Source organism: Rothia endophytica, from assembly GCF_039543885.1.
Classification (GTDB): domain Bacteria; phylum Actinomycetota; class Actinomycetes; order Actinomycetales; family Micrococcaceae; genus Rothia; species Rothia endophytica.
Genome location: NZ_BAABKP010000001.1, coordinates 1,409,228 through 1,461,627 on the forward strand (window position 1 = coordinate 1,409,228; position 52,400 = coordinate 1,461,627).

The following is a 52,400-nucleotide window of genomic DNA, read 5'->3' on the forward strand; positions in this document are numbered from 1 at the left end:
GGATACGTTCGCGGGTAACCCCGTAAACTTTTCCGATTTCGTCCAGGGTTTTGGGCTGGCCATCGGTCATACCGAAGCGCATGGCTACTACGCCTGCCTCTCGTTCTGAGAGGGTGTCAAGGACGCTGTGTAGCTGTTCCTGGAGCAGGGTGAAGGAGACTGCGTCGGCGGGAACCACTGCCTCGGAGTCTTCGATGAGGTCACCGAATTCTGAGTCACCGTCTTCGCCCAGGGGGGTGTGCAGTGAGATGGGTTCACGGCCGTATTTCTGTACCTCGATGACCTTTTCGGGGGTCATATCGAGTTCTTTAGCGAGCTCTTCGGGGGTGGGTTCACGGCCTAGGTCCTGCAGCATCTGGCGCTGCACGCGGGCGAGCTTGTTGATGACTTCAACCATGTGCACGGGGATGCGGATGGTACGAGCCTGGTCTGCCATGGCGCGGGTGATAGCCTGGCGGATCCACCAGGTGGCGTAGGTTGAGAATTTGAAGCCCTTGGAGTAATCGAACTTCTCTACCGCACGGATTAGACCTAGGTTACCTTCCTGGATGAGGTCCAGGAAGAGCATACCGCGGCCGGTGTAGCGCTTAGCCAGTGAAACGACCAGGCGAAGGTTGGCTTCGAGCAGGTGGTTCTTGGCGCGGCGTCCGTCATGAATGACCCAGCGGAGCTCTTTTTTGAGTTCGGGGCTCATATCGGGGTTGTCTTTGAGCTTGTGCTCGGCGTAGAGACCAGCTTCGATGCGCATGGCCAAGTCGACTTCCTGCTCTGCGTTTAGCAGGGCCACCTTGCCGATTTGCTTGAGGTAGTCTTTGACCGGGTCTGCAGTGGCACCGGGGGTGACGACGCGGACGGCGGGGGCGTCATCTTCGTCGTTGGTAGTCAGAACGAAGCCGGAGCCTTTAGCCGCTACGGCTTCTGCTTCTTTCTTTTCTTCCTTGGTGACGGACTCTGCTTCATCGCCGTCTTCCTCGTCAACTTCTTCATCGTCAAGTTCGAGGTCTTCGGACTCAAGATCTAGGTCTTCTGTTTCAATTTCGTCACCGTCTTTAGCTTTGCGTCCCTTTTTGGGTGCTACTTTTTGAACGGTGGTTTTTTTGGGCGCAGCAGCGGGTGTCTCGTCCTCGTCTGCTTCTAGGGCGTCAGCTACCTCATCCGCCTTTTTGGCTTTGGCACGGGTGGAGGTTTTTACGGCAGTTGTTTTGGCTGCAGCGGTATCGCTGGTTGCTTTCTTGCGTGCGGCTGGTGACACAGAAAACCTTTCTGATTAGCTGACCGTGTGCGATGGTGCGCGGTGTTCGCGGTCAAAACACCTAAGACCCTGTCAAGTCTGCGTTCATTGAAAATCGCTGTTTGAATCAGGGTTTCTATGTGGGATAACACCTGGTTGCATAACATTATTCCCTGGGAAGGGTGCAGATTTCACGCAGTACTGTGAGCGGGGTCAGTAGTCAAGTATGACATGTTTTTCGGTCTTTACCTACTTTGCACAATCTCAGGTTGACCGTTCTTCATCACGTTAGATATTGGGTTGTGGCCTAGCAGATAACCAGGCGGGTAAAACTCCGGCATCGAGGACTCGATGTAAGACGGTGGGCTCATTGCCGTGGTGAACTGGCTCCACCGCCCTCAGCAGGTAGTCTGCGAGAGTGGACTTACCCTGCAACCAGTGAGCCCAGGCCTGAGCTAGTTTGAGCAGGCTTTCAGGTTTATGATGGGCAGCTTCTTCAAGAATCGTGGCAATAGCGCACAGTGCAGCTAGTCTGTCCCAGTTGGGGCTTTGAGTGTCGTGCCCGCAGAGCTTTGATGCCATGGACGCGATTGCTGCGCCGTCAGCAGGTCCCTTAGTTTCAACCGGGTTCAGAAGGCTTTTCCGGTCAAGGCCGTATCTATTGAGGCTGCTTTTCTGAGGTAGCACCGGTGTGGTCTGGCTCTTATCTAGACCTACCGTGGCAGTTTCTTCTAGGCGGCAACTAATATTTTCAAGGGCAGCTAGCGCCTCTTGCAACCCGGTGCAAGCGAGGTAGATGACCAGTTGCACGGTAGCGGTGCTGTTGAGAGAAGCAATCAGATAAGCGCCAACATCTTGGTTGAGCACGGTACGAATGAGGTCAGCTGGTGCTGGGCTCACCACGTCACGGTGAGGTGGTCTTGCTAAATCCTTAGGACTATCAACCCCTAAAGAGCGGTACCCCAGCACTACCTCAACACCACGTTGCAAGGCAGCGTCCCACATCATAAGTTCAGCCCGTATTTGATGGTACTCACCCACATCACTTTCAGCCTTTTGGGTGAGATATCCCAGCGCAGCAAACTCAGTGTGGGCAAGCCAGCTATCGCGCCGGACGACGTCCGCTGTTTCCATGGGATCCCAGAGATATTTTTCGAGGAACTCCTCATGGCTTCTAGCCACATCAGAGCCCTGTTCGAACATCTCGCGGTATATAGGGCTATCCACCACGCTAGCGGTTGGGGTAGCGGGCAATAGGGTGAGCTCCGGCGGGTGAAGTGCCCAGAGGAATCTGTGTCCTACTGCTATCACGTCTATCAGGTCTATGGAATGGTTAACCAGACAGCGGTGAAGGGATGGAATAAGGGCTTGCACCTGATCAATAAAGTTATTGTCTGAGCACTCTGCATAGTCCAGAGAATATGGCGCCGCTAACTCCCTTTCCTTATCCATTTCATCTGCGGTACTCCCGAAGAAAACTGCGAAGAGACGATTGTTGGGGTCTGCGTTCGTGGCAGACTGGGGTAGCTGGGAGAGGAAGAAGTCAAAATATTCCCCGTAGTCATCTCCCCCTGCAACGGGTAAATCTATACGGAGTAAAGGCCCTACCCCCGGTGAGCCCACGGTCAGTAAAACCAGGGAATTTCGCGGCCAGAACCCCAGGGTGTGCACACACACCGCCACCACGTCGGCTTCTTGCCGCACGGGCGTATTGATCTTCGATGGGCAATCACCGGTGACTGCCAACAAACCGGTCGGATAAAAAGATGCAAAAGGGTATCGGCTATTCATGCACCTAGCCTGCCCGGCCAGGATAGCCTGCTTCAATGCCAGGAAGCGCTGTGGATAAACTCGTCTAGAAAACTACCGAAAAATCAGCTGTACCTGGTTCTCAATGAGCCTCAGACAGTGGGATAGCGACAGAAAATGACGCTTAGCTACCTAGCCCTGCACACCCCTAGTTCACGGTTTGAACCCAGACTAGTTCACTGGGGTAGGTAGGGGTAGCTAGGGCACTAGTCCTGATCCCCGTCGTTAATTTGAGCCAGATAGGCCTCAATTTCAGCCCCGATTTCATCACGTGAAGGCACCACACCAGCAGCCCGTTGAGACAGAGGAATACCAACGTAGCCGTCATCACCAGCGTTGGCATCGTAGGAGGCTTCAAGACGAGAAATCATCATCTGGATTTCAGGATTAGCGTTAGCCTGCTCATTGATTTGGAGCTGAACATTCTCTGACATTTCCCTCAAACGGTCAGAAGGTAAGCTCAGCTTCGCAGCCATTGACAAGTGTTCCATGGCGACCAGCGCTGTCTGAGGTAACTCTGACTCAGAAAGGTATTGCGGAACGTTCACCGCAAACCCTGCGGTACCGATCCCAGCTTCATCCAGAGCAATTTCAAGCAGACTACTCACTGACCCTTGAACGATTGCTTCCGGCTTCCACGCAGAAATACCTCGCGTGAGATCTTTACGGGAACCGTGGGCTGTCACGGGCAAGGGGCGGGTATGGGGAACCGGCATAGGGAACCCCGAAATCAAGAGCACCACAGAGGTATCAAGGCGTTGCGCCAATTCGACGACCGAAGCGGTAAAACGCTGCCAGAGCAAATCAGGTTCAGCGCCCGCAAGTAGTAAGAAAGGCTTACCCAGGCGGTCCTCTACGGCATACAGTTTTAGTTCTGGCAATACAGGGTCTGTGTAGTGGTCACGTTTGAAGGTCACTCTGGGCCTGCGCGCGCGGTAATCGTGCAACCGGTCAGCATCAAATTCAACCAAAGGGATGTTGTTAAGCTCGTGCAAAAGCACCTCGCCCAAGTGCCCGGCCGTTCCACCGGCGTCCTGAGGGTGAGAAAGCGCGATGACCAGAGGCAGGCCCTGCAATCTTTGGTTCTCGAAGATACCCGAGTGAGCAATATACAGTTGCTCCGAGTTATCCCTATTCATCATTGCAAGCCCCTTTCTACCGTAGCTCATTCATCTCATAATCCTTGATGTGAGTAACCATAGTACTCCAGCAACCTCGAACATCGAATGGCTGTAACGGTTCCAACACCGATTACCCTCTTTTCATTCCAAGCCCTGATCTGTGTGAGGTTTCGCTGTGCGGTGATTTCCACCGTCAGCACGGTGCTTAGTACACATTTATTCAAAACCCACCTACTCTTGAGTAGTGAATTACAGGGGGCCGCCTCATCCATGAGCGACCTCAGCCCTCACCTCGCGGGTGCATCTCTCACCCCCAACGCTTTGCAAGGAGCACGTATATGAGCGAATCTCACGACCTTTCCTTCTCAGTTTCAGCTGCTGAACTTGAGCACCTGGACGCCGGAGTCTTGGTCCTCGGTGTCCATTCAACCGATGAAGGCCCCGCCCTGGCGCACAACCCCCTGGAGACTGAAACAGCTGAGGGTCTCGAAGCTATCCTGGAGGATTTAGGGGTTACCGGTGCTGCTGACGAGCTCACCCGACTACCCGGAATCGATGGAGCCGGTGCAGATATCATCGCCCTCATTGGGCTGGGCAAGCAGACTGAGGACGCTACGGCCCACCTCAATAATCTGCGATACTCCGCTGGATCAGCCATCCGCCAGTTGGCCGGTGTAGAGAGCGTTGCGATAGCGCTGGGCACCAATAACATTGAAGAAGTGGCCGCCCTTGCCGAGGGTGCAGCTTTTGGGGCTTTCAGTGACAAGCAACTTCGCGCTAAAACCGCTGATAGCGTCAAGGCCCCGGTTTCGGACGTCACCATTATTACCGAGATTTCCGCAACTGATGCTGAGCCGGTACTCACCCGCGCCTTGATCATCGGCGAGGCAGTAGACCACACCCGACGCCTGGTCAATACCCCTCCTTCCCACCTCTACCCCGAAACTTTCGCTGCAGAGGCAGTTGAGCGCGTAGCCAGCCTTGAGAACGTCGAAGCCCGAGTGTGGGACTTTGACCAGCTTCTTGATGAAGGCTTTGGCGGCATTGTTGGAGTGGGCAAGGGTTCAGCTCGCAAGCCCCGTTTTGTGGAGGTTAAGTACGCTCCGGCCGGCGCTATGAAGACGGTTGCTATTGTCGGCAAGGGCATTACCTTTGATACCGGCGGAATTTCGCTGAAGCCCGGAAACGCCATGGGAACCATGAAATCAGATATGGCCGGTGCCGCCACCGTACTAAATGTCGTAGCCGCAGCCGCTGAACTAGAGATTCCCGTAGCTGTTACCGGCTACCTCTGCTTGGCTGAAAACATGCCCTCAAGCACCGCAACCAAGCCCGAGGACGTCCTCACCATGCGCGGGGGGCGCACCGTTGAAGTCATGAATACAGACGCCGAAGGTCGGCTTGTCATGGCTGACGGTCTTGCCTACGCCTCAGAAGCAGAACCCCATGTCATCCTGGATATCGCCACGCTAACCGGTGCCCAGCTCATTGCGCTCGGTGTTCGTACCGCAGCGGTCATGGGTGATAAAGAAATCCGTGAAAAGGTCGCAGAGATTTCACAAGAAACTGGCGAACCCTACTGGCCTATGCCCATGCCCGAGCACCTGCGCTCTTCTCTTAAGTCCCCTGTTGCTGACCTGCAAAATATTGGCTCCCGCTATGGCGGCATGCTGGTGGCAGGGCTCTTCCTTGAAGAATTTGTGGGAGAAAAAGACGGGGCGAAAATCCCCTGGGCCCACCTTGACTTCGCCGGCCCCTCCTTCAATGAGGAGGCCGCCTACGGTTACACCCCCAAGGAAGGCACCGGCCACTCGGTAGCAACCCTGCTCAAGTTCATTGAGACTTACGCCTAAGATCTAGCTCGCTAGAGATTGAGTACGCCCCGCACCACTCTGGAGTGGTGCGGGGTGTAACTTTTTTCACCACAAACCGTGGTGTTTGCCATAGAAAACATCGCAGATAGGGCCAAAAAGAACCAAAGACCGCCGTGTAGGTGCTGACCAACAGAACCGCATCCACCCTACAAACCGCCCTAAAGCCCCGCTACCAGCGCTAACACTTACTTCCGCACTTAAAGTAGGGGCAAGAAGGCTACTGCTAAGGGCTGAGTAACAAAACGCTCCTGAATAGTGGAGGTGTGCCCCTGCAAGCGATAAGCTTAGGAGGACAGTACATAAGGGGGCTTATACCCCGCAACCCATGCAAGGGAGCGTCAACGTGGCCGATTCGGCAACAACAGAATTCGATATCCTCATCCTCGGTGGTGGCAGCGCTGGTTACTCAGCCGCTCTACGAGCAGTGCAGCTTGGCTTCACCGTTGGTCTCGTCGAAAAGAGCAACCTTGGTGGCACTTGCCTGCACACCGGTTGTATTCCTACCAAGGCTTACCTGCACGCAGCAGAACTCGCTTCTGAAGCACGCGAAGCTTCGAAGTACGGCGTGAACACCACCCTCGATTCCATCGACATGGCTAAGGTTCGTAGCTACAAGGACGGCATCGTTGCCGGCAAGTTCAAGGGCCTAACCGGTCTTCTCAAAATGAAGAAGGTTACCATCATTGAGGGTGAGGGCAAGCTCACCGGCACCGACACCATCACCGTAGACGGCACCGCCTACAAGGGTAAGCACATCATCCTTGCATCGGGTTCAGTCTCCAAGACCTTTGGCATCGAAATCGGCGGCAAGGTTCTCACCTCAACCGAAGCCCTGCAGATGGACTACCTCCCCAAGAGCGCTATTGTGCTCGGCGGCGGCGTCATCGGCTCAGAGTTCGCTTCCATGTGGAACTCCATGGGCGTAGACGTCACCATCATCGAGGGCCTACCCCACCTGGTACCCAACGAAGACCCCGCCATCATCAAGGTGCTCGAACGCGAATTCAAGAAGCGCGGCATCAAGTCCTCACTAGGCAAGTTCTTCAAGACCGTTGAGCAGGACGCCAATGGCGCCAAGGTCACCCTTGAAGACGGCACCGCTTTCGAAGCTGAGATTGTTCTGGTAGCAGTGGGCCGTGGCCCCAACACCGAAGGTTTTGGCTACGACGAGCAGGGTCTGACTATGGACCGCGGCTTCGTGATCACCAACGAGCGCCTGCACACCGGCGTAGCTAACATCTACGCTATCGGCGACATCGTCCCCGGCGTGCAGCTCGCTCACCGCAGCTACCAGCAGGGCCGCTTCGTCATCGAAGACATCGCAGGTCTGAACCCCCAGGTCGTTGAAGATATCAACATCCCCAAGGTCACCTACTCCGAACCTGAAATCGCTTCCATCGGTTACTCCCAGCCCAAGGCCGAAGAGAAGTTCGGTAAGGAAAATATTCAGGTTGCTGAATACAACCTGGCAGGCAACGGTAAGTCCTCCATCCTGGGCACCGGCGGTCTGGTCAAGGTTATCCGCGAGAAGGATGGCCCCATCATCGGTGTTCACGCCGTTGGCAAGCGTATGGGCGAGCAGATTGGCGAGGCTCAGATGTGGGTTGTCTGGGAAGCTTTCCCCGAGGACGTTGCACAGTTCATCCACGCTCACCCCACTCAGAACGAGGCACTGGGTGAAGCAGCTATGGCACTAGCCGGCGCTCCGCTGCACGGCTAATCATCAGCTTTCGGTAGGTGGCGGGTCTCAACCCGCCACCTACCCTCATAAATTTTCATCACTCACAAGGAGATACGAAGGACTATGTCCACTACCGTAGAACTGCCCGCACTGGGCGAATCCGTCACCGAAGGTACCATCACCCGCTGGCTCGTAGAGGTTGGCGAAACCGTTTCGGTTGATCAGCCTATCGTTGAAGTTTCCACCGATAAGGTTGATACTGAGGTCCCCTCCCCCGTCGCCGGCGTTATCGAAGAAATCCTCGTTGAAGAAGACGAGGACATCGAGGTTGGTGCTCCTCTCGTTGTTATTGGCGACGGTTCAGGTTCAGCATCAAAGGAAGAAGCTGATCAAGCTCCTGCTAAAGAAGCTCCTGCTGCTGAAGAGGCACCCGCCGAAGAAGCACCCGCTGAAGAGAAGAAAGAAGAAGCTCCTGCTGCTTCAGCCGGTTCTTCTGAGGGCACCGAGGTTACCCTGCCTGCACTCGGCGAATCCGTCACCGAAGGTACCATCACCCGCTGGCTCAAAGAGATTGGCGAAGAAGTCGCTGTCGACGAGCCCCTGGTTGAGGTTTCAACCGACAAGGTCGACACTGAGGTTCCCTCACCCGTCGCCGGTACTTTGCTTGAAATCCGTATCCAGGAAGATGAGGACGCCGAGGTAGGCCAGGTTCTGGCTGTTATCGGTTCAGCCTCAGCTGCTTCTGCTCCCGCTGAAAAGGCTCCCGAGGCTCCCGCGGCTGAGGAGAAGAAGGAAGAGGCACCTACCGCTCCCGCTAAAGAAGAGAAGAAGGAAGAAGCTCCTGCGGCTGACTCCGCACCCGCTTCTGAGAACAGCGGTGAGGCATACGTAACTCCCCTGGTTCGCAAGCTGGCAAAGCAGGAAGGCGTTGACCTCTCCACCGTCAAGGGCACCGGTGTTGGTGGTCGCATCCGCAAGCAGGACGTCCAGGCAGCCGCTGACGCCAAGAAGTCAGCTACTCCCGCAGTAGAGGCAAAACCTGCTGCTGAAGCTCCCGCGACCAATGCTGCTCCTGCTCAGAAGGCTGCGGCTCCTGCTGTTGAAAAGTCTTCTAAGCGAGGCACCACCGAGAAGGCTCCCCGTATTCGCCAGGTTGTTGCTAAGCGTATGGTTGAGTCACTGGCTATCTCAGCACAGTTGACCACCGTTCAGGAAATTGACCTGACCCGTCTGATGGCTCTGCGTAACAAGGCTAAGGATGGCTTCGCAGCTCGCGAGGGCGCTAAGCTAACCGTTCTGCCCTTCTTCGTCAAGGCAGTGACCGAAGCTCTGCAGCAGTTCCCCCAGTTCAACTCATCCATGAGCGAAGACTTCAAGGAAATCACCTACCACGGTTCCGAAAACATCGGTCTCGCAGTTGATACTCCTCGCGGTCTGATGGTTCCCGTCATCAAGGATGCCGGTGACCTGAACATCTCAGGTATTGCTAAGAAGATTAGTGACGTTGCAGGTCGTGCCCGCGACGGTCAGGTCAGCCCCGAGGAACTCTCAGGTTCGACTTTCACCATCTCTTCAACCGGCCAGACCGGCGGTGTATTCTTCACACCGATCATTAACCAGCCCAACGTTGCTATCCTGGGTATCGGCTCAACCAACAAGCGTCCCGCTATTGTTCAGGACGCTGAGGGTAACGATGTCATTGCTGTGCGTAGCCTGGCTTACTTCTCACTGACCTACGATCACCGCGTAGTAGATGGTGCGGATGCCGGTCGCTTCCTCAACTTCCTCAAGACCCGTCTTGAACAAGCAGCTTTCGACGCTGAGCTCGGTCTCTAAGGCTCAGAGCCTTTCAAGAAGGTAGGGGCGTTACTCGGGTTTTCCGGGTAACGCCCCTTTTTTCTACGGACCACGTGCCTAGTTCCACACCTGTTTTAGTGTCATAGTGTCGATATAAAAAGGTGTCTTCAGTAGACTGGTACTTATGTCTATCGCGTTTTCAGTTCTCCTTGCTCTTCACCTTATCGGTGCTTCCCTTGTCTTCGGTATCTGGGTAGCCAATCTTAAGAAGGGCATTGTTGTGCCCGGCCAGTTCCATGCGGCCCTACTGCAGCTCATCACCGGCTTTGCTATGTATTTCTGGCAGATGAGCCAGGGCATGGTGCTCAACCACATGATGATCGGCATCAAGATGCTTCTTGCTTTGATTATCGCAATCGCTGCTTTCATGGGTCAGAAGAAATACAAGGCAGCCCTGGCAGTAGGCCGACCTGAAGACGCCAAGAACATCGCGCTTGCTCATACCGTTGGTGGTCTGGCACTGGTGAATATTCTGATTGCAGTTTTCATGAACACTCACATCTAAAAATTTTTGTTAGGACGGCGCCGGTAAGTTACCGGCGCCGTTTTCGTTTACTCTTCAAGAGTTTGGGGTGCTGCGGATACCAGCAATAGGTGGCCGTCTTGCACACGGGCACTCACATTCACCTGCTGAAAGACCCTACCCCCTGCGGTATAGATTCCTGCTGTTTCCAGCTCTTCCTTGCTCCCCTCAGGCTCATAACCTTGAGCTTCAATGATTGTTAGGGCCGTGATGTCATCGCCCTGAACCTCAAGATTATTGATTTCTACTAGCCGAGTTGTCATCGAGGCTAACTGACGATCGCTATCAGCTGCTATAAGTGCTGTATCAGCCCGGTGCAACTCTGACTCTGCCAGTGCGTAACGGGTAATCTCGCCGGTCTTGCCCGAGGCTAGCACCTGGCTGCGTGTATCGATGAGAGTTGATAGGTTCTCGGCATAGTCTAAAGATGTCTCGCCACCATCAGTAGAGGGCTCTGAGGCGGCTTCTGGAGGCTGTGCCGGTAGGCTTTGCTGCACTAGAGCGCTGGATGGCTCTGTTATGGCGCTCTCTGGTGAGCTGTAAGGAGACTCTTGAGAGGTGAGCAGAATTCCGGCGCCCACGAGCATAGCCAACACGGTGAGGGTGCCAAGAATGAGCGGTAACCGTCTATCCCCTTTTTTACCAGTAAATATTTTCTTTGGGGTAGCCTGAGACGCGCTGAGATCCTGAACCTCGCCCAGCAGCGGCGGTTTACGCCTAAATCGCTCTTTAGGCACAGAATCAAAGCGGGTTGGTCTAATAGCTGGCAGTCGAGAAACCACGCTTTCATGAGCGCTCAAATGTAGCTCTAGAGGCTCAGGGTCCTTCGAAAGCTCGAAGAGGGCAGCTATTTGCTGAAGCCCCGGCTGGTGTGAGCGGCGATCAATGGCGTCCTCTAGGGTGCGCGCAAGAGTCTCCCCAGCTTCTGGGACGCTGAGCGATAGCGGCTTACGAAAACGCTGAGCTGCAGCCTTTTCGCCGGTGAGACAGAGCCATAACAAAGCTGCGAGAGCAGAAATATCTTCTGCCCGGTGTTTTTTGAGCACCTCAGCTGGAGCATCCCTCACATCAAGAGGGGGAACTAGAAGCTTAAGTTCCCCAGCAACGGTAAACACGACCTGCTGACCGGTGAGCTGACTGAAGGAGAGATGGTTTTCGTGCAGATAGGTCATCGCCGCACACAGATCGTGCGCTAGACGGCTGACCTGTTCGAGGGGTAACCGGCCTTTAGCCGCACAGTAATCAGCTAGTGTGCCAGCTTCAGCGGCCTGACACCAAACCTGATCGTTTTCCCCGCTGCTCGTCACCGCCACCACCGTGAGCACATGGGGGTGAGAGACCAGTGCGCAGAGACGTTCGGCTGCTTTCACATACTGATGTTGACCAGCATTAAGCTGTATCAGTGTGTAGGTTCCTGCTGGCATTTCAAGATTGTTAGCGGTGTGCTCCCCGCACTCCACAATCCAGGTACTGTGCCTGTAACCGTTTTCCAGCGGGTAGCGAACCATCACATCGTTAGGAGCCCTCAGGGTGGGTTGCTGGCCTAGGGTTTCTGCAGTGCTCATAGAAACAGTGATACACCTATCGAACAATCTCCGCTGATGCTCTCCACAGAGAGCAGAAATGCACTGGTCAACGCGGTGAAGACCGGCTGTGGATAGAAAGATACACAGAGTCATCAAGAACCGGTGAGCATCCTAACCTTCCACACCACAGCTGAAAGCAACTGTTGGCAAAAACATAGTCAACCACACAGGGGCACCGTCCTCTCGGTTTTCTCACTGCAGGGCAAAAACGATAGTCTAGAAGCTATGGCTCTAAAGTTTGAACGGGTAGGTTTAGCCCCCGATTACGTGGACTACTCATCGGCGCTTGAACTGCAGCAGGCGACCCACCAAAAAGTAGCTGCCAAGCAGCAGCAAAATACCGTGCTCATCCTTGAGCACCAAGCAGTTATCACCGCCGGCAAACGCACCGAAAGCCACGAATACCCTTCTGACCAGAGCACCCCCGTCATCAAAATTGACCGCGGCGGCAAACTTACCTGGCACGGCCCGGGTCAGCTGGTGGGCTACCCCATCGTCCGCCTCCCCGAACCCATTGATGTAGTGAAGTTTGTGCGTGACCTCGAAGAAATCCTCATCAACCTCCTGACTGAAATGGGAATCACCTGCCAACGCATCGAAGGGCGCTCAGGTGTATGGGTGCCCGGTGATGGCGCTCTGTTGCAAGACAAGAAAATTGCAGCTATTGGTCTGCGCGTCTCAAAAAACACCACCATGCACGGCTTCTCCATCAACTGCAATAACCCCGTGGATGTTTTTGAGCCCTTTATTCCCTGCGGGATCACCGACGCTGGCGTGACTACCATCAGCGAACAGCTGGGGCGGAATGTAAACCCGGCAGATATTGTTGATGCACTAGAAGCACATATGCTGCGGTACGCAGATACTCTGGCTGAAAATTTTACGCCCGAGCCCTAAACTCTACGGGCGCGGCCTCCGCTACCGCAGCCTGCACTCAAGATTTAAATAACCAATGGTAATGACACCAAAGGAGCACCGTTAATGAGCACCACCTCAGAAGGCCGCAAGCTACTGCGCGTTGAAGCACGCAACGCCGAAGTACCCATCGAGAAAAAACCCTCCTGGATCAAAACCACCGCCAAAGTTGGCCCCGAGTACAAGGAAATGATTGACCTTGCCCGCGGCTCAGGCCTGCACACCGTCTGCGAAGAAGCAGGCTGCCCCAATATCTTCGAATGCTGGGAAGACCGCGAAGCAACCTACCTCATCGGCGGTTCAGAATGCACTCGCCGCTGCGACTTCTGCATGATTGATACCGGCAAGCCCGTTGCCATCGACCGCACCGAACCCATCAAGGTAGCCCTTAATGTCAAGAAAATGGGCTTGCGTTACGCCACCGTTACCGGCGTCGCCCGAGATGACCTAGAGGACGGCGGCGCCTGGCTCTACGCCGAAACCATCCGCCAAATTCACCGTGTCTCTCCCAACACCGGTGTCGAAATTCTTATCCCCGACTTCAAGGGCAAAGAAGAAGACGTACAGCAGGTCATCGATGCCAAGCCCGAAGTCTTTGCCCACAACCTCGAAACTGTGCCCCGTATCTTCAAGCAGATCCGCCCCGCCTTCCGTTACGAACGTTCACTAGACGTCATCACCCAGGGTAAAGAGGCCGGCATGATCACCAAATCCAACCTCATCCTGGGCATGGGTGAAACCAACGAAGAAGTCTACGAAGCACTCTGCGATCTACACGATGCCGGCACCGACCTCATCACCCTCACCCAGTACCTGCGCCCCGGCCCCCTCTTCCACCCCATCGAACGCTGGGTCAAACCCCAAGAATTCGTAGAACTCTCAGCTATGGCAGAAGAAATCGGTTTCGCCGGCGTCATGGCCGGCCCCATGGTTCGTTCCTCCTACCGCGCCGGACGCCTCTGGGCACGTGCCATGAAAAAGAACGGCCGTGAAATCCCCGAGCACCTAGCGCATATCTCTGATGAAGGGTTCGCTGCGCAGGAAGCAAGCTCACTGGTAGCAGCCGGCCGCTAAGCTGAGAGGGTCAGCTGCTCTCAGCAGGTCCGCCGATATCCTAGCTGGATGACGGCACCTGCAGATACCCTCCTACTCTCTGCCAGCTAGTTAGTTTGTGGGCGAGAGCGGTCACTCCTCAGCCCCTGAAGTTCCATAATCATCCCAATCTTAGGTATAAGTGCCCGCCGGTTTTCCCGGTGGGCACTGCCCGTATAGAATAGGAAAGTTACGGCGTTGCCCCTCATCTAGCGGAGCGCCCAAAATCGACACACGAAGGATTACCCAGTGGCTGAATCTCGTGGTAGCACCCGCGCACAGACTCGTGAAGAAAAGAAGCAGGCTCGCGCCGAGCGCCGCGCTAAGCGTGGCCCCGGCATGTTCGCTCAGATGAAGCAGGTCTATAAAATGACCCGCGAGCAGGACCCCAACATCCCCTGGACCCTCGCTCTCATCTTCTTCGGAACGGTACTGGTCTTCCTCCTCATCGGTCTGCTCCTCAACAACTGGATTACCTTCCTGCTCATCGGTATCCCTTTGGGCATCCTCTTTGCAGTGATGGTACTTTCACGCCGCGCAGAAAAAGCAGCGTTCGCCCAGCTTGATGGCCAGCCTGGCCGTTCCGGCGCCGCTCTCTCTACCCTGCGTCGCGGCTGGATCTTTGAGCAGCAGCCCGTTGCCGCCAACAAGTCCCAGGATGTTATCTTCCGCGCCATCGGTCGCCCCGGCATCGTCCTTGTTACCGAAGGCCCCACCAGCCGTGTTAACCCCCTGGTTCAGAAGGAAAAGCTGAAGTACAAGAAGATTGTGCCCACCGTTCCCATTCACGTGGTTAACTCAGGTAACGATGAGGGCCAGGTTGAGCTCAAGAAGCTAACTAAGACCCTCAACAAGCTCCCCAAGCAGCTCACTCAGCAGGAAATGCACCAGGTAGCTAACCGCATCGATTCTTTGGGTAAGCACAACAACATCATGAGCGCACTACCCAAGGGCATTGACCCCATGCGTATGCGCCCAGACCGCAAGGGCATGCGCTAAACAGTTTGAAATAAAGCCCCCTCCTGCTAGAGATTGTCTGACAGTCAAGAAGCAAGAGGGGGCTTTTTGCATATTGCTCTTACCCTAAGATTTTTTGCGGTTCTTATACCAAACCACGATGAACATGTAGGCCATCAGGGCCAGAGTTGCTTGCATCATGTAGCGGTCAATCGTCATCAGCACCGGCTTAATCTCTTCACCGAAAGTAACTCCCAGGTAAAGATAGAAGCACTTGAGTAAAAGCGCCAATAGAAAAACGTAGCCTGCAATAGCCCAGCCCTTGAACCTGCGGATCCCTGCTATGGCCACCAGAATGGTAGCAGGTATCGGCGAAAAGGGCAGAAAGGCGAGGAAGAGGCAGAAATAGATGTGTCTCTGCACGAAACCTTCAAGTTTGCGATACCAGAGCGGTGTGTGGCTAGCGAAGATCCAGTCGAGGAAAGCCTGCCCCCAGTGTTTCCCCATGAAGAAGTAAACCACCAGGAATTTCACTGCACTGAGAGCAGCAACGGTTACGAGCCCGGCCCAGAGCAGGGGCTGACTGGGGGTGCGGGCTGCAAGGCTGAGGACCGAAAGACTAGATCCGGTCAATAGCGTGTAGAGAAAGGTGTAGTTAATCAGCAGATAGGCTCGAAGTGGGATCAGCGCCAACGAATAGACCGTGATCAGGCCCAGCGCTGTCAGTAGCCAGCGGTCTACCGTTCTCGGGTGAGTGAGAAAGCTGGGTAGGGCTGGATTACTGGTAGCCGGGCCGATTGGTGCTGAGGGCGAGCGGGTCTGGGCGGTGCCTGAGTAATCATCGGGCTCGGAGGTCTTCTCTGGTGTCATGTCAGCTCCCTTAGCGAATCATGGTGAGCACGGTATGACGTGCGCGGTCGTGCAGGCCTCGATGGTCAGCGTCCATAATCACCACGGGAAGGATCAGCATTACCATGCTTTGTCGGATCAAGGCAGTAAGCCAACCAGCGGGTTGCCCGTCCAGCCGCTGAACCTGCATTCCCAAGGCAAAGTGCCCCACTGTGTGCCCCATAAAGCCAACAGCAGATACAAGATAGAGCCAAAAAATAACTAGCTGAGCGCTATCAACCAGGGCCGTATCGACGCCCGAAAGGGGGCCTTGGGAAAGGGCCAAAAAAACACCTTCTATTAGGAACCAATCAAGGCAGAAGGCAATAAGACGGCGCATGGGGCGGGCGAGGGCACCGGGACCCCGCTGTGGGCGCCCCATATCCTGGCCCGGGTACAGCTGTTCAGTCGGCGCTCCATCAATCCAGGAGCCCATATATTTTCTACTAACCACTGTTCCAGAATACCTTTCGCACCTGCCTACCTTCGAATAGGCGACCCAGTATGTGGTTTGTATCCCACGCTAACCCGAGATTTTATCTAAAATAGAAGAGTTAGCGCTCACCGGCCTATGTTTACCTCACGCTCACACAGGGTTCATCCTGTTACATGAGTGAAACAAAGCCGATACTCGCGGGCAAAAGAGCCAGCCTAGGCTGGTACCAATATAGGGCGCTGCACCAGCGCACCATTTAGCGGTCGACACACGTCAAGGAGAACAACCGACTATGTTCACTACTGCTCAGGAAGTCTTAGACTTCATCAAAAATGAAGAAATCCGTTTCGTGGATATCCGTTTCTGCGATATGCCCGGCGTTCAGCAGCACTTCAACCTGCCTGCTAAGGCGATAGATGAGGACTTCTTCATTACCGGTCAGATGTTTGACGGCTCATCAATCCGCGGCTTCCAGGGCATTGCTGAATCGGACATGCAGTTGATCCCTGATCCTAAGAGTGCTTATGTTGACCCCTACCGCCTTGAAAAGACCCTGATTATTACCGGTTCAATTGTGAACCCCCGTACCGGTGAGTCATACCACCGCGACCCCCGCGGCGTCGCTGAGCGCGCTGAAGAATACCTGAAGTCAACCGGTATCGCTGACACCGCTTTCTTCGCCTCAGAAGCTGAATTCTTTGTCTTTGAGGACGTCCGCTACGAGGTCACTCCTCAGTCCACCTTCTTCAAGATTGACTCTGATGAAGCTCCGTGGAACTCAGGCCGCAAGGAAGAGGGCGGCAACTTGGGCAACAAGACCCTCACTAAGGGGGGCTACTTCCCCGTTTCCCCCGTGGACAAGCAGGCTGACCTGCGCGATGCTATGTGCGTTGGTCTGGATGAGGTAGGTCTCGAAGTCGAGCGTTCCCACCACGAGGTAGGTGCTGCTGGTCAGGCTGAGATCAACTACAAGTTCTCAACCCTTACCCAGGCAGCCGATGACCTGCTCAAATTCAAGTACGTCGTCAAAAACACCGCTGACCAGTGGGGCAAGTCTGTCACCTTCATGCCTAAGCCTGTCTTCGGTGATAACGGTTCCGGCATGCACTGCCATCAGTCCCTGTGGCAGGACGGCGAGCCCCTCTTCTACGATGAGCGCGGCTATGCAGGTCTGTCAGATATCGCCCGCTGGTACATTGGCGGCCTGATTGAGCACTCCTCATCGGTTCTAGCTTTCACTAACCCCACCGTGAACTCCTACAAGCGTCTGGTTCCCGGTTACGAAGCACCCATCAACATGGTCTACTCGCAGGGTAACCGCTCCGCTGGTATCCGCATCCCCATTACCGGTACCAACCCCAAGGCTAAGCGTCTTGAATTCCGTGCGCCGGACCCCTCATCCAACCCCTACCTGGCCTTTGCTGCTCAGCTGATGGCAGGCTTGGACGGTATCCGTAACCGCATTGAACCCCCCGCACCCATCGACAAGGACCTCTACGAGCTGCCTGCTGAAGAAGCAGCAGACATCAAGAAGGCACCGGCCAACCTTGAAGAAGCTCTCGTAGCCCTGGAAGCCGACCACGACTTCCTGCTGGCCGGCGACGTCTTCACCCAGGATCTCATCCAGGCTTGGATTGACTACAAGCGCACCAATGAGCTTGCTCCCCTGCTGCTGGTCCCCCACCCCCTGGAATACAAGATGTACTACGGCGTCTAAAACCGCCTAGTTTCCTCTTGAATGACCACGCCCCGCACCGCTAATGAATACGGTGCGGGGCGTGTTTTCAACCCTCTCAGGCGGGGTAGACGGTACCGTAGAAAACGTAGTTACCACTCCCACCGAAAGAAGAGAATACCGTGGCTTACTCCCCCACCCAGCTCAACGGCGAAACCGTTTACCGCAATGAGGTCTTCCAGACCGGGCTGATGTCCCAGCTGCTTGACGGGATCTACGATGGCGAAATGACCATCGGTGAACTCCTGGGCCACGGTAACTTTGGTGTGGGCACCTTCAACGGGCTGGACGGCGAGATGGTGGTGCTAGACGGTAACTGCTACCAGATGCGCCACGACGGTAGCGTAGAACCAGCTAGTCTGGATCAGAAGACACCCTTTGCCGTAGTGATGAATTTTGTACCCACCATCCGCAGAGGCTTGCCTAACAACATCATTCGTACATCGGCTTCTCAGGTTCTTGACGACTTCACGGTCTCAAAGAATTACATGTACGCCATTAAAATTGTGGGCGACTTCGAATGGGTCCGCACACGCACCGTGCAGAAGCAGGAAAAGCCCTACCCCAAGATGGTAGACGCCACCGAGAATGATGACATCGTGCAATTTGACCGGGTACGAGGAACCATTGTTGGCTTCCGTACGCCCATCTATGAGCAAGGAATCGGGGTGCCCGGCTGCCACGCCCATTTTATTGATGACGACCATGAGCGCGGCGGGCACGTCATCGACTTCAAACTGGATAACGCCTACGTTGAAATCTGTATCGGCACCGATCTAAGCCTGCACCTGCCACTGACTGCAGAGTTCTCAGCAGCTGATCTTTCACCCGAAGACCTTGCCGAGCAGATCTCTAAGGCTGAAAAACACGCATAGCAAAGAATGCCCCGCACAAAAACCACGTCAGCGAAAGCTTGTTACAAAGGAAGCACTGATGACCGCAGAGATTAAAGCCCTATCACCATCACACCGCTAAGGCGTGGCGGGATAAAACAGCCTCTCGTAAACCGCCCGAGCCTGGCGGGTGGTCCGTAGATAATCTTCCTCTAAATCACGGGCACTATGCGGCGGGTAGCCGCACCAGCGGGCAATCGCTTCAAGGTCTGAACGCACCGTGGTGAGGGTGTCCGTTGCTCGGCCGGTGCGCAACACATTGAGACCGCGAATCTTGGTCGCCAGCTCCCAGGCAGTGCGCAACACCTCAGCGTCTTCAGCCGACACCAAACCAGCCTCCACCATCGCCATCAAAGCAGTGATAGTGCCGGTGGTTTGCAGTTCGGGGTGGCAGTGAGCGTGCTGAAGTTGCAAAAGCTGCACCAGCCACTCAACGTCCGTCAGACCACCGCGGCCCAGCTTAAGGTGGCGGTTCTTATCAGCCCCACGCGGCATACGCTCGGTTTCAACGCGGGCTTTCATGCGGCGAATCTCCGTTACTTTGGCTGCATCAAAGGACGCAGGGTAGCGGTAGGGCGCGATGAGCTGGACGAAGGCCTGCCCCACGCGCTCGCTGCCGGCGATAGGCCGTGCCCGCAAGAGTGCCTGGAACTCCCAGGTATCAGCCCAACGCTCGTAGTATTCGCGGTAGGACTCCAGCGAGCGCGCCATGGCTCCCTGTTTGCCCTCGGGGCGGAGGTCAGCATCAATTTCCAGGACCTTCTCAGCACGTATCGCTGGGGTGCAGGGTTGTTTGAGAAGGGCCACCATTCGGGTCACCAGTTCAACTGCCTGGGTTTGTGCCTTCCTCTCGTCAATGCCCTGCCGGGGCTGGTGCACATACATCAGGTCAGCATCTGAACCGTAGCCGATTTCGGCGCCACCCTGCCGACCCATCGCGATGACAGCCACATCGGTCAGCTGTTCGGTTCCTGCGTTGACCAGTTCCCGCTCTGCCAGGGTCAGGGCTGCTTGAATAGCGGCACGGTCAATGTCGGCTAGCCCACGGGCCACCTGATGAATATCGTTGAGCCCCAGCGCTTCACCCATAGCTATGCGCAGTATTTCGCGGCGGCGCGCCATACGAACCGCACGAATGGCTTCGCTGACCTGGGTGTGGCGAGTGAGCTGTGAGGTCATTTCACCGCTGATGGCCTCTGCTGATCTGGGCTTGAGGTCATCCTTTTTGTCCAACCAGGCGATGGGCTCTGGAGTGTCTTCTAGCAGGTCGGTAATGAACCGGGAGCTGGACAGCAGGGCGCAGAGCCGTTCAGCTGCGGCCGGTGAGTCACGGAGCATACGCAGGTACCAGGGGGTGCCGCCCAGAGATTCGCTGACTCGACGGAACCCCAAAAGCCCGGCGTCCGGGTCTACCCCAGCAGCAAACCAGCCCAGCAACACCGGCATGAGGGTGCGCTGAATTTCGGCTGAACGACGTAGTCCCTTGGTCAGTGCCTCAATATGGGTCATAGCCCGCTTGGGGTCCTTGTAGCCCAGTGCGGCCAGGCGGTCGGCAGCTGCCTGGGGGCTGAGGGCGACCTCGTCCGTCGACAGGTTGGCAACGGCTGCCAACAGGGGACGGAAGAAGAGACGTTCGTGCAGACCCTTGACGGTGCGCTTGATGCTCTGCCAGTTTTTGAGCATCTTCTCTTCAGTCAGGTTGCCCACGGCTACCGGTGAGCTGAGGCTACGCGCCAGCACTCGCCGGTCGCTCTCCTTAGCGGGCATGAGGTGGGTGCGTCGCATGTAAAGCAACTGGATGCGATGCTCCATAACGCGCAGGGCGGCGTAGGTTTCTGCGAAGTCGTGGCCGTCTGTGCGGCTGATGTAGCTGGCACGTGCCAGTGCCGCGATGGAGTCTGTGGTGGTTTGGGTGCGAACGGTTTCATCGGTCCGCCCGTGCACCAGTTGCAGCAACTGCACGGTGAATTCGACGTCACGTAATCCACCGGGTCCTAGTTTGATTTGCCGGTCAACTTCAGCTGCGGGAATGTTATCGGTGACTCTCCCGCGCATGCTCTGCACCGATTGCACAAAGGATTCTCTTCCGGCAGATTCCCAGACAAAAGGGCGCATCGCGCGAGCCCAACGAACGCCTAGCTCGGGGGTGCCAGCGATGGGACGGGCCTTGAGCAGCGCCTGGAACTCCCAGTTTTCTGCCCATCTCTTGTAGTAGCTCACGTACGACTCCACGGTGCGTACCAGCGCGCCGTCCTTACCTTCAGGGCGTAAGTTGGCGTCTACCTCCCAAAGCGCGGGTTCTGGGGCCGGTGCCATAATGGCTTTGGTCAGCGCCTGGACCAGTTCCGAGCCGATGGTGGTCATCTCATTTTCGGTCAGGGGCTTGAAATTCTCTGGCAGGTCGCTCAGCGGCGCATGAGCCACGGTGTAGACCACATCAACATCTGAAATGTAGTTGAGTTCCCTAGCCCCGCATTTACCCATACCAATAATTGCTAGCTCAACGGCGGCAACGGTTTGGGGCCCGCGACTTTCAGCAACTTCAGCTCGAGCAATCGCCAGTGCTGCTTCGAGGGCAGCTGCGGCCAAATCTGCCAGGTTTCTGCCCACGGTGGGCATGAGCTGTTCTGGTGCGTAGGCGGTCAGGTCAGCAATGGCGAGGGCGGTCAGATGGCGTCTATAAGCGGACCTGAGGGCGATGTAGGCGTCCTTGCCGGTTAGCTGGGCGACCGGGGTTGCTGCCTCGGGGTCAGCGCCAACAGCCTGTAACAGGCGATTTCTATGAACCGTATTCAGGGGTGCGATGGGGGTCAGGAACTCACCGTCAGTTTCAGGTAGCAGGGATGGCGGCACTTCAGCCGCTTCAAAGCCTACAGTCTCAAGAATCTCGGATGATGACAGCAGGAGGTCTGTGTGCTCTGGGCGGCGGACCAGAAATTCACCCAGTGCCTCTGATCCTCCCAGTAACCGGTACAGCGGAGCGGCCTCAGCTCCCTGATTAGCCAGAGAAACTACCTCTGGGGCGCGCTCGATGAGTCGTACCAAGGCGGGGAGAGCGATATCGGGTGAGGGAGAAAGGCGCAGCCCCTCAAAGAGTTTTTGTTGGTTCACTGTTTCTAGTTCCCGGCACCTGAGCCAGCGTTCACTCTTCCCAGCATCGTAGAAACCTACTGAGGTCATTTCACGCAAGAGGCGTAGGTGCGCCTTGCGTTCTTGGTCAGCCCGGCGGGCTGCTTCTTCAGGTGTTTCTGCTGCTTCTGGCATCTTCGGGGTGGTCACCGGTACTGGACTCCTTGGGGCCGGGCTGCTGAGGTTAAAGGGGAGGTGCAGCCCGGGCAGGGCTGCGCCGGGCGGGGTTAGAGAATCCCCAGGTTGTTTTTGAGTTCGTAGGGGGTGACTTCAGCGCGGAAGGCGTTCCAGTCCTGTCGTTTGTTGCGCAAGAACTGTTCGAAGACCCGCTCACCGAGGGTTTCGGCCATGAACTCAGATTCTTCGGTGTGCAGGATGGCATCGTGTAGGGAGGTGGGTAAGGCGTGGTAGCCCATGGCACGGCGCTCAGCGCTTGTCATTGCGGCGATGTCCTCGGTCACTGCACCGCCTAGCTCGTATTCGTTCTCGATACCCCTCAAACCTGCGGAAAGAATGACGGCGTAGGCGAGGTAGGGGTTAGCGGCAGAATCGATACCGCGGTACTCCATACGCGCTGACTGCATCTTGTTGGGCTTGTAGAGGGGCACACGCACCAGGGCCGAGCGGTTATTGTGACCCCAGGAGACGTAGGAAGGAGCTTCGCCGCCACCCCAGAGACGCTTGTAGGAGTTCACAAACTGGTTGGTGACCGAGGTGAACTCAGGGGCGTGCTTGAGGACGCCGGCGATGAAGTGCTTGGCGGTGCGGGAGAGCTGGAATTCGGCCCCTGCCTCAAAGAAAGCGTTGGTGTCGCCCTCAAAGAGGGAGAAGTGGGTGTGCATACCCGAGCCTGCGTGTTCGGTGAAGGGCTTGGGCATGAAAGTGGCGTAAATTCTCTGGGACAGCGCTACTTCTTTGATGACGGTGCGGAAGCTCATGATGTTATCGGCGGTTTGCAAAGCATCGGCATGGCGCAGGTCAATTTCGTTTTGCCCAGGCCCGGTTTCGTGGTGGGAGAACTCCACCGAGATACCGATTTCTTCTAGGGTGGTTACTGCCTTACGGCGAAAGTCCTGCACCACACCGCCCGGGGTGTGGTCGAAGTAGCTTTCGGAGTCAACGGGTTCCGGGAAACCACTGGCACCCAGGTCCTTAGATTTGAGCAGGTAGAACTCAATTTCAGGGGAGGTGTAGCAAGTGAAGCCCATGCCAGCAGCTTTAGACAGCACATTCTTCAGCACACCGCGAGTATCTGAAGCGCTAGGTTCGCCATCCGGTGTGAGAATGTCGCAGAACATGCGGCTGGTGGGCTCATGATCGCCGCGCCAGGGCAAGACCTGGAAGGTAGAGGGGTCAGGTTGCAGAAGCATGTCGGACTCGTAGATACGGGACAGGCCCTCAATAGAAGAACCATCAAAGCCAATGCCCTCATCAAAGGCACTCTCGACCTCAGCAGGGGCGATAGCAACCGATTTGAGCTGCCCCACGACATCCGTAAACCACAGCCGAACGAACCTAACGTTGCGTTCTTCAATGGTGCGCAAAACAAACTCTTGCTGACGATCCATACACTGTCCTTTTTCTCGCGGACGGCAGCACCTAGCCACCGTGATACGGAAGATACATCCTGCCCTTAACTGTACGCCAGGGCATAGGCAACAGCGGCAAGGACCAGGGTGCCGTAACCTGCTTTAAACAAAACTTTCACCGTTCGAGATAATGCCCGAGGGTTAGGCTTGCACCCGGCGCAGGGGTCGATACAGTAGAGAGTATGTCTAACGAAGAAACCGCCCCTTACAGCGCCGGGGCTCCGGTAGCTGCCGCCACTACAGCAACCGAAGAGAGCAGCGTGCTAGCCGTTAAAAAAGTGCGCACTGTGCACCTGCAACAGGCCAAGGACGTCGGCGAAAAGTTTGCTATGCTCACCAGCTATGATGCTCTAACCGCCACTATTTTTGACGGGGCTGGCATCGATATTCTGCTGATCGGTGACTCAGCGGGCAATAACGTGCTGGGGCATGAATCGACCCTCACCATCACCGTTGATGAAATGATTCCGCTGGTCAAGGCGGTCTCCACCGCCGCTCAGCGCGCTATGGTGGTAGCGGATCTTCCCTTTGGCTCCTACGAGCAAAGCCCGGCTCAGGCGGTCGCCACCGCGGTTCGCTTTATGAAAGAGGGTGGGGCGCACGCCATCAAGATGGAAGCGACCGCCCACCACGTGGATCATGTGCGAACCCTAGTAGCCGCCGGCGTCCCCGTGATGGCTCATATTGGTTTCACCCCCCAGTCTGAACATGCCCTGGGCGGCTTCCGCGTGCAGGGGCGCACCGGTGGGGATATCCTGCAGGAAACCGCGCTGGCTCTCGAAGAAGCGGGCGCTTTTTGTCTGCTGATGGAAATGACTCGCAGCGATGTTACAGCCTCCATCAACCGGGCGGTTCGCGTCCCCATCATCGGCATCGGCGCCGGTGCGGAGACATCCGGGCAGGTACTGGTCTGGCAGGACGCCTTCGGTCTGCGGGACGGCAAAATGGCACGCTTCGTCAAACAGTACGCCAATCTCTTTGAAACCCTCACCGACGGGGCTAAAGCTTACCGAACGGACGTGCGCTCAGGGGCCTACCCCGCCCCAGAACATCGCTTCGACAGCTAAATAGCAGGGCACGTCCAGCAGCGTCAAAGCGCCGCGTGACCCCAGGTTAGAACCAGCCATCCTTTTCGGCATCCAGTTCTTCGTTGCGCTTACGAGCGGACTCCATAGCGTTAGCAGCTTCTTCGCGAGTGTTGAAAGGGCCCCATAGATCTTTAACCGGGGATTGCTGGCCTTCTTCTACCTGCCCAGTTTTGAGGTTGTAGTAGAACTCTGTGGCGTGGGGACCGGGGGTGAGACCGTCGAGCGGCATTGCTCCTCCTAAAAGTAATCGGTGCTTGCGTGAGCGAGCTTACCCTAGCAGTCTACTCCCCCGGTAAGTCAACCAGCCAGGGGCGAACCACTGTCCAGACCGGTATCGCTGGGTCAAGATGGCAAAAAATACAGTTTCTGCACACGCGTCGGGCGGACGCTGATGGGCAGGTGGTGCGGCTGGCGACTACCATAGAAACCATGTCGACTATCACTTCCTCCCACAATCTACCTGCTGAGCCCGGTAAAGCTCCGGTCGGCGCACTCACCCCAGGTGTTGTTGCCCCCCAGCGCCCGGTGCCAGCACATATCATCCGCCCCGAATACGTGGGTAAGGCTGAAGCCAACGAGGGTCAAGGCTCTAACTTCTACACCCCCGAAGAGGTTGAGCTGGTACGTGCAGCTGGCAAAATTGCTGCCGGTGCTATCGTGGAGGCTAAAAAAATTGCCGTCCCCGGCACCACCACCAACGAGATTGACGTACTGGTGCACGAATACATCTGCGATCACGGCGCCTACCCCTCTACTGTGGATTACCGCGGTTTCACCAAAAGCGTCTGCACCTCTCTCAATGAGGTCATCTGCCACGGTATTCCTGACTCCACCGTGCTAGAGGACGGGGATATCCTCAACCTGGACGTCACCGCCTACCTGAACGATATGCACGGCGACACCAACCGCACCCTGTTGGTGGGCACCGTTGACGAGGAATCCCGCCTACTGGTGGAACGCACCGAAGAGGCTTTGAACCGCGCTATGAAGGCGGTTAAGCCTGGCCGCGAAATCAACATTATTGGCCGCGTCATTGAGAAGTACGCCGCCCGTTTCGGTTACGGTGTAGTGCGAGACTTCACCGGCCACGGGGTGGGCCGCGAGTTCCATTCCGGGCTCATCATCCCCCACTACGACGCCGCCCCCGCCTACAACACCGTCATTGAAGAGGGTATGATCTTCACCATCGAACCCATGCTTACCCTCGGCACCATCGAATGGGACATGTGGGAGGACGACTGGACCGTGGTGACCCGTGACCGTAAGCGTTCAGCTCAGTTCGAGCACACCATGGTCGTCACCTCAGATGGCGTAGACATCCTCACCCTCCCCTAATAGCTAGACCTTTATCAAAAAACCCGCCCCAAGGAGCGCTCATGAGCGAGACAATCACCGCTGAAATCCCTGCACCAAAACCCAACGACCTGGCCATCGGCATCGATATTGGTGGCACCGGCATGAAGGGCGGTGTGGTAGACACCCGTACCGGCAACCTGGTGGGCGAACGCTTCCGCATTCCCACCCCGCAACCCGCCACCCCTGAGGCTTGTGCGACTGTGGTACGCGAAATCGTGGACGAGTTGCAGGGCAGGGAGCTAGCTCCTGCACCCGATTCAGCAATCGGCATTGATTTCCCAGCCGTGGTGAAGAACGGCGTAACCCTCTCAGCGGCCAACGTTGATGAGACCTGGATCGGTGCTGACCTTGAGGGCATTATGAGCGCCGCGCTGGATGGGCGTAAGGTGTACGCCCTCAATGATGCGGACGCCGCTGGTCTGGCTGAGGCTATCTACGGCCAGGGCCGAGACAAGCCCGGGCTGATTGCTGTTATCACGCTGGGCACCGGGATTGGCTCAGCGCTCATTATCAATGGCCAGCTGGTGCCCAACACCGAGCTGGGTCACCTGGAAATCGATGGGCATGACGCTGAAACCCAGGCGTCCGCCCGCGCTCGTGAAACTCACGAACTGTCGTGGATGAAGTACGGCAAGCGTCTGCGCCGCTACTTCACCCACGTAGAAATGCTCTTCACCCCCGACCTCTTCATCATCGGTGGCGGTATCTCGAAGAATCCCGAGAAGTTTCTGCCCTATTTCGAAGAAGATGTTCGCACGCCTATCGTCATGGCCGAGTTGCGTAACAACGCTGGAATCGTCGGTGCTGCGGTGTGGGCAGCGGGCATGCCGTCCGAGCAAGAACGCCGCGCAGCCTAGAGCACACCCTACCGGTTCCGCCTTAATTCCACCCCCGCCGTTCACCCGTTAATGGCGGGGGTGATTTATACCACATATGTTGCCATAAAAGTAACTCGGGTCACAAGAACGACACATGAATGGCATAAACCAACAATTTTCACCTTCAATCACAGTAAAAAAAGCAACAATGGCGCGTCTCGGTGAAATGCCTTGTGAATATGAAATTCGTAGAAATAGAATAAATGTATGACAGAACACACAAGCCCAGAAACATCAGTAGCTAGTTTCCGCTCATCACTCTTAAAGCACCTCCAGTTCACTGCAGGTAAAGACCCCAAGCATTCGACTGTTTTCGACTGGAGAATTGCTCTTTCGCACACTCTGCGAGATCATGCGGTAGACCCCTGGTTTGCATCAACTCGACGCACCTGGGACGAAGACCGCAAGCGCGTCTACTACCTCTCCATGGAATTCCTCATCGGTCGCCTCACCGAAGACCTTGCCATTAACCTGGGTCTGCGCGATATTGCCGCTGAGGCCCTCGAGAGTTTGGGGGTCGACTTCGAGACCGTTGCCAGCGAAGAGCCGGATGCCGCTCTGGGTAATGGTGGTCTGGGCCGCTTGGCAGCCTGTTACCTTGAGTCCATGGCAACCGTGGGCTGTCCCGCCTACGGCTATGGTCTGCGCTACGAACACGGTCTATTTGAGCAGAGCTTCAAGGACGGTCGCCAGCAGGAAAACCCCGAAAACTGGCTTGCCCACGGCAACCCCTGGGACTATGCTCGCCCCGAAACGGTCTACGGTGTTGGCTTCGGCGGTGATGTCTACGAAGAAAATGGTGTTCTGCGCTGGCAGCCCGGCACCCACGTCCAGGCTCAGGCTTTTGACAGCCCCGTGGTGGGCTACGGCGGCAAGTGGGCTAACACTCTCCGCCTCTGGGCAGCTACCCCTAATGCTGACCTCTTTGACCTGGGCAGGTTCAACTCCGGTGACTTCGCAGCAGCCGCAGAACCTGAAGCTCTGGCTCGTAGTCTCAGCCGAGTGCTCTACCCCAATGACACCACCGATGGCGGTAAGCAGCTTCGCCTCTCCCAGGAATACTTCCTTACCTCAGCATCCGTGCAGGACATCGTGCGCCGCCACCTGGTGAACCACGACTCGCTGGAAAACTTGGATGCCCACGTCGCTATTCAGATGAACGATACTCACCCCGCTATTGCCGGGCCGGAGCTTATTCGTATTCTGGTTGATGAACACGGCTTTGACTTCGACCGGGCAACCGACCTGTCCACCCTCGTGCTGGGCTACACCAACCACACCCTGCTGCCTGAGGCGCTAGAACGCTGGACGGTGGGCCTCATGCGCAATGTGCTCCCGCGCCACCTTCAGATCATCGAGCGTCTGGACCAAAAATTTGTTGAGCTGCAGGCAGGTTCACACCACCCAGCACGCCTGATTTCAGGCGACCAAGTGAATATGGGCGATCTTGCCTTCACCACCAGCCACCGTGTCAATGGTGTCTCAGCGCTACACACTGAACTGGTGAGGACCGAGCTCTTCCCGGCTCACGATGCCCTCCACCCCGATCGCATCGTCAACATCACCAACGGCATCACTCCCCGCCGCTGGCTCAAACTGGCTAACCCCGCACTTGCTGACCTCATCACCAAGACCATCGGTGAAGGCTGGGAAACCGACCTTGATCGTCTGCGCGAACTTGAAGCTCATGCCGATGACCCCGCTTTCCTGAACGCTTTCGCCCAGACCAAGCTGGCTGCTAAAGAACGCTTCTCGCAGTGGCTAAAGGAAGAGCACGACCTGGATCTACCCACCAATGCTCTGGTTGATTCACAGGTCAAGCGCATGCACGAGTACAAGCGTCAGCTGCTGAACATCCTCTGGACCATCGCTCATTACCAGCGCATTAAGAGGGATCCCAACGCAGGCTGGGTGCCCCGCGTCAAGATCTTTGCAGGCAAGGCAGCGCCCAGCTACCACACCGCCAAAGACATCATTAAGTTGATTAACGACGTGGCAGAGGTTGTCAATAACGACCCCGAAACTCAGCACCTGCTGCGCATTGTCTTCCCTCCTAACTACAACGTCACCATGGCTGAGAAGTTGATTCCTGCCTCGGATCTCTCCGAGCAAATCTCAACCGCCGGCATGGAAGCCTCCGGTACCGGCAACATGAAGTTTGCGCTTAACGGTGCATTAACTATCGGTACACTCGACGGCGCTAACGTTGAGATACGTGAGCATGTCGGTGCAGATAATTTCTTCCTCTTCGGTCTCACTACCGAAGAAGTAGCCCAGCGACGAAGCCAGCGGGGGCACTCGCGTGCAGCCATTGAGAAGAGCCAGGCTCTTCAAGACATCCTGCAGGCAGTTGCAGAAGGCACCTTCAGCCCTGATGAGCCCTATAGGTTTGGTCAGCTTGTTGACAACATGTGGAACAGCGACTGGTTCCTCGTTGCGTCAGATTTTGATGACTATGACCGCGCTCAGCAAGAGGTTGAAGAAGCTTACCGCGACACAGCCCGCTGGAACCGTATGGCCGTGCTGAACATAGCCCGCATGGGGTATTTCAGTTCGGACCGGTCGGTACGCGAATACATGACCGAAGTCTGGGGAGTTGAATCAGCCCTTTAGGCTGCATCCTTAAGACCTTAAGGAGACTGGAGAAATAATCATGGCAATCACCCACGAAGAAGCCCGCGTCCTCGCTGCAGGAACACACCGGGACCCGTTCAAGGTTCTGGGACCAAGCGAGGATGGCACCGAAATTGTGGCGCTTCTTCCCGGCGCTCATCGAGTGTGGGCCGTCAACGCAACGGACCAGCGAGAACTGGTGCAGCGCTGGGGTGATGTGCCCGTCTTTGTGGGTGAGTCACTCCCCTACTACCGCCTGCGCATTGAATGGAATGGCGGATATGTTGAGGAGAAAGAGGACCCTTATCGGTTCACCCCGGTTATAGGTTCCCTCGATGAACATCTCATCAGTGAGGGCCGCCATGAGTCTCTCTGGCAGGTGCTTGGTGCCCACCCCATGCAACACGAAAATGTACCGGGTGTACATTTCGCCGTGTGGGCGCCGAATGCTAGCCGCGTTTCTGTGGTGGGCGATTTCAACGTGTGGAATGGCATTGCCCATCCCATGCGTCTGCGAGGCTCCAGCGGTATTTGGGAGCTCTTCATTCCTGGTCTCACCGAGGGGGAAACCTACAAGTACGAGATCCTCACAGCCGAGGGCGAGCTCATGCCTCTCAAAGCTGACCCGGTGGGGTTTGGCTCAGAAATGCCTCCTGCGAACGCCTCGGTGGTGCGCGCTCTTGGCAAGCACTCCTGGCAGGATGGCGCTTGGCTGAAAAAACGTGCTGAGGTGGACGCACTGACCACCCCGGTAAGCGTCTATGAGGTTCACCTCGGCTCGTGGCGGCGTGAAGGATGGCATGATCTAATCGACTACGTCGCTGATCTTGGCTTTACCCACATCGAGGTTTTACCTATCACTGAACACCCCTTTGACGGTTCCTGGGGTTATCAGCCCATCGGCATGTACGCTCCCACCATTCGCTACGGTCTGCCCGAGGATTTTCAGGCTTTCGTTGATCGGGCTCATCAAAAGGGCATCGGGGTTATTGCCGACTGGGTGCCGGGGCACTTCCCTACCGACGCCCACGGGCTAGGCTACTTTGACGGGACCGCACTCTATGAGCACCAGAACCCGCAAGAAGGTTTCCACCCCGACTGGAACACCCTCATCTATAACTATGGCCGCCCGGAGGTGGCCGGTCACCTACGGTCTAACGCGCTCTACTGGTTGCAGGAATTTCACTTGGACGGTCTGCGCGTCGACGCCGTTGCCTCTATCATTCACCGCAACTATTCACGCAAGGATGGCGAGTGGGTGCCCAATAAGGACGGCGGGCCCGAGAACTACGAAGCCATCGAATTCTTGAAAACCACCAACGACGCCATTGAGCGCACCGTTGAAGGTGCCATGATGATCGCTGAGGAATCCACCACCTTCCCCGGAGTCACCCGCGCAACCGAGCACGGTGGCCTGGGTTTTGACTTCAAATGGAACCTTGGCTGGATGAATGACTCACTGCGCTACTTTGGGCTAGACCCGATTTACCGTAAGTATCACTCTGATTTGTTGACCTTTGGCATCACTTACATCTTTAGTGAACGTTTCATGCTACCCATTAGCCACGACGAGGTTGTGCACGGCAAGGGTTCCCTCTACGGGCGGATGCCCGGGGATCACGCAGCCAAGCTGGGTAATCTCAAAGCCTTCCTGGCCTACATGTGGGCCTACCCCGGCAAGAAGCTTCTCTTCATGGGGCAAGAATTTGGCCAGCCCAGTGAGTGGAACTACGAAAGCGAACTTGACTGGCACGTCCTAGAAGACAAGGGTCACGCCGGCGTCCTGTCGTTGGTACGAGACCTCAATAGCCTATACCGGCAACAACCTGCCCTACACCGCAGCGACTCTGACCCTCACGGCTTTCAGTGGCTACTGGTCGATGCCGTCGATGAGCAGGTCTACGCCTGGCTGAGACGCGGCTGGGCGGGTGACCGGCACGTAGTGGTAGTCATGAACCTAAACCCGATTGAACGCGATGGCTACCGCGTGCCCTTCCCGCTGGCCGGTCGCTGGATTGAAGCCCTCAATACCGATGCTGCCCACTACCACGGCGGAAATCGTGGCCACGGTGGTGCTATTGAAACCGAACCTGTGCCTATGGGTAACGAAGCCCAGTCAGCCCTCCTCAAACTTCCACCCTTGTCAGTCATCTATTTTGTAGAGGAACAATCATGATTCATCTCAGCTCAACCACCACTCAAAGGGACAGCACCCACCGACTATCGAATCAAGCTATGGCTTTTGTCCTCGCAGGCGGCCGTGGTAGCCGCCTCGAAGAGCTCACTGACCGCAGAGCTAAGCCAGCAGTTCACTTTGGTGGCAAGGCCCGAATTATCGACTTTCCCCTTTCGAATGCCTACAACTCAGGTATTCGTAAGATTGCTGTAGCAACCCAGTACAAGGCACACTCTCTCATCCGCCACCTGCAGCGTGGCTGGAGCTTCTTCCGCGCAGAACGCAACGAGTACCTCGATATTCTGCCCGCCAGCCAGCGCGTGTCAGAACACCAGTGGTACATGGGCACTGCCGACGCCATCTACCAGAACATTGACATCGTTGATGACTACCAGGTGGAGTACATTGTAGTCCTAGCCGGCGATCACATTTACAAGATGGACTACGAAATCATGTTGCAGCACCACGTGGAGAAGGGCGCTGATGTAACTGTCGGCTGCCTGACCGTCGCACGTGATGAGGCAAGTGCCTTTGGTGTTATGGCCGTTGATGAGAACAGCCAGATTGTCGACTTCCTCGAAAAGCCAGATGTCCCCCCGGCAAGCCCCGATAACCCCGATGAGTCCCTGGTCTCGATGGGCATCTACGTCTTTGACTGGTCCTACCTGAGGGAAATACTGATCGCTGATGCCGAGAACCCCGAGTCCTCTCACGATTTCGGGCACGATATTATTCCCCTGATTGTGAAGGACGGCGGTGCTTACGCCCACCGCTTCAGCGATTCTTGCGTCATGAGCGGTCTGGAAACCGAGCCCTACTGGCGAGATGTCGGTACCATTGATTCCTTCTGGCAGGCTAACCTTGACCTGACCTCAATGATTCCTCCCCTGGACTTCTACGATCGTTCATGGCCGATTTGGACTTACTCAGAGCTCACTCCTCCCGCTAAGTTTGTTCACAACCAGGAGGGGCGAGTTGGTCAGGCCATTCAGTCCCTGATCGCCGGTGACTGCATCATTTCAGGTGCCACTGTTTCTAACTCGCTGCTCTACACCGGCACCCGCGTGCACTCGTACGCTCAGCTGGATCAGTCCGTGGTGCTTCCCAAGGTTGATATTGGCCGTTCAGCGCGTCTGACCCGTTGCGTGGTGGACAGTGACGTAACCATCCCTGAAGGTCTAGTAGTGGGTGAAGATCCAGAAGAGGACGCTAAGTGGTTCAGCGTGACCGCCACCGGGATAACTCTGATTACCCAGAAAATGATTGATCGCCGCTCAGCTGCACAAGAAGGGTAAATTTCCTCATGGCTCGTCGTATAAAACGCGTTCTATCGGTAGCATCTGAATGTGCACCTCTCATCAAAACTGGTGGTCTGGCAGATGTGGTGGGCGCTCTGCCTGCCGCGTTAGAACCGCTAGGTTGGAAAACCAAGGTACTGCTCCCCGCTTACCCCGGTCTGCTCCAAAAAATTGGACGCGGCACCCGCGTGTGGGGCGATGAAAACCTTTTCGGCGGCCCCGCTGCGGTGGTTCGCGGCAAGATTGATGGGCTTAACGTCCTGTTGCTGGATGCCCCGCACCTCTTTGACCGTGACGGCGGGCCCTACTCCGCTCACGGTCACGACTTCCACGATAACCACGTGCGTTTCGCGGCTCTCAGCTGGGTGGGCGCCCAGATTGCTCTGCACGGAACCAAGGATAAGTGGAAGCCCGATCTGGTGCATGCCCATGACTGGCAGGCAGGTTTGGTTCCTTCTTACCTGCGCTATGCCGGTTCTCAGATACCGACCGTGATGACCGTGCACAACATCGCATTCCAGGGCATCGTGGGTGCCGACCAGCTAGACTACCTGCGTCTGCCCTCCTGGGATTTCACACCTGAATCCCTGGAATACCACGGGCTGCTATCCACCCTTAAGGCGGGTATGGTGCATGCCTCCCGTCTTACCACGGTGAGCCCCAGCTATGCCCAAGAGCTGACCGAGGCTCACTTCGGTTTTGGTCTTGAAGGGGTCGTCAAGGCTCGCCGGGACCGCGGTGAACTAGCAGGCTTTATTAACGGTGTTGACGTCTCGGTCTGGGACCCGGCAACCGACCCCGAGGTTGTGCCCTACTCAGCTCTAGATACTTCTGGAAAAGCTGAAAACCGTCAGCGCCTACTGCAAGAATTCAGTCTGGCTGAACCCACTGGCCCTCTCGCCGTTGTGGTGACCCGCTTGACTTATCAGAAGGGCATTGATCTGATGGTTGAAGCACTACCGGGCTTTTTGGAGCGCGGTGGAGCTGTAGCGATTCTGGGCTCTGGCGACGCTGATTATGAGGCTGCGCTCGGCGATCTAGCTGCCCGCTACCCGGGCCAGGTAGGCCTGCGCATTGGTTACGACGAGGCTCTGAGCCACCGACTGTACGCCGGTGGCGATATCGTACTGGTTCCTTCACGGTTCGAGCCTAGCGGTCTGACGCAGCTTTACGGCATGCGCTACGGTACTATACCGGTTGTCGCCGCCACCGGTGGGCTCCGTGATACCGTCTGCGATGCTACCCCCGAGAATCTGGCTGCAGGCATTGCCACCGGCTTTACTTTCGGGGACGCTTACCTGGGCGGAACCATCGATGCCGGAGGGCTCAGTTTCGCTCTCGGCCGTGCCATAGATCTCTACGGTGATGCCGAGGCGTGGTCTCAGCTACGCCACACCGCGATGAACGCACCTGTTGGCTGGGAGCAGTCGGCTACACAGTATGCAGCAATGTTTGATAATCTCATTGAATGAAAATAGAGGTTTGGGCACCAGAAGCCACGAATGTTTGGTTTTGTCTTTTCGATGAAAACGATTGCGAAACTCGGCATGAACTAACTCGCCGTGACGGCGAATATTGGATCGGCGATATTGCCGGTGTGCACGCAGGTGACCGATACGGTCTTCGTGCCACCGGCAATAACCAAAACTTCAACCCTGAAAAAATTCTCATTGATCCCTGGGCACAGGAACTTGAAGCCCCTTTATACTGGGACCCGATGATGGCGGGGCGCGCTGTTGGCGACAGCGCACCGGTTGTACCGAAGTGTGTGGTACCGGCTGCACCTGATACCACCTTTGACCCCACCAGCAACCGCCCGCATCATTCCTGGGCGGATGTGGTGATTCTTGAGGCCCACGTTAAAGGCCTGACACAAAAGCACCCAGGTATCCCTGACCAGATTCGAGGCTCCTACGCAGCTCTGGGCCATCCCGCCGTGCTCGACTATCTCAAAGGTCTGGGCGTCAATGCGTTGGAGCTACTGCCCGTTCAAGCCTTCTTAGATGACCAGCACATCACTGAGCGCGGCCTCACCAACTACTGGGGCTACCAGCCCATCGGTTTTTCAGCACTAGAACCCCGTTATGCCTCCGGAGATAAAACCGGGGCGCACGCCGATATTGAATTCAGGCAGGCTGTGCACGCTCTACACGAGAACGGCATCGAGGTCATTTTGGATGTGGTGTTCAATCACAGCGGTGAGGGTGACCAGGGCGGCCCTACCCTTTCAATGCGCGGCCTCAACGACCACCACTACTATATGCGCAACGCCGATAGGTCTTATGCTAATCACAGCGGCACCGGTAATACCCTAGCTGTCCGTAGCCCCCACGTCCTGCGGCTTGTGCTCGATTCTTTGCGTCATTTTGCCCAGCGCTACGGTGTGGACGGTTTCCGCTTCGACCTAGCCAGCACTTTGGGGCGTTCCCACACCGGTTTTAACTATCGTTCAGCCTTCTTCCAAGCAATCTCACAAGACCCTGTTCTCAGACATCTCAAGATCATCGCTGAGCCCTGGGATATTGGCCGAGGGGGCTACCAGCTGGGCCAGTTCCCGCACCCCTGGCGCGAATGGAACGACACCTTCAGAGATGGCGTGCGCCAGGCTTGGCGAGGTGATGCCGAGGGTATGGCCAAGCTTGCCTCGGCACTGCTGGGCAGCGCCGAGCGCTTTGACCACAGCAGCAGGCCCGCTAGTGCGTCCATCAACTTCATTACAGCCCACGACGGCTTCACCCTCCATGATGTGGTGAGCTACTCCCTGCGGCACAATGAAGCTAACGGTGAGGACAATAGGGACGGTCACGGCGAAAACTTTAGCGATAACTGCGGCGTCGAAGGTCCCAGCGATGATCCCCACATTACCCTGGTGAGAAAACGTCGTATCAAAGCTATGCTGGCAACTCTAATGTTCTCTCAGGGAGTGCCCATGCTACTGGCCGGCGATGAGCTGGGGAACACCCAGTGGGGCAATAACAACGCCTACTGCCAGGATAACGACATCACCTGGCTTGATTGGGAATCTGCGGACAAGGAGCTATCGGCTTACGTGGCAGAGCTCATCACGTTGCGCCGCCGTTTCCCCCAGCTGCACCAGCAAGAATTTTTGCACGGAGATGAAGCGCTCTGGTGGCGAGCCGACGGGCACCATACACAGGACCACGACTGGCATGACCCTGCCTTCAGGTGCTTCCAACTGCAGCTAGAAGGTCTCTTGTTAGTCTTCAATACAGGTGGTGACGTGGATCTTCAGCTACCCCCGCACCCCGAAGGTAGGCAGTGGAACCTTGAGTTTGCTTCCGATGAGGGCCTGCCCCAGTCAGTACGGCTGTATAGCTAAATGCTAAGAGGCAGTGCCCACCAGGGTACTGCCTCTCATCATTTTGGGTCTAAGCACCCCACACCTGCGGGTGCGACTGTCACTGACTTAGATGAGGGTTGGCTGCTCGCCCTCCTCAGCCCCACTGTTACGCAAGTCTGCGATAGCTCGCTCAAAATCAGCCAGGGATTCAAAGGCCTGGTAAACGCTGGCGAAGCGAAGATAGGCTACGGTGTCCAGACGTGAAAGCGGCTCCAGGATGCTCAGGCCCACTTCGTGGGCATCAATTTCTGCCAGACCTTTAGCACGAATGGACTCTTCAACTTCCTGGGCCAGCTTAGCCAGGTCGTCCTCCCCGACAGGGCGCCCCTGACAAGCTTTACGCACACCGGAGATAATTTTTCCTCGGTTGAAAGGCTCGGTCACCCCGGATCGCTTGATGACCGCAACGGCGGTAGTTTCTACGGTGGTGAAACGTTTACCGCACTCGGTGCACTGGCGGCGGCGGCGGATAGCGCCGCCGTCATCGGTTGTACGGGAGTCAACAACGCGGGAATCGGTGTGACGGCAGAAGGGGCAGTACATTAGTTGCCTTTCGTGCGTGCGGTAATGGCCTCACCATGGGCGGGCAAATCTTCGTCTTCAGCGACAGCGACAATAGCGTCACCGATTTCTGCTAGAGCTTCTTCAGAGTACTCAATCAGCTGCACCGCTTTCATGAAGACGGTGGTATTCAAACCTGAGGCAAATGCGGCCGACCCACCGGTGGGAAGCACGTGGTTAGAACCAGCAGCGTAATCCCCCAGAGGCACAGGCGAAAAACCGCCGATAAAAATAGCGCCAGCATTACGGACGCGGGCAGCGACGGCCGCGGCGTCCTCAGTGTGAATTTCAAGGTGCTCAGCGGCATAGGCGTCTGCCACAGCAATGGACTGATCCAGTGAGTTGGTGAGAATAATGCCGGACTGGGGGCCCGACAGGGCGGTGGCGACACGCTCGGCGTGTTTGGTGGAAGCCGCGCGAGAGGTGATGGCCTCGGTGACTGCCTTAGCTAGAGCCGAGCTGTGGGTAATCAAAATTGACCCGGCGTTAGGGTCATGCTCAGCCTGGGAAATGAGGTCAGCCGCTACGTAGTCTGGGGTGGCGGTGTCATCCGCAATGACCGCGATTTCGGTGGTTCCGGCTTCGCCATCCACGCCTACCACGCCCTGCAGAGCTCGTTTTGCCATGGCGACGAAGATGTTACCGGGGCCGGTGATGGTGTCGACCGGCTCTAGGGTTTCACCGTCGTCATCAATACCGTAGGCCATAGCGGCCAGCGCCTGGGCGCCGCCGATAGCCCAGACCTCGGTGACCCCCAAGAGGCCGGCTGCCGCCAGGATGGTGGGGTGGGGCAGACCGCCGAATTCTTTTTGGGGCGGGGTGCACAGCACCAGGGAGCCAACATCAGCCGCCTGTGCGGGCACAGTGTTCATGATGACGGATGAGGGGTAAACGGCCAGACCGCCGGGCACGTAGACGCCAGCACGGCGTACGGGCGTCCAGCGGTTGGTGAGCTTAGCGCCGGGGGCTACTTCGATAGTTTTATCGTCAGGACGCTGGGCGGCCGCAAAGGCGCGGGTGCGGGCGATGGCGATTTCAAGACCCTCACGCACCGCAGGGTCTAAGGCGGCAACCGCACCGTCAATGGAGGACTGGGGCACGCGCAAGGCGCCCTGGGTTACGCCGTCAAAACGCTGTGAGAGCTCGCGCAGGTAGGGGGCGCCGTCGGCGCGTACCCTGGCGATGATGTCTTCGACGGTGGCGAGAGCGTTGCCCACATAGTCACTGGTTTGGCGAGGAACAATCTGGCGCAACTCCTTATAGGAATGGCTGGTGCCGCGCAGGTCGATGGTGCGCAGCATTGGGGCTGCCGGGCTCTGGGTGCTATCGATAGTGCTCACACCTCTATTTTATAGGGGGCGTCAAATACCAGCATCCATGACAGGCATAACTCAGCGGGTTCGGTTGAATAACATTTTAATCCGCTGAGCAACGTAACTAGCAATGTAACTACGGGCACATTTCACCTGCTACCATGGTGAGTACCACTCGGGGTGCGCCGTCTCTGGCGCTGAGATTGAACCCGTTGAACCTGCTCTAGTTAGTATTAGCGAAGGGAATGTGTGATGACTCCATCCAGCATGCCAATTGAGATCATTAACCGTACTGTCCGGGCTCGCAACCCTCTGGTGCACTGTCTGACCAACTCGGTAGTTCAGGAAATTTCAGCCAATGTTCTTCTGGCAGTGGGCGCCTCCCCCGCGATGGTGAGCCACCCCGAGGAATCAGGCCAATTCGCAGCAGTGGCAGATGCCCTGCTCATTAACATGGGCAATCCAGACCCCTACTATGTGGAGTCCATGCGTAGCGCCGTCAAAGTAGCGACTGCACACGGTACACCCTGGGTGCTTGACCCGGTAGCTGTCGGCGGATTGACGGTTCGTACTGAACTATCCGTCGAGTTACTTACCTCCAAACCCACCGTTATTCGCGGCAACCCCTCAGAAATTCTCAACCTTCACGCTGCTTTCACCCAGCAAGAGCGCTCCGGAGGCCGAGGAGTTGACTCCACCGATTCTGGTGAAGCGGCCCTGGATGCGGCGATAGCCCTAGCTCGCGAAACCGGCCGGGTGGTTGCCCTCTCAGGGGCCACCGATATCATTGTCTCCACCCATCGAATCACCCGTGTTAGCGGCGGCAGTGCCTTCATGCCTTTAGTAATCGGCACAGGCTGCTCCCTGGGTGCCGTCGTCGCTGCGTACTTGGCAGCCTGGGATGACGCCCACGAAGCCGCGGCCGCCGCTCACGCCATCTTCGCTACGGCTGCCGAATACGCTCACCCCCTTGCAAAAGGTCCGGGAACGTTTCGTGAGGCATGGCTCGATGGGCTTCACCTTGCTGAAGGGTGCACCGCCAGCTGTGAAACCGAGGTGCTCTAATGAAAGGTAACTACGGCCTATACCTGGTCACGGATTCTGGCATGGCTGGCGGGTGGCAGAAGGTAGCCGGAGTGGTTGCCGAAGCTATTGACGGTGGCGTGAATACCGTCCAGGTACGCGACAAAGAGCTCGACGATACAACCTTCTCTGCCCTCGTCGAGTCAATTCTTTCCGTCACCGAACCCGCAAAAGTTCCCCTCATCGTCAATGATCGGGTGGAGGTAGCTGCCCGCTTTAGCCTTGATGTGCACATCGGCCAGGGCGACATGCCCCTGGAGACCGCCCGTGAATTACTCGGTGCTGGGCCCCGAATCGGGCTGTCGGTGGGAACCCACGCCGAGCTCCGGGCAGCACTGAGTGGTAGCATTCGCCCCGACCTTATCGGGATGGGGCCGGTCTACGCTACCAACACCAAGAAGGATGCGGGGGCAGCGCTTGGCGTGAATACTTTGCAGGCGCTAGCGGCCGATGCCGCTGCATCAGGTATTTGTTCGGTCGCCATTGGCGGGCTCAATACCAGCAACATCGCTGAGGTCAGCAGGACGGGTGTTGCAGGTTGCTGCGTGGTATCTGCGATTATGGCGGCTACTGATCCAGCCGAGGCTGCCCGTTCTTTGAAGGAGTTGATGGCATGATAGCTCGTGTCCTTTCTATTGCCGGTACCGATCCCACGGGGGGCGCAGGTTTACAGGCTGATGTGAAGTCCATTGCTGCAGCCGGTGGCTACGGGATGGGGGTAGTAACCTCTCTGGTGGTGCAGAACACCCGTGGAGTCCAGCAGGTACATACCCCTGACCCGGATTTTTTGGAAGCCCAGCTACGGGCTGTCAGTGATGATGTAATTATTGATGCGGTCAAGGTCGGGATGATCGCCGACCAGGCCTCTGCTGCGGTGGTGGTGAACTGGCTACGCAACCTACCCTCCAATATCTCTGTGGTCGTTGACCCTGTGATGGTGGCAAGTTCGGGCCAGGCACTAGCTGACTCGGTATCCGCTGACCTGCTCACCTGCGCCACCGTGCTGACCCCAAACGTGGACGAACTGGCGGCCCTCGTGGGTAAACCGGCGGCGAGCAGCCGAGCTGAGCTGATTGCCCAGGCACAGGTTTTGGCAGAAAAGACCGGTGCCCTGGTGGTTGCCAAGGGCGGGCACCTGGCAGATGATGACCGGGGCAACACCCTGGTGAACGCCACCGGCGAACTTGCCCATGCTGCGTCCTGGTTTGTGGATACCACTGCCTCGCACGGCACCGGTTGTTCTCTGTCTTCTGCCTTGGCAACCCGGCTGGGTCTGGGTGAGAGCCCGCAGGTAGCTCTTGAATGGGCGACCTCCTGGGCGCATGAAGCTCTGCAATATGGTGAAGCTCAGGCGGTGGGAACAGGTAACGGACCCATCGACCACTTCCATCGGTTGCGCCGACAAGCTAAATCGGGTCTGCAGAACCCGGCTGTTCCTGACAAACGTAACCGGCACCAGCCCGTTGTGAAGGCCTCCGGTGAGCACACCCGGGAGCTCTGGGAATATGCTGGCGAATCTCTCGACCGTTTTGGGTCAGACGGCTTTATTTCCGCACTGATGCAGGGTACTTTGAGCGGGTCACAGTTCACGTTCTACATTGAACAAGATGACTACTACCTCAACATCTATGCTGCAGTTTTGGCGCGTCTTGCTGCTGCTGCTCAGTCGGCTGAGGAGCGCAGCTTCTGGGCGGAGTCAGTGACCGGTTGCATCGCGGTTGAACAGGGAATGCACGCCCAGTGGAATCTGGACCCCTCAACGGTACATCCCTCCCCTGCGACTCTGGCTTATACAGACTTTTTGCGGGCTGAGACTGGAAGCGACTACGTGGTTGCGGTCGCCGCGGTATTGCCCTGCTTCTGGCTGTATGCGCAGTTGGCGGCTTTCGTGCCTGATGCTATTCCGGAGGACCACCCTTATAAGGATTGGGTGGAGGCCTACAGGGATGAGGCCTTCCAGGCATCGACCGCTCGGGCAGTGCAGATTGCCGAGGGATTGCTGGCGGCAGCCTCTGATCATCAGCGGGCGGCGGCGCAGCAGGCTTTCTGGCGAGCTTGCCAGCTGGAGGCAGACTTCTTTGCCCAGGCTCTGTTGCTCGATACGCTCTAGGCCGTTCTCTCAGCCGGCCCGGAGCATAGCAACGTGTGAGCTCTTTAACAGACCCACACGGTACTCCGAGAACACACCCAGGGTCTACACCATAAAAAACCGCGGTAATAAGAACAATAGTTACCATTACAATGATTCAATCATCGCAACCACACCAGGCACAGCCTCAACCATAAATTTGATTGAGGCGTACACTCCCGCCAAGGTCCGGTCACCCCCTAGTCAGTTAGTCAGTAAACCTTACCTTGTGCTGGGTGGGGGCAACCAGAGGCATGGGCTCGTATTCAGCACGTAGCTCGCGCAGGCGCATGGCGTGCTGGCGCAGGGCACGGTCCTCATCGGTCTGCGGGGTGAAGGGGCGGGCAGGCAGCGCGTTGCCGTCATAATCTACCGCAACGTAGGTCATGGAGGCGTGGATAGCTAGGGGCAGTTCCTCGTTGCGTTCGCGCGGGTCACCGGCTCTCAGGTGTACCATGACGCCCATGGTTCGGGCGTCTGTCCGCACCAGACGGGCGGTTACCTCCACCAGATCCCCAATGTGCACCGGCCGGTAGAAGCGCACCCCGCCGGCATAAACAGCTACAGTTCGCTCCCCGCTCCATGCCATGGTCACGCTGGTGGCTGCCTCGTCGATCCACTCCATGGCGGTGCCGCCATGAACGTTGCCGCCCCAGTTAATGTCGGTGGGCTTGGCGAGAAAACGATGGGTAATTTCTGGCGCCGTGGAGTTTGAAGAATAGGTCTGCGCTATCATCTCGTCTTCAATAGCGTTGCGCAAATCAATGCGCGAAATGGCTGCCTGCTGCACCCGCTTCTCTTCATCGGTGACCGGCACATAGGGGGTTACCGGCTGGGACTTACGGTTCTCGTCCATAGCTACGAAGATCACCAGACAATCGCAAGCACGCGTGAAGAGACCGTCACGAGGGTCAGCCGAGAGCACTTCATTGACGATGTGCATGGTGGACCGGCCGGTGTAGACGATGCGCGAGCGCACCTCCACCATGTGCCCGGACGGGATGGGGCGGGTGAAGTGGATATGGCCAACGTAGGCGGTGACGCAGTAGGTGCCAGACCAGCCCACGGCACAGGCGTAGGCCGCCTTATCAATCCACTCCAGTACGCGGCCGCCGTGCACCCCCTGGGAACCTGCTGTCAGCACATCGGTGGGGGCTGCTAAAAAGCGCAGGGTGATGGAGGGCGAGGGGGTGGTAAGGCTGCTCTGGGTGCTGTTCACGATTGGTTCTACTTCTTTGTAGGTGGGTGTTGATTGTTCATTCTAAGGCTGTTCTGCCTGTTTCTTCGTGTATTGGGGATGGGGTTGGGAAAAACACCTCCTGGTTTGAGGTCATAAAGGGGACGCGGGTTGCTGGAATCCATGAGAAAACCTGCGTTGGCCCCTGAATCAAGAGCAGAATCTCATGTTTCCCTACAAGTGCTGAATCCGTCCCCAAAACAGCAAGAAAAACCGCTTTGACTAGTTTTTTACCGCAGCAACTCCACCTTTGAAGGCATTCATGAAAACAATCTCATTCCACTTTAATTTTCCTTTCATAATGCACTCATAGAGTTTTCTTAGGAAAACAAAAGGTGGGTACCATCCCACAGCCCAGCCCTTAGGGCGTGAACCGAGGAATCATGCAACATATGCTCCCACAAGTAGCTAGCGCTCAGCCTGTGCGCGTGGTGCTCTACAGCCACGATTCCCAGGGATTGGGTCACGTCCGCCGCAACCTATCCATCGCCCACCATATAGCCCGCCACTTCCCCAAGTTAACCGGCCGCCCGGTGGCGGGATTACTCGTCTCCGGTCTGCCCTATGCAAGCACCTTCCCACTGCCCGAAGGCTTTGACTGGGTCTTCATCCCCAGCATCCACAAGGCAGAGGGGGCTTATGCATCACGCTCACTGAATGCCAGCACCAAGCACCTGATTGGTCTTCGGTCCCAGCTCTTGCACGCCTGCCTGCTAGGCTTCAACCCTGATTTGGTCATCATCGACCGCCATATTTTTGGTGTCATGCGAGAACTCCAGACCCCACTCATCACCCTACGCCAACGCAACCCAGAGGTCCGCGTGGTACTGGGTCTACGTGAAGTTCTGGACGCCCCCGAGGTCGCACATGCCGAATGGTTCAAACACGGGGACCCCCAGAACCTCCGTCATCTCATTGACGCGATTTGGGTCTACGGAGACCGGAAGGTTCACAACCCCGTAGCAGCTGGCGAAGTCCCCGAATGTTTGGCTGATCTGGTGCGTTTTACCGGCTACCTTGCACAGGGCAGGGAGCTGACCGAAGTGCCGACCGACCCGGGGCACGCTACCCCTTTCATTCTCAGCACAGCCGGCGGCGGTTCTGACGGCTACCAGCTACTGCAGACGCTGGTTCGCAGCGAGGTGCCAGATGGCTACCAGCATCTGGTGGTTGCCGGGCCACAACTGAATAACCGCAAACTACTCAAGCTACAGGCCAAGGCTGTTGCTGGAACCCGCGTGGTTGGCTCCCTTCCTGGGCTCAGTGGGCTCATGGAACAAGCTGCCGCTGTGATTTCAATGGGTGGCTACAACTCGGTCAACGAAATTCTTGCCACCGATACCCCAGCTCTGATTGTCCCTCGGGAAACACCGCGCACCGAACAGCTCATCCGTGCCCGTGCCCTGCAGAAAGTGGGGGCCGTGGATCTGCTCCAGGTGGAAAACCTAACGTCTGCTCTGACCGGTGCCTGGCTGGCACAGGCGGTCGGCAGCAGAGTTGATCGCTCAGGAATTAAACGGAATGGGCTAACCAAGACAGCCAAACTAGCAGCAGAAACTTTCACCATTACATACCCCTCTCCCCAGGAGGAAGCATGCACCGCATAGGTTACGTTCTTAAGGTTTACCCTCGCTTTTCTGAAACATTTGTGGTGACAGAAATTCTGGCCCGAGAAGCTATCGGAGCAGATCTTCGCATCTACGCGATGCGCCCCACCACCGATGCTCGTTTTCACCCAGAACTGGCCCGAGTCAAAGCGCCGGTCACCTGGGTGCCTCGCCCCACCAACGCCAACCGCTTCTGGCAGCAGGTCACCGCCTCTACCCAGGACCCAGAAATCCTAGCCAACTTTGCATCCATCCTCCCTGAGCTCACCGAGCTAGAGGCCAGCGATGTGGCTCAGGGTGTCGCGTTGGCGCAACGGGTCAAAGCTGACGGTATCACCCACCTGCACGCCCACTTCGCATCGCTGGCCGGGCGCATGGCCTGGGTTGCTTCCAAGCTAACTGGCATTCCCTATACCGTGACCACCCACGCTAAAGATATCTTCCACGAATCGGTTAATCCCATTTGGCTACGCAGGATTTGTGGGGACGCCGCCCAAGTTTTAGCCATCAGTAGGTTCAACGAGGGCTATCTGCAGAAGGTTCTCACGGACACCGGTGCCAACCTAGTCTTGATCTACAACGCACTGGAGCTTTCACGTTTTGAGTACGTCAAGCCCTCCCTACCCACAGGTACGTTGCGTATCGCGGCTGTGGGCCGTTTTGTACCCAAGAAGGGTTTTAGCGAACTCTTGGGCGCTGTCGCCATCTTGGCTGAGCGAGGCGTAGATTTCTCTCTGACCCTGGGCGGGGACGGCGAGCTTGATGAGCAGCTTCGCCAAAAAGTTGAACAGTTGGGGCTGACCCAGCAGGTCACCATGCCCGGGCCCCTCACCCAAGCAGAAGTACGCCAGCTGCTGCGCAGCAGCGACGTTTTTGTAGCCCCCTGCGTGCCAGCGGGCGACGGCAACATGGACGGACTGCCCACGGTTGTTCTCGAAGCCATGGCCTGCGGCGCCCCGGTAGTTACCACGTCTGTTACCGGTCTACCCGAGGTGATCCGAAACGGTGAAACCGGTCTGCTGCTAGAACCGGGCGACGTGCCGGCTCTTGCTGATGCGCTGGCAAGCATCGCAGACGGGGATGTTGACACCCCGGCACTGGCTGAGGCCGCCCGTCAACTCATTGAACAGAACTTCGATAGCAACTTTCAGGCACAGCGCCTGAACACCCTAGAAACCACGGAGGCACCCTAATGCGTATCGCCTACCTCAGCCTTGACCCCGGCATCCCCATCTTTGGTAGCAAGGGTGCCTCCGTGCACGTCCAAGAAGTGGTGCGGGAATTTCTGGCGCTGGGCCACGAGGTCAGCGTTTTCACGACCCGCAAGGGCAAAGAAGTGCCCGCTGACCTTGCCGATCTGCCGGTGCGCGAGTACAAAATCGGCACTAAGGACGCCGCCGAGCGCGAACTTGCCCAGCAGCAGATCACAGCGGCAATGGTCGCCGACATCGCTGAATGGGGTGCGGATTTTGTCTATGAGCGCTACTCCCTCTTCAGCACGGTTCTTGCAGACACCACCCTGCCCGGGATTCTTGAAGTCAACGCCCCTCTGATTGATGAACAGAAAACCCACCGCGTTCTAGTGAACGAAGACCAGGCTTTCACCGCCCTCACCCGTCAAGCTCAGGCAGCCAGTGCCGTCGTCTGCGTCTCTGACCCGGTCCGCGATTGGGTACTGACTCATGTTCCCGCTGCTCAGGCGCACACCGTGCCCAACGGCGTCAGCATTAACCGTATCCAGCCCTCGCCTGAGGCAACCGGCACCCCCGTTGTCACCTTCGTGGGTACCCTAAAGCCCTGGCACGGGGTATCTGACCTCATTGAGGCAGCTGCCTGCGCCCAGCACGACTGGCTACTCCGCATCGTCGGTGATGGCCCAGAACGCGTGTCTCTAGAAACACAGGCCGCGAAGCTAGGGGTACAGGTGGACTTCCGCGGTGCCGTCGTGCCCGAAAACATGCCAGCTGAAATTGCCGGCAGCGCTCTGGGCGTCGCCCCCTACCCCGCTGCCAGCAATAGCTCAGAGCACTACTTCTCCCCGCTGAAAGTCTACGAGTACCTAGCTGCTGGGTTACCCGTGGTAGCCACCGACATCGGCCAGATTCCCGAGCTCATTGACGGAGCAGGTTTGCTGGTGCCAGGTTCGGACCCAGCGGCCCTAGCGGCAGCTATCGACCGGTTGGTAGCTGATCCCTCAATCCGTGCCCGGTTGGGCGCTACTGCCCGCACATTAGCCGTGCAAAAGCATAGCTGGGGCAGCGTCGTCGCCCGAATCTTTGACCTAGCGCAGGTGCCTGCCTGTGGCTAAGTCTAAACGCATACAAAAACGCGCGTTGCGGCGCACCTTGGAGCTCCTTGCCCCAAATATCAAGCCGCAGAGAACCCTGGCAGCCGGTGGCGTCGTCGCCCTGCTCTTTGAGGTGGCCTTCCGCGTACTAGAGCCCTGGCCCATGAAGTTCGTGATTGACGCGGTTTCGGTTTCTCTGGGTGCAAACCAGGCAGGCCCTGCAGCTTCAGTCTCCCTGCTCATCTGGTGCGGGGTTGCCCTGATTCTTATTGTGAGCCTGCGTGCGCTCTCCAACTATATGGCAACCGTCGCCTTTGCGTTGGTTGGGTCCCGTGCGTCCACTCTGCTACGCGCCCGCGTCTTCTCCCACGTTCAGGGCCTGCACCTGGGCTTCCACGCCCGCAACCGCAGCGCCGATACCGTTCAACGCATTGTGGGCGACGTGGGTAAGCTCCAGGAGGTAGCCGTTACCGCTGGTCTGCCTCTGATGGCTAATATGCTGACCCTGGTCATCATGCTGGTGGTCATGCTCATTATTGACCCGGCGCTCTCACTCGTGGTGGTACTGGCGCTGGTAGCCTTCCCGCTCCTATCGCGCGGCACAGCCAAGAAAATTACCACTGCCTCACGGAAGACCCGCAAGGCAGAGGGTCAGCTAGCCAATACAGCTCAAGAATCGCTGTCCTCCATCAAGGTGGTACAGGCCTACGGGCTCGAAGAGCACATTGGCGCCCGTTTTACCTCAGCTAATAAAAAGTCGCTCAAGGACGGCGTGCAGGCTAGACGTCTGGCTGCCCGTTTGGAACGCGGGACCGACGTCATCGTGGGTCTAGCAACAGCCGCAGTACTCGTGGGCGGCGCTCTGCGTGTCCTGCAGGGAGCGATGACGGTGGGCGATCTTGTGCTCTTCACCACCTACCTGAAAACCACCATGAAACCCCTGCGTGACATGGCAAAATATACTGGACGTATAGCCCGAGCCACCGCAAGCGGCGAGCGCGTTGCCGATCTCATGGACGTCGAAAGTGAACTGGCGGTTCTCGCTACCCCCGATGACCTCGGTGCCGTCAAGGGCGAGGTGTCCTTCAACGATGTACACACCGACTATGGGGGGCACTCGGTCTTACGGGGTCTCAGTCTCACAGCTCGCCCCGGTGAGTTGGTAGCGATCATCGGGCCTTCAGGAGCCGGCAAATCTACGCTGGTATCTCTCTTGGTGCGAGCTCAGGACCCCAACTGGGGCACCGTGACTATCGATGGTGTCTCGGTGGCTAGCGCCGATCTTGATGAGCTTCGTTCCAGCGTTTCTCTGCTCCACCAAGAGGCGGTGCTCTTTACCGGCACGGTTCAAGAGAACATTCGCTACGGCAGGTTTGATGCCACGGATGAGGAGGTTGAGCAGGCGGCACGGGCAGCCCATGCCCACGCTTTCATTGAGACCCTGCCCGACGGTTATAACACGGTGGTGGGTGAACGCGGTGGCACGCTCTCAGGTGGCCAGCGTCAGCGAATCGCCATTGCCCGCGCGCTGCTGCGCAACACCCCCATTGTGATTCTCGATGAGGCAACAACCGGTCTTGACCCGGAATCAGCATCACTGGTGATGGACGCTATCGAGAAGCTCGTTGCGGGGCGAACCACCCTGGCAGTGACCCACGACACTGAGGTCGCTCTACGAGCTGACCGCGTGGTGTGGTTACAGGACGGTCGGGTTCTGCTCGATGACTCCCCCACCGCTCTGCTGGCTAACTCCAAGGAGTTCCGCCAGTGGGTCAATGCCCGCCAACAAAACCTTGATGACATTCGAATTGGAGATACACCATGAACGCTACGGTGATGTATACCGAGCAGATGCTGGACGCCAGCTGGCTCTCCGATGCTCTAGGGGCGCAGGTAACAGCGACTTCACTTCGTGCTAAGCCGGGAACCTCGCTGACAGCCTCCTTCACCCCTGCCGGTGCAGAAGGTCAGGACGCCTCAGGCTGGGTGCGTCTGATGTGGCCGGCCGGAGCAGGTAAGGCTGAAAAGCATAGAAGCAAAGCAGCCAAGCTGGGCTTAAGCGTGCAGCAGAGTGAGTTGCCCGATGGTTTTATTCTCCAGTGGGGTGGGGTTAAAACCGACCCTAAGCTAATGATGCATCTCGTTTCCTTTGAGGGTATGGATGACGGTGAAATTCTGCGCTATAACCCCTTGCGCCGCCTGGTGGTCCGCAACGGTTACCGAGTCTCCCGCATCGTCACCTCCGCAGACCCCCACAGCACTGACCTCTACCGTTTTGTGGGTTTACATGTGCCTGTACCTGAAGTGCTGGACCCCGATACCGGCACCGGTATGGACGTGCTGCGTTTCGTGGGCACCAGAGATCTCAGCTCAAGTATCTCTACCGCTCAAGCTACGTCCGTCGGTGCGCTCTTCGCTGATCTGCATGCTTCGTTTTCTTCTTTGCCCAACTACCTCAATCGTCATCTGGCGGCTAAGAATATTTCTCCTGCTGTCCAGTTAGAAGCGCATGCTTCCCTCTTTGATGTGTTGGCCCCAGAACTTGCTGGCCGCACCCGCGCACTGGCCGCAGCGTTCAAGCCCCTATCAGGACCGCCGGTATTGTTGCACGGGGATGCCTCACCGGACCAGGTTCTGACCGATGAGGCCACCGGGGCGCTCTGGCTTACTGATTTTGACCGGGCTTATCTGGGCCCAGCCCCCGTTGATATTGGTTCTTTTATGGCAACCTCACCCACCGAGGTCAGTGCCGCCTTCTTCGAGGGCTACAGTAGCACGGCGGGGCACGGGCTGCCGGTTCTAGATCTTCAACATGCCTTGGCTGGAGCTCTTGCCCTGCGTCTGGCCGACCCGCTCCGCAGTGCTCAACCCGGTTGGAAGGACGAGGTTGAGGCGGGCCTGAGCAGAATTGAGCAGATGCTATGAGTGCTAATACCACGGCTTTAGAAGCCCTGCGACGCTACCACCGCACTAACCCGGTGCGCAGAGCGTGGCCGACCAAAGACGGTGCCCTCATTTTTGAAACATTCGACGCCCAGGGGCTCCTGCGCGCGGGGAAGGTCACCGCTGAAGGGAATATTTCCCTGCTCACATATGGGGCTGATAAGAAGCTACCCTGGTTAGAAGCGGCTGTGGACAGTGGTGCACAGCTTATGGTGCACCGGGCCAGCAAACGCGCCGTCACCAGGGAACACCACGCAGTTACTAAGCACCTGCGCCCCGGTAAGGCAGAAAAGGTAGCAGCTCTATCCAGCAGTTTGGGTGAGGTTTTTGAAGAGGCAGGTTTTAGCTCGGCCAGCGTCCTTGCGGTGCGCGAGCAATCTCTTGATTTTTCACTTCTGCCCGGCCAGACCTTGCTAGAGCTGGGCGATGACTCCCTGCCGGCATGGGAGGTCTTTGCAGACTCCTGGAAACGGTTTTTGACCCTGGGGAAAGATCTGGCTGATGTGACTCACTACTCACTCCACAGCTCAGTGGAGGAAAAAAGGGTGCTAGCCCAATGGATTGAGTCTGCTCGCAACTACGCCGCCCTCGACCGCATCAACGACCTCGAGGGGGCAGCAGAAGCCGTTGCAACCGCTCTGGCAGAAAAGCCGGATCAGCTCGTCCTGCTTCACCGTGATCTCCACGATAAGCAGCTGCTCTGGGACGGTTCGCAGCTGGGAATTCTTGACATTGATACCGCGGCAATCGGCGAAGCTGCCCTGGATGTAGGCAACCTTCTGGCTCACATCGAGCTGCGCCGAATCCAGGGGCATCTCACCGCTGAAAAAGCCGCCGAAATCACCGTGATTTTGTGGGATCTCGCCCAAGAGGCCGGAATCAGCCCTCAGAGACTCAGGGCCTACACCCAGGGTTCCCGCATTCGGATCACCTGCGTTTACGCTTTCCGCCCCCGCTCCGCCCCTTGGCTTGCTACCTGGCTTGATTGGGCACTAGCCCACACCCCCTCAGTTTTTTAAACATCATCATCTCAAAGGAACATTTCATGAAAATCTCAGTCATCGGTTGCGGCTACCTCGGTGCCGTCCACGCAGCGGCTATGGCTCAGCTTGGTCACGAGGTCATCGGTGTTGACGTCGATGCCTCCCGCATCGAGGCGCTGGCTGCGGGTCAAGCCCCCTTCTTTGAACCGGGCTTCCCCGAGATTCTGCGCGCCGCCTTAGATTCGGGCAAACTCCGCTTTGCTCTGGCTCCCGCGTCAGAAGAACTCGCTGATGTTGACGTCCACTTCATCGCTGTGGGAACCCCGCAGTCTGAGGACGGCAAGGCAGCTAATCTCACCTACGTGAACTCCGCCGTGGACATGGTGCTGAAGGCTCTGCCCAGCTCTGATACCGCCGCTGAAGCTGGCCGCCCCGTCATTGTGGGTAAGTCCACCGTTCCCGTGGGCACTGCCTCTGCCCTAGCCCCTCGCATCGAAGCCGCCGGTGCCACCCTGCTGTGGAACCCCGAGTTCCTGCGTGAAGGCTTTGCGGTTGCAGACACTCTGCACCCGGACCGACTGGTCTATGGTCTACCCCAGGATGCTGAACGGGCTAAGACCGGTGCTGCTGCACTGGAGAGGGTCTATGCTCCCCTGCTGGCAGAGGGTATCCCCCTCATCAAGACCAGCTACCCTACCGCCGAGCTGGTTAAAGTCGCCGCTAATTCCTTCCTCGCTACCAAGATCAGTTTTATCAACGCGATGGCTGAGCTCTGCGAGGCTACCGGTGGGGATGTCACCGAGCTTGCCACCGCTATCGGTTATGACGAGCGTATTGGCAACAAGTTCTTGAAGGCCGGTATCGGTTTCGGTGGAGGTTGCCTGCCCAAGGACATCCGAGCCTTCCAGGCCCGGGCTGAGGAGCTGGGCGTTGAAAGCGCGGTCAGCTTCCTGCGCGATGTGGACGCTATTAATCAGCGCCGTCGCGACCGCGTGGTCGCACAAGCAATCAAGATTTTTGACAGAAAGATTGAGAACGCAAAAATTACGGTTCTGGGTGCCGCGTTCAAGCCCAACAGCGACGACATCCGTGACTCCCCTGCTCTTGAGGTGGCGCTGCGTTTGGCGGACGCCGGCGCTCAGGTAACCATTACCGACCCCGAGGCACTACCGGGTGTTGCTACCCGCTACCCCCAGCTCATCACCGAGGCAGATGTGTTGACCGCACTGACGGGCAGTGATCTGGTGCTTTTACTGACGGAATGGGCCGAGTTCGTCAACATTGACCCTGTGCAGGCGACCGAGCTGGTGGGCACCGCTCGTATTATTGACGGGCGTAATGCTCTTGACCCCTGCATCTGGCAGGGCGCCGGCTGGAGCTACGCAGGCCTCGGCAGGTAACTTTCTCGACCCGTCTTAGGACCTGCCGCCACCTTACCTTGTGTGGGATTTCCTTTCTACTGCGACAGAAACAAAGCTGTTGAAAGGAAACCCCGATGTTCTTTACCGGGCGCAGTCGGCTCACTGGCTATTGGACATCAACTCAACTTCGGTTTTGTGCAGATTGCTGTGAACAGCGTGAATCTATCAGAATGCAAAGAAACGCCTTGTCATCACCATTTCAGAAGTTACCTTCTTAAGGTAGTTTGATATTTTTATAAAAATTATAGTGAGGCTTATTCAAAAGTCCCACCCCCAGCCAAAAACACCAACCCCCGCACCACCGCAAACACCCGCCCATACAACCCCAACGGCCGCCTGAACCCCGTATGAAGAATCCGCCAAGTCTTGATGTGAGCGATAACCCGCTCCACCACCGACCGTAGCCGATTCAGCACCCGGTTATTCCGCTTCTGCTCCCGGCTCAGCCGCTGACCCGGCTTGCGCCTGGCCGGGGTAGCCAACCCCAACCCGATATAGCCCTTATCAGCCACAGTGCTCTCATCAAGATATCTTTCCAAGCCATGATGTTTGAAGGCGTAAGCATCATGCCTGGCCCCGGGCACCGGGTCTGTGATAGCCAGCAACTTTCCATCCAAGGTGCAAATGACTTGGTGGTTGAATCCGGCTCGTTTGTGCTTTCCAGAGAAATTTGTTTTACCAAGTGAACGCCAATTCCACGTGGGTATCAGAGTCCCGTCAACTACTAAGGACCCGGGTGCTTTGAGGCTTT

The 52,400-nt window shown here is 57.1% G+C and carries 40 protein-coding genes and 1 riboswitch; of the genes, 27 read left to right on the plus strand and 13 right to left on the minus strand.

Annotation, left to right across the window (positions count from 1 at the left end; translation table 11 throughout):
- The 3 genes from ABD982_RS06305 to ABD982_RS06315 form a co-directional block, all read right to left on the minus strand.
- The coding region (locus ABD982_RS06305; protein WP_345445657.1) for an RNA polymerase sigma factor at positions 1 to 1,252 on the minus strand (1,252 nt) is incomplete at its 3' end.
- Between the two features lie 267 nt (positions 1,253 to 1,519).
- The gene (locus ABD982_RS06310; RefSeq protein WP_345445659.1) at positions 1,520 to 3,022 is read right to left on the minus strand and encodes a DUF4192 family protein; all 1,503 of its coding nucleotides are present in this window, start codon (positions 3,020 to 3,022) and stop codon (positions 1,520 to 1,522) included.
- Positions 3,023 to 3,246: 224 nt separating this feature from the next.
- A complete protein-coding gene (locus tag ABD982_RS06315; RefSeq protein WP_345445661.1) occupies positions 3,247 to 4,209 on the minus strand; it encodes a PAC2 family protein in 963 nt (320 codons plus the stop codon).
- Positions 4,210 to 4,499: 290 nt separating this feature from the next.
- Here ABD982_RS06315 and ABD982_RS06320 point away from each other — a divergent pair, with 290 nt between their 5' ends.
- From ABD982_RS06320 to ABD982_RS06335, 4 genes are all read left to right on the plus strand, one after another.
- Positions 4,500 to 6,014, plus strand: coding sequence for a leucyl aminopeptidase (locus ABD982_RS06320; protein WP_345445663.1), 1,515 nt, complete (start codon positions 4,500 to 4,502; stop codon positions 6,012 to 6,014).
- A 346-nt stretch (positions 6,015 to 6,360) separates the two neighbouring features.
- Positions 6,361 to 7,755, plus strand: a complete 1,395-nt coding sequence (lpdA, locus tag ABD982_RS06325; RefSeq protein ID WP_345445665.1) for a dihydrolipoyl dehydrogenase — start codon at positions 6,361 to 6,363, stop codon at positions 7,753 to 7,755.
- An 84-nt stretch (positions 7,756 to 7,839) separates the two neighbouring features.
- Positions 7,840 to 9,552, plus strand: coding sequence for a 2-oxoglutarate dehydrogenase, E2 component, dihydrolipoamide succinyltransferase (gene sucB / locus ABD982_RS06330; protein WP_345445667.1), 1,713 nt, complete (start codon positions 7,840 to 7,842; stop codon positions 9,550 to 9,552).
- 145 nt (positions 9,553 to 9,697) lie between these two features.
- Positions 9,698 to 10,078 carry a hypothetical protein gene (locus ABD982_RS06335; protein ID WP_251379828.1) on the plus strand — a complete coding sequence of 127 codons (381 nt, stop codon included), beginning with the start codon at positions 9,698 to 9,700 and terminating at the stop codon, positions 10,076 to 10,078.
- Positions 10,079 to 10,125: 47 nt separating this feature from the next.
- Here ABD982_RS06335 and ABD982_RS06340 read toward each other — a convergent pair whose 3' ends face one another.
- Positions 10,126 to 11,661, minus strand: a complete 1,536-nt coding sequence (locus ABD982_RS06340) for a protein kinase (protein WP_345445668.1) — start codon at positions 11,659 to 11,661, stop codon at positions 10,126 to 10,128.
- Between the two features lie 246 nt (positions 11,662 to 11,907).
- Here ABD982_RS06340 and lipB point away from each other — a divergent pair, with 246 nt between their 5' ends.
- The 3 genes from lipB (at position 11,908) to ABD982_RS06355 (ending at position 14,688) form a co-directional block, all read left to right on the plus strand.
- The gene (lipB, locus tag ABD982_RS06345; RefSeq protein WP_345445669.1) at positions 11,908 to 12,579 is read left to right on the plus strand and encodes a lipoyl(octanoyl) transferase LipB; all 672 of its coding nucleotides are present in this window, start codon (positions 11,908 to 11,910) and stop codon (positions 12,577 to 12,579) included.
- A gap of 84 nt (positions 12,580 to 12,663) precedes the next feature.
- Positions 12,664 to 13,671, plus strand: a complete 1,008-nt coding sequence (gene lipA / locus ABD982_RS06350; protein WP_251379825.1) for a lipoyl synthase — start codon at positions 12,664 to 12,666, stop codon at positions 13,669 to 13,671.
- Positions 13,672 to 13,938: 267 nt separating this feature from the next.
- Positions 13,939 to 14,688, plus strand: coding sequence for a DUF4191 domain-containing protein (locus ABD982_RS06355; RefSeq protein WP_251379824.1), 750 nt, complete (start codon positions 13,939 to 13,941; stop codon positions 14,686 to 14,688).
- 84 nt (positions 14,689 to 14,772) lie between these two features.
- Here the strand turns inward: ABD982_RS06355 and ABD982_RS06360 are convergent, their stop codons facing one another.
- Both ABD982_RS06360 and ABD982_RS06365 read right to left on the minus strand, forming a co-directional pair.
- The gene (locus ABD982_RS06360; protein ID WP_345445672.1) at positions 14,773 to 15,516 is read right to left on the minus strand and encodes a hypothetical protein; all 744 of its coding nucleotides are present in this window, start codon (positions 15,514 to 15,516) and stop codon (positions 14,773 to 14,775) included.
- A gap of 10 nt (positions 15,517 to 15,526) precedes the next feature.
- The gene (locus tag ABD982_RS06365) at positions 15,527 to 15,988 is read right to left on the minus strand and encodes an RDD family protein (RefSeq protein WP_345445673.1); all 462 of its coding nucleotides are present in this window, start codon (positions 15,986 to 15,988) and stop codon (positions 15,527 to 15,529) included.
- A 274-nt stretch (positions 15,989 to 16,262) separates the two neighbouring features.
- Between ABD982_RS06365 and glnA (ABD982_RS06370) the strand changes: the two genes are divergently transcribed.
- Together glnA (ABD982_RS06370) and budA are read left to right on the plus strand one after the other, a co-directional pair.
- Positions 16,263 to 17,687, plus strand: a complete 1,425-nt coding sequence (gene glnA / locus ABD982_RS06370) for a type I glutamate--ammonia ligase (RefSeq protein ID WP_345445675.1) — start codon at positions 16,263 to 16,265, stop codon at positions 17,685 to 17,687.
- Between the two features lie 140 nt (positions 17,688 to 17,827).
- Positions 17,828 to 18,580 carry an acetolactate decarboxylase gene (gene budA / locus ABD982_RS06375; RefSeq protein WP_251379820.1) on the plus strand — a complete coding sequence of 251 codons (753 nt, stop codon included), beginning with the start codon at positions 17,828 to 17,830 and terminating at the stop codon, positions 18,578 to 18,580.
- A 96-nt stretch (positions 18,581 to 18,676) separates the two neighbouring features.
- On the opposite strand, the gene ABD982_RS06380 is transcribed toward budA, so the two are convergent.
- Together ABD982_RS06380 and glnA (ABD982_RS06385) are read right to left on the minus strand one after the other, a co-directional pair.
- Entirely contained in the window at positions 18,677 to 21,862 is a 3,186-nt protein-coding gene (locus ABD982_RS06380) for a bifunctional [glutamine synthetase] adenylyltransferase/[glutamine synthetase]-adenylyl-L-tyrosine phosphorylase (RefSeq protein ID WP_345445790.1), read from the minus strand.
- A gap of 92 nt (positions 21,863 to 21,954) precedes the next feature.
- Complete coding sequence (glnA, locus tag ABD982_RS06385) at positions 21,955 to 23,295, minus strand: type I glutamate--ammonia ligase (RefSeq protein ID WP_345445677.1); 1,341 nt, start codon at positions 23,293 to 23,295, stop codon at positions 21,955 to 21,957.
- Positions 23,296 to 23,498: 203 nt separating this feature from the next.
- Between glnA (ABD982_RS06385) and panB the strand changes: the two genes are divergently transcribed.
- A complete protein-coding gene (gene panB, locus ABD982_RS06390; RefSeq protein WP_345445679.1) occupies positions 23,499 to 24,383 on the plus strand; it encodes a 3-methyl-2-oxobutanoate hydroxymethyltransferase in 885 nt (294 codons plus the stop codon).
- A gap of 46 nt (positions 24,384 to 24,429) precedes the next feature.
- Here panB and ABD982_RS06395 read toward each other — a convergent pair whose 3' ends face one another.
- Entirely contained in the window at positions 24,430 to 24,633 is a 204-nt protein-coding gene (locus ABD982_RS06395; RefSeq protein WP_345445681.1) for an SPOR domain-containing protein, read from the minus strand.
- A 200-nt stretch (positions 24,634 to 24,833) separates the two neighbouring features.
- Between ABD982_RS06395 and map the strand changes: the two genes are divergently transcribed.
- From map to glgX, 7 genes are all read left to right on the plus strand, one after another.
- Positions 24,834 to 25,739, plus strand: a complete 906-nt coding sequence (gene map, locus ABD982_RS06400) for a type I methionyl aminopeptidase (RefSeq protein WP_251380158.1) — start codon at positions 24,834 to 24,836, stop codon at positions 25,737 to 25,739.
- A gap of 41 nt (positions 25,740 to 25,780) precedes the next feature.
- Positions 25,781 to 26,617, plus strand: coding sequence for a polyphosphate--glucose phosphotransferase (gene ppgK / locus ABD982_RS06405; protein WP_251379815.1), 837 nt, complete (start codon positions 25,781 to 25,783; stop codon positions 26,615 to 26,617).
- A 228-nt stretch (positions 26,618 to 26,845) separates the two neighbouring features.
- Positions 26,846 to 29,251 (plus strand): glycogen/starch/alpha-glucan phosphorylase, encoded by a 2,406-nt coding sequence (locus ABD982_RS06410; RefSeq protein ID WP_345445684.1) that lies wholly within the window; start codon positions 26,846 to 26,848, stop codon positions 29,249 to 29,251.
- A gap of 40 nt (positions 29,252 to 29,291) precedes the next feature.
- A complete protein-coding gene (gene glgB, locus ABD982_RS06415) occupies positions 29,292 to 31,427 on the plus strand; it encodes a 1,4-alpha-glucan branching protein GlgB (RefSeq protein ID WP_345445686.1) in 2,136 nt (711 codons plus the stop codon).
- A complete protein-coding gene (gene glgC / locus ABD982_RS06420; RefSeq protein WP_345445688.1) occupies positions 31,424 to 32,722 on the plus strand; it encodes a glucose-1-phosphate adenylyltransferase in 1,299 nt (432 codons plus the stop codon). Before glgB ends, glgC begins: the two co-directional genes overlap by 4 nt.
- An 8-nt stretch (positions 32,723 to 32,730) precedes the next feature.
- The gene (gene glgA / locus ABD982_RS06425) at positions 32,731 to 34,197 is read left to right on the plus strand and encodes a glycogen synthase GlgA (RefSeq protein ID WP_345445690.1); all 1,467 of its coding nucleotides are present in this window, start codon (positions 32,731 to 32,733) and stop codon (positions 34,195 to 34,197) included.
- Positions 34,194 to 36,065 carry a glycogen debranching protein GlgX gene (gene glgX / locus ABD982_RS06430; protein ID WP_345445692.1) on the plus strand — a complete coding sequence of 624 codons (1,872 nt, stop codon included), beginning with the start codon at positions 34,194 to 34,196 and terminating at the stop codon, positions 36,063 to 36,065. Before glgA ends, glgX begins: the two co-directional genes overlap by 4 nt.
- 87 nt (positions 36,066 to 36,152) lie before the next feature.
- On the opposite strand, the gene nrdR is transcribed toward glgX, so the two are convergent.
- Together nrdR and hisD are read right to left on the minus strand one after the other, a co-directional pair.
- Positions 36,153 to 36,629, minus strand: a complete 477-nt coding sequence (gene nrdR / locus ABD982_RS06435) for a transcriptional regulator NrdR (RefSeq protein WP_251379809.1) — start codon at positions 36,627 to 36,629, stop codon at positions 36,153 to 36,155.
- Positions 36,629 to 37,948, minus strand: coding sequence for a histidinol dehydrogenase (hisD, locus tag ABD982_RS06440; RefSeq protein ID WP_345445792.1), 1,320 nt, complete (start codon positions 37,946 to 37,948; stop codon positions 36,629 to 36,631). The genes nrdR and hisD overlap by 1 nt, the downstream gene beginning before the upstream one ends.
- Positions 37,949 to 38,126: 178 nt before the next feature.
- Positions 38,127 to 38,223: riboswitch (TPP riboswitch) on the plus strand.
- On the opposite strand from hisD, the gene thiM reads away from it, so the two are divergent.
- The 3 genes from thiM (at position 38,213) to ABD982_RS06455 (ending at position 41,153) form a co-directional block, all read left to right on the plus strand.
- Positions 38,213 to 39,025, plus strand: coding sequence for a hydroxyethylthiazole kinase (thiM, locus tag ABD982_RS06445; protein ID WP_345445694.1), 813 nt, complete (start codon positions 38,213 to 38,215; stop codon positions 39,023 to 39,025). (Overlaps the previous riboswitch by 11 nt.)
- On the plus strand, positions 39,025 to 39,660 hold the full coding sequence (gene thiE, locus ABD982_RS06450; protein WP_345445696.1) for a thiamine phosphate synthase: 636 nt from the start codon (positions 39,025 to 39,027) through the stop codon (positions 39,658 to 39,660). The genes thiM and thiE overlap by 1 nt, the downstream gene beginning before the upstream one ends.
- Positions 39,657 to 41,153: a bifunctional hydroxymethylpyrimidine kinase/phosphomethylpyrimidine kinase gene (locus ABD982_RS06455; protein ID WP_345445698.1), complete on the plus strand. Its 1,497-nt coding sequence runs from the start codon at positions 39,657 to 39,659 to the stop codon at positions 41,151 to 41,153. The genes thiE and ABD982_RS06455 overlap by 4 nt, the downstream gene beginning before the upstream one ends.
- Before the next feature lie 226 nt (positions 41,154 to 41,379).
- On the opposite strand, the gene ABD982_RS06460 is transcribed toward ABD982_RS06455, so the two are convergent.
- Positions 41,380 to 42,390 (minus strand): acyl-CoA thioesterase, encoded by a 1,011-nt coding sequence (locus tag ABD982_RS06460; RefSeq protein WP_345445700.1) that lies wholly within the window; start codon positions 42,388 to 42,390, stop codon positions 41,380 to 41,382.
- Between the two features lie 410 nt (positions 42,391 to 42,800).
- Here ABD982_RS06460 and ABD982_RS06465 point away from each other — a divergent pair, with 410 nt between their 5' ends.
- The 7 genes from ABD982_RS06465 to ABD982_RS06495 are packed head-to-tail and all read left to right on the plus strand — an operon-like array spanning position 42,801 to position 51,628.
- Positions 42,801 to 44,015 (plus strand): glycosyltransferase family protein, encoded by a 1,215-nt coding sequence (locus ABD982_RS06465; RefSeq protein ID WP_345445702.1) that lies wholly within the window; start codon positions 42,801 to 42,803, stop codon positions 44,013 to 44,015.
- Complete coding sequence (locus ABD982_RS06470; protein WP_345445703.1) at positions 44,003 to 45,208, plus strand: glycosyltransferase; 1,206 nt, start codon at positions 44,003 to 44,005, stop codon at positions 45,206 to 45,208. Before ABD982_RS06465 ends, ABD982_RS06470 begins: the two co-directional genes overlap by 13 nt.
- Entirely contained in the window at positions 45,208 to 46,323 is a 1,116-nt protein-coding gene (locus ABD982_RS06475; protein ID WP_345445704.1) for a glycosyltransferase family 4 protein, read from the plus strand. The genes ABD982_RS06470 and ABD982_RS06475 overlap by 1 nt, the downstream gene beginning before the upstream one ends.
- Positions 46,316 to 48,127, plus strand: coding sequence for an ABC transporter ATP-binding protein (locus ABD982_RS06480; RefSeq protein WP_345445706.1), 1,812 nt, complete (start codon positions 46,316 to 46,318; stop codon positions 48,125 to 48,127). The genes ABD982_RS06475 and ABD982_RS06480 overlap by 8 nt, the downstream gene beginning before the upstream one ends.
- On the plus strand, positions 48,124 to 49,227 hold the full coding sequence (locus ABD982_RS06485) for an aminoglycoside phosphotransferase family protein (protein WP_345445708.1): 1,104 nt from the start codon (positions 48,124 to 48,126) through the stop codon (positions 49,225 to 49,227). The genes ABD982_RS06480 and ABD982_RS06485 overlap by 4 nt, the downstream gene beginning before the upstream one ends.
- Positions 49,224 to 50,264: a phosphotransferase gene (locus tag ABD982_RS06490; protein WP_345445710.1), complete on the plus strand. Its 1,041-nt coding sequence runs from the start codon at positions 49,224 to 49,226 to the stop codon at positions 50,262 to 50,264. Before ABD982_RS06485 ends, ABD982_RS06490 begins: the two co-directional genes overlap by 4 nt.
- A gap of 26 nt (positions 50,265 to 50,290) precedes the next feature.
- Positions 50,291 to 51,628: a UDP-glucose dehydrogenase family protein gene (locus tag ABD982_RS06495; protein WP_345445712.1), complete on the plus strand. Its 1,338-nt coding sequence runs from the start codon at positions 50,291 to 50,293 to the stop codon at positions 51,626 to 51,628.
- A 275-nt stretch (positions 51,629 to 51,903) separates the two neighbouring features.
- Here ABD982_RS06495 and ABD982_RS11310 read toward each other — a convergent pair.
- Positions 51,904 to 52,400: transposase family protein (locus ABD982_RS11310; protein ID WP_425570022.1), on the minus strand; the 497-nt coding region annotated here is incomplete at its 5' end.

What these genes read in the sequence shown, in the direction of transcription:
- ABD982_RS06310 (WP_345445659.1), bottom strand. Translation starts at nt 3,022, where the DNA reads ATGAATAGCCGATACCCTTTTGCATCTTTTTATCCGACCGGTTTGTTG.
- ABD982_RS06315 (WP_345445661.1), bottom strand. Translation starts at nt 4,209, where the DNA reads ATGAGCTACGGTAGAAAGGGGCTTGCAATGATGAATAGGGATAACTCG.
- ABD982_RS06320 (WP_345445663.1), top strand. Translation starts at nt 4,500, where the DNA reads ATGAGCGAATCTCACGACCTTTCCTTCTCAGTTTCAGCTGCTGAACTT.
- lpdA (WP_345445665.1), top strand. Translation starts at nt 6,361, where the DNA reads ATGCAAGGGAGCGTCAACGTGGCCGATTCGGCAACAACAGAATTCGAT.
- sucB (WP_345445667.1), top strand. Translation starts at nt 7,840, where the DNA reads ATGTCCACTACCGTAGAACTGCCCGCACTGGGCGAATCCGTCACCGAA.
- ABD982_RS06335 (WP_251379828.1), top strand. Translation starts at nt 9,698, where the DNA reads ATGTCTATCGCGTTTTCAGTTCTCCTTGCTCTTCACCTTATCGGTGCT.
- ABD982_RS06340 (WP_345445668.1), bottom strand. Translation starts at nt 11,661, where the DNA reads ATGAGCACTGCAGAAACCCTAGGCCAGCAACCCACCCTGAGGGCTCCT.
- lipB (WP_345445669.1), top strand. Translation starts at nt 11,908, where the DNA reads ATGGCTCTAAAGTTTGAACGGGTAGGTTTAGCCCCCGATTACGTGGAC.
- lipA (WP_251379825.1), top strand. Translation starts at nt 12,664, where the DNA reads ATGAGCACCACCTCAGAAGGCCGCAAGCTACTGCGCGTTGAAGCACGC.
- ABD982_RS06360 (WP_345445672.1), bottom strand. Translation starts at nt 15,516, where the DNA reads ATGACACCAGAGAAGACCTCCGAGCCCGATGATTACTCAGGCACCGCC.
- glnA (WP_345445675.1), top strand. Translation starts at nt 16,263, where the DNA reads ATGTTCACTACTGCTCAGGAAGTCTTAGACTTCATCAAAAATGAAGAA.
- ABD982_RS06380 (WP_345445790.1), bottom strand. Translation starts at nt 21,862, where the DNA reads ATGCCAGAAGCAGCAGAAACACCTGAAGAAGCAGCCCGCCGGGCTGAC.
- glnA (WP_345445677.1), bottom strand. Translation starts at nt 23,295, where the DNA reads ATGGATCGTCAGCAAGAGTTTGTTTTGCGCACCATTGAAGAACGCAAC.
- panB (WP_345445679.1), top strand. Translation starts at nt 23,499, where the DNA reads ATGTCTAACGAAGAAACCGCCCCTTACAGCGCCGGGGCTCCGGTAGCT.
- ABD982_RS06395 (WP_345445681.1), bottom strand. Translation starts at nt 24,633, where the DNA reads ATGCCGCTCGACGGTCTCACCCCCGGTCCCCACGCCACAGAGTTCTAC.
- map (WP_251380158.1), top strand. Translation starts at nt 24,834, where the DNA reads ATGTCGACTATCACTTCCTCCCACAATCTACCTGCTGAGCCCGGTAAA.
- ppgK (WP_251379815.1), top strand. Translation starts at nt 25,781, where the DNA reads ATGAGCGAGACAATCACCGCTGAAATCCCTGCACCAAAACCCAACGAC.
- ABD982_RS06410 (WP_345445684.1), top strand. Translation starts at nt 26,846, where the DNA reads ATGACAGAACACACAAGCCCAGAAACATCAGTAGCTAGTTTCCGCTCA.
- glgB (WP_345445686.1), top strand. Translation starts at nt 29,292, where the DNA reads ATGGCAATCACCCACGAAGAAGCCCGCGTCCTCGCTGCAGGAACACAC.
- glgC (WP_345445688.1), top strand. Translation starts at nt 31,424, where the DNA reads ATGATTCATCTCAGCTCAACCACCACTCAAAGGGACAGCACCCACCGA.
- glgA (WP_345445690.1), top strand. Translation starts at nt 32,731, where the DNA reads ATGGCTCGTCGTATAAAACGCGTTCTATCGGTAGCATCTGAATGTGCA.
- glgX (WP_345445692.1), top strand. Translation starts at nt 34,194, where the DNA reads ATGAAAATAGAGGTTTGGGCACCAGAAGCCACGAATGTTTGGTTTTGT.
- nrdR (WP_251379809.1), bottom strand. Translation starts at nt 36,629, where the DNA reads ATGTACTGCCCCTTCTGCCGTCACACCGATTCCCGCGTTGTTGACTCC.
- hisD (WP_345445792.1), bottom strand. Translation starts at nt 37,948, where the DNA reads ATGCTGCGCACCATCGACCTGCGCGGCACCAGCCATTCCTATAAGGAG.
- thiM (WP_345445694.1), top strand. Translation starts at nt 38,213, where the DNA reads ATGACTCCATCCAGCATGCCAATTGAGATCATTAACCGTACTGTCCGG.
- thiE (WP_345445696.1), top strand. Translation starts at nt 39,025, where the DNA reads ATGAAAGGTAACTACGGCCTATACCTGGTCACGGATTCTGGCATGGCT.
- ABD982_RS06455 (WP_345445698.1), top strand. Translation starts at nt 39,657, where the DNA reads ATGATAGCTCGTGTCCTTTCTATTGCCGGTACCGATCCCACGGGGGGC.
- ABD982_RS06465 (WP_345445702.1), top strand. Translation starts at nt 42,801, where the DNA reads ATGCTCCCACAAGTAGCTAGCGCTCAGCCTGTGCGCGTGGTGCTCTAC.
- ABD982_RS06470 (WP_345445703.1), top strand. Translation starts at nt 44,003, where the DNA reads ATGCACCGCATAGGTTACGTTCTTAAGGTTTACCCTCGCTTTTCTGAA.
- ABD982_RS06475 (WP_345445704.1), top strand. Translation starts at nt 45,208, where the DNA reads ATGCGTATCGCCTACCTCAGCCTTGACCCCGGCATCCCCATCTTTGGT.
- ABD982_RS06485 (WP_345445708.1), top strand. Translation starts at nt 48,124, where the DNA reads ATGAACGCTACGGTGATGTATACCGAGCAGATGCTGGACGCCAGCTGG.
- ABD982_RS06490 (WP_345445710.1), top strand. Translation starts at nt 49,224, where the DNA reads ATGAGTGCTAATACCACGGCTTTAGAAGCCCTGCGACGCTACCACCGC.
- ABD982_RS06495 (WP_345445712.1), top strand. Translation starts at nt 50,291, where the DNA reads ATGAAAATCTCAGTCATCGGTTGCGGCTACCTCGGTGCCGTCCACGCA.